At 69.4% G+C, this 57186-nt stretch carries 50 protein-coding genes and 8 pseudogenes (2 of these 58 only partly in view); 22 read left to right on the forward strand and 36 right to left on the reverse strand.

Features of this window, described 5'->3' with window-relative positions; genetic code table 11:
* Window positions 1-1082: the 5' portion of a thioredoxin domain-containing protein gene (locus QQK29_RS02215; RefSeq protein WP_284297429.1), read on the reverse strand. 763 nt of this gene lie to the left of the window's left edge; the window shows 1082 of its 1845 coding nt (coding positions 1-1082); the start codon lies at window positions 1080-1082; the stop codon falls past the left edge of the window.
* A gap of 160 nt (window positions 1083-1242) precedes the next feature.
* On the opposite strand from QQK29_RS02215, the gene QQK29_RS02220 reads away from it, so the two are divergent.
* From QQK29_RS02220 to QQK29_RS02225, 3 genes and pseudogenes are all read left to right on the forward strand, one after another.
* Entirely contained in the window at window positions 1243-1578 is a 336-nt protein-coding gene (locus QQK29_RS02220; protein WP_284297431.1) for a hypothetical protein, read from the forward strand.
* A gap of 4 nt (window positions 1579-1582) precedes the next feature.
* Window positions 1583-2140: pseudogene (locus tag QQK29_RS18375) on the forward strand (ATP-binding cassette domain-containing protein); the annotation flags it as partial.
* A 253-nt stretch (window positions 2141-2393) separates the two neighbouring features.
* Window positions 2394-2687, forward strand: coding sequence for a hypothetical protein (locus tag QQK29_RS02225; protein ID WP_284297433.1), 294 nt, complete (start codon window positions 2394-2396; stop codon window positions 2685-2687).
* A gap of 34 nt (window positions 2688-2721) precedes the next feature.
* Here QQK29_RS02225 and QQK29_RS02230 read toward each other — a convergent pair whose 3' ends face one another.
* Window positions 2722-3168, reverse strand: coding sequence for a hypothetical protein (locus tag QQK29_RS02230; protein ID WP_284297435.1), 447 nt, complete (start codon window positions 3166-3168; stop codon window positions 2722-2724).
* 200 nt (window positions 3169-3368) lie between these two features.
* Between QQK29_RS02230 and QQK29_RS02235 the strand changes: the two genes are divergently transcribed.
* From QQK29_RS02235 to QQK29_RS02250, 3 genes are all read left to right on the forward strand, one after another.
* Window positions 3369-4175: a hypothetical protein gene (locus QQK29_RS02235; protein WP_284297437.1), complete on the forward strand. Its 807-nt coding sequence runs from the start codon at window positions 3369-3371 to the stop codon at window positions 4173-4175.
* Between the two features lie 82 nt (window positions 4176-4257).
* Window positions 4258-4701 (forward strand): hypothetical protein, encoded by a 444-nt coding sequence (locus QQK29_RS02240; RefSeq protein ID WP_284297439.1) that lies wholly within the window; start codon window positions 4258-4260, stop codon window positions 4699-4701.
* A 331-nt stretch (window positions 4702-5032) separates the two neighbouring features.
* The gene (locus tag QQK29_RS02250; protein WP_284301883.1) at window positions 5033-5446 is read left to right on the forward strand and encodes an MBL fold metallo-hydrolase; all 414 of its coding nucleotides are present in this window, start codon (window positions 5033-5035) and stop codon (window positions 5444-5446) included.
* A gap of 71 nt (window positions 5447-5517) precedes the next feature.
* On the opposite strand, the gene QQK29_RS02255 is transcribed toward QQK29_RS02250, so the two are convergent.
* Entirely contained in the window at window positions 5518-6348 is an 831-nt protein-coding gene (locus QQK29_RS02255) for an aldo/keto reductase (protein WP_284297440.1), read from the reverse strand.
* Between the two features lie 123 nt (window positions 6349-6471).
* On the opposite strand from QQK29_RS02255, the pseudogene QQK29_RS02260 reads away from it, so the two are divergent.
* Window positions 6472-8013, forward strand: a pseudogene (locus QQK29_RS02260) (Re/Si-specific NAD(P)(+) transhydrogenase subunit alpha); the annotation flags it as partial.
* A 52-nt stretch (window positions 8014-8065) separates the two neighbouring features.
* Window positions 8066-9490 carry a Re/Si-specific NAD(P)(+) transhydrogenase subunit beta gene (gene pntB / locus QQK29_RS02265; protein WP_284301884.1) on the forward strand — a complete coding sequence of 475 codons (1425 nt, stop codon included), beginning with the start codon at window positions 8066-8068 and terminating at the stop codon, window positions 9488-9490.
* Between the two features lie 94 nt (window positions 9491-9584).
* On the opposite strand, the gene QQK29_RS02270 is transcribed toward pntB, so the two are convergent.
* From QQK29_RS02270 to QQK29_RS02285, 4 genes are read right to left on the reverse strand one after another with little or no spacing between them, the layout of a single operon-like run.
* Window positions 9585-10340 carry an ABC transporter permease gene (locus QQK29_RS02270; RefSeq protein WP_284297442.1) on the reverse strand — a complete coding sequence of 252 codons (756 nt, stop codon included), beginning with the start codon at window positions 10338-10340 and terminating at the stop codon, window positions 9585-9587.
* A complete protein-coding gene (locus QQK29_RS02275) occupies window positions 10337-11233 on the reverse strand; it encodes an ABC transporter ATP-binding protein (protein ID WP_284297445.1) in 897 nt (298 codons plus the stop codon). Before QQK29_RS02275 ends, QQK29_RS02270 begins: the two co-directional genes overlap by 4 nt.
* Complete coding sequence (locus QQK29_RS02280; RefSeq protein ID WP_284297447.1) at window positions 11230-11526, reverse strand: winged helix-turn-helix domain-containing protein; 297 nt, start codon at window positions 11524-11526, stop codon at window positions 11230-11232. The genes QQK29_RS02275 and QQK29_RS02280 overlap by 4 nt, the downstream gene beginning before the upstream one ends.
* Window positions 11526-12185: a hypothetical protein gene (locus tag QQK29_RS02285; RefSeq protein ID WP_284297449.1), complete on the reverse strand. Its 660-nt coding sequence runs from the start codon at window positions 12183-12185 to the stop codon at window positions 11526-11528. The genes QQK29_RS02280 and QQK29_RS02285 overlap by 1 nt, the downstream gene beginning before the upstream one ends.
* Before the next feature lie 246 nt (window positions 12186-12431).
* Between QQK29_RS02285 and hrpA the strand changes: the two are divergent.
* Window positions 12432-16141: pseudogene (gene hrpA, locus QQK29_RS02290) on the forward strand (ATP-dependent RNA helicase HrpA).
* Window positions 16142-16345: 204 nt separating this feature from the next.
* Here the strand turns inward: hrpA and QQK29_RS02295 are convergent.
* The 3 genes from QQK29_RS02295 to QQK29_RS02305 all read right to left on the reverse strand — a co-directional run bounded on the left by QQK29_RS02295 (window position 16346) and on the right by QQK29_RS02305 (window position 20896).
* Window positions 16346-16999 (reverse strand): pyridoxine/pyridoxamine 5'-phosphate oxidase, encoded by a 654-nt coding sequence (locus QQK29_RS02295; protein WP_284297451.1) that lies wholly within the window; start codon window positions 16997-16999, stop codon window positions 16346-16348.
* Window positions 17000-17018: 19 nt separating this feature from the next.
* Window positions 17019-20261 carry a DUF7507 domain-containing protein gene (locus QQK29_RS02300; RefSeq protein ID WP_284297453.1) on the reverse strand — a complete coding sequence of 1081 codons (3243 nt, stop codon included), beginning with the start codon at window positions 20259-20261 and terminating at the stop codon, window positions 17019-17021.
* A 221-nt stretch (window positions 20262-20482) separates the two neighbouring features.
* The gene (locus QQK29_RS02305; RefSeq protein WP_284297455.1) at window positions 20483-20896 is read right to left on the reverse strand and encodes a VOC family protein; all 414 of its coding nucleotides are present in this window, start codon (window positions 20894-20896) and stop codon (window positions 20483-20485) included.
* A 101-nt stretch (window positions 20897-20997) separates the two neighbouring features.
* Between QQK29_RS02305 and QQK29_RS02310 the strand changes: the two genes are divergently transcribed.
* Window positions 20998-21399 carry a pyridoxamine 5'-phosphate oxidase family protein gene (locus QQK29_RS02310; RefSeq protein WP_284297457.1) on the forward strand — a complete coding sequence of 134 codons (402 nt, stop codon included), beginning with the start codon at window positions 20998-21000 and terminating at the stop codon, window positions 21397-21399.
* A 91-nt stretch (window positions 21400-21490) separates the two neighbouring features.
* Here the strand turns inward: QQK29_RS02310 and QQK29_RS02315 are convergent, their stop codons facing one another.
* From QQK29_RS02315 to QQK29_RS02335, 5 genes are all read right to left on the reverse strand, one after another.
* Window positions 21491-22495 (reverse strand): ribonucleotide-diphosphate reductase subunit beta, encoded by a 1005-nt coding sequence (locus QQK29_RS02315; protein ID WP_284297459.1) that lies wholly within the window; start codon window positions 22493-22495, stop codon window positions 21491-21493.
* Between the two features lie 96 nt (window positions 22496-22591).
* On the reverse strand, window positions 22592-25063 hold the full coding sequence (locus tag QQK29_RS02320) for a ribonucleoside-diphosphate reductase subunit alpha (RefSeq protein ID WP_284297461.1): 2472 nt from the start codon (window positions 25061-25063) through the stop codon (window positions 22592-22594).
* 296 nt (window positions 25064-25359) lie between these two features.
* A complete protein-coding gene (locus QQK29_RS02325; protein ID WP_284297463.1) occupies window positions 25360-25752 on the reverse strand; it encodes a PH domain-containing protein in 393 nt (130 codons plus the stop codon).
* Window positions 25753-25812: 60 nt separating this feature from the next.
* On the reverse strand, window positions 25813-27465 hold the full coding sequence (locus tag QQK29_RS02330) for a hypothetical protein (RefSeq protein WP_284297465.1): 1653 nt from the start codon (window positions 27463-27465) through the stop codon (window positions 25813-25815).
* Window positions 27466-27479: 14 nt separating this feature from the next.
* Complete coding sequence (locus tag QQK29_RS02335) at window positions 27480-27875, reverse strand: hypothetical protein (protein WP_284297467.1); 396 nt, start codon at window positions 27873-27875, stop codon at window positions 27480-27482.
* A gap of 230 nt (window positions 27876-28105) precedes the next feature.
* On the opposite strand from QQK29_RS02335, the gene QQK29_RS02340 reads away from it, so the two are divergent.
* Window positions 28106-28255: a hypothetical protein gene (locus QQK29_RS02340; protein WP_284297469.1), complete on the forward strand. Its 150-nt coding sequence runs from the start codon at window positions 28106-28108 to the stop codon at window positions 28253-28255.
* Between the two features lie 182 nt (window positions 28256-28437).
* On the opposite strand, the gene QQK29_RS02345 is transcribed toward QQK29_RS02340, so the two are convergent.
* From QQK29_RS02345 to QQK29_RS02365, 5 genes are all read right to left on the reverse strand, one after another.
* Window positions 28438-29514: a GIY-YIG nuclease family protein gene (locus QQK29_RS02345; RefSeq protein WP_284297471.1), complete on the reverse strand. Its 1077-nt coding sequence runs from the start codon at window positions 29512-29514 to the stop codon at window positions 28438-28440.
* Between the two features lie 417 nt (window positions 29515-29931).
* A complete protein-coding gene (locus QQK29_RS02350) occupies window positions 29932-30939 on the reverse strand; it encodes an RHS repeat-associated core domain-containing protein (protein WP_284297473.1) in 1008 nt (335 codons plus the stop codon).
* A gap of 470 nt (window positions 30940-31409) precedes the next feature.
* Window positions 31410-37241, reverse strand: a complete 5832-nt coding sequence (locus QQK29_RS02355) for a PA14 domain-containing protein (RefSeq protein ID WP_284297475.1) — start codon at window positions 37239-37241, stop codon at window positions 31410-31412.
* Complete coding sequence (locus tag QQK29_RS02360; RefSeq protein ID WP_284297477.1) at window positions 37171-37794, reverse strand: hypothetical protein; 624 nt, start codon at window positions 37792-37794, stop codon at window positions 37171-37173. Before QQK29_RS02360 ends, QQK29_RS02355 begins: the two co-directional genes overlap by 71 nt.
* Window positions 37734-38240, reverse strand: coding sequence for a hypothetical protein (locus QQK29_RS02365; protein ID WP_284297480.1), 507 nt, complete (start codon window positions 38238-38240; stop codon window positions 37734-37736). Before QQK29_RS02365 ends, QQK29_RS02360 begins: the two co-directional genes overlap by 61 nt.
* A 325-nt stretch (window positions 38241-38565) precedes the next feature.
* Between QQK29_RS02365 and QQK29_RS17665 the strand changes: the two are divergent.
* Window positions 38566-39063: pseudogene (locus QQK29_RS17665) on the forward strand (MFS transporter); the annotation flags it as partial.
* Between the two features lie 62 nt (window positions 39064-39125).
* A complete protein-coding gene (locus QQK29_RS17670; protein WP_348533778.1) occupies window positions 39126-39689 on the forward strand; it encodes an MFS transporter in 564 nt (187 codons plus the stop codon).
* A gap of 92 nt (window positions 39690-39781) precedes the next feature.
* Here QQK29_RS17670 and QQK29_RS02375 read toward each other — a convergent pair whose 3' ends face one another.
* From QQK29_RS02375 to QQK29_RS02390, 4 genes are all read right to left on the reverse strand, one after another.
* Complete coding sequence (locus QQK29_RS02375; protein ID WP_284297482.1) at window positions 39782-40768, reverse strand: aldo/keto reductase; 987 nt, start codon at window positions 40766-40768, stop codon at window positions 39782-39784.
* A gap of 256 nt (window positions 40769-41024) precedes the next feature.
* Window positions 41025-41402: an alpha/beta fold hydrolase gene (locus QQK29_RS02380; protein ID WP_284297483.1), complete on the reverse strand. Its 378-nt coding sequence runs from the start codon at window positions 41400-41402 to the stop codon at window positions 41025-41027.
* Window positions 41403-41451: 49 nt separating this feature from the next.
* Window positions 41452-41811, reverse strand: a complete 360-nt coding sequence (locus tag QQK29_RS02385; protein WP_284297485.1) for an alpha/beta fold hydrolase — start codon at window positions 41809-41811, stop codon at window positions 41452-41454.
* A gap of 41 nt (window positions 41812-41852) precedes the next feature.
* The gene (locus tag QQK29_RS02390; RefSeq protein ID WP_284297487.1) at window positions 41853-42050 is read right to left on the reverse strand and encodes a hypothetical protein; all 198 of its coding nucleotides are present in this window, start codon (window positions 42048-42050) and stop codon (window positions 41853-41855) included.
* 181 nt (window positions 42051-42231) lie between these two features.
* Between QQK29_RS02390 and QQK29_RS02395 the strand changes: the two genes are divergently transcribed.
* Together QQK29_RS02395 and QQK29_RS02400 are read left to right on the forward strand one after the other, a co-directional pair.
* A complete protein-coding gene (locus tag QQK29_RS02395; RefSeq protein ID WP_284297489.1) occupies window positions 42232-43152 on the forward strand; it encodes a DUF4349 domain-containing protein in 921 nt (306 codons plus the stop codon).
* Window positions 43153-43206: 54 nt separating this feature from the next.
* Window positions 43207-44576, forward strand: a pseudogene (locus tag QQK29_RS02400) (MFS transporter).
* Window positions 44577-44585: 9 nt separating this feature from the next.
* Here QQK29_RS02400 and QQK29_RS02405 read toward each other — a convergent pair.
* Window positions 44586-45002 carry a pilus assembly protein CpaE gene (locus QQK29_RS02405; protein ID WP_284297490.1) on the reverse strand — a complete coding sequence of 139 codons (417 nt, stop codon included), beginning with the start codon at window positions 45000-45002 and terminating at the stop codon, window positions 44586-44588.
* Window positions 45003-45126: 124 nt separating this feature from the next.
* Between QQK29_RS02405 and QQK29_RS02410 the strand changes: the two genes are divergently transcribed.
* The 3 genes from QQK29_RS02410 (at window position 45127) to QQK29_RS17675 (ending at window position 48021) form a co-directional block, all read left to right on the forward strand.
* Window positions 45127-45849, forward strand: coding sequence for an aquaporin (locus tag QQK29_RS02410; RefSeq protein WP_284297491.1), 723 nt, complete (start codon window positions 45127-45129; stop codon window positions 45847-45849).
* Window positions 45850-45922: 73 nt separating this feature from the next.
* Window positions 45923-46579, forward strand: a complete 657-nt coding sequence (locus QQK29_RS02415) for a hypothetical protein (protein WP_284297492.1) — start codon at window positions 45923-45925, stop codon at window positions 46577-46579.
* A 32-nt stretch (window positions 46580-46611) separates the two neighbouring features.
* Entirely contained in the window at window positions 46612-48021 is a 1410-nt protein-coding gene (locus tag QQK29_RS17675) for an ATP-binding response regulator (protein WP_348533779.1), read from the forward strand.
* Between the two features lie 6 nt (window positions 48022-48027).
* On the opposite strand, the gene QQK29_RS02430 is transcribed toward QQK29_RS17675, so the two are convergent.
* Both QQK29_RS02430 and QQK29_RS02435 read right to left on the reverse strand, forming a co-directional pair.
* Window positions 48028-48612 carry a hypothetical protein gene (locus tag QQK29_RS02430; protein ID WP_284297493.1) on the reverse strand — a complete coding sequence of 195 codons (585 nt, stop codon included), beginning with the start codon at window positions 48610-48612 and terminating at the stop codon, window positions 48028-48030.
* A gap of 110 nt (window positions 48613-48722) precedes the next feature.
* On the reverse strand, window positions 48723-49718 hold the full coding sequence (locus tag QQK29_RS02435; protein ID WP_284297494.1) for a stage II sporulation protein M: 996 nt from the start codon (window positions 49716-49718) through the stop codon (window positions 48723-48725).
* 17 nt (window positions 49719-49735) lie between these two features.
* On the opposite strand from QQK29_RS02435, the gene QQK29_RS17680 reads away from it, so the two are divergent.
* From QQK29_RS17680 to QQK29_RS17690, 3 genes and pseudogenes are all read left to right on the forward strand, one after another.
* Entirely contained in the window at window positions 49736-49966 is a 231-nt protein-coding gene (locus QQK29_RS17680; RefSeq protein WP_348533780.1) for a hypothetical protein, read from the forward strand.
* A pseudogene (locus QQK29_RS17685) lies at window positions 49903-50076 on the forward strand (RDD family protein); the annotation flags it as partial. The gene QQK29_RS17680 and the pseudogene QQK29_RS17685, both read left to right, overlap by 64 nt.
* 170 nt (window positions 50077-50246) lie before the next feature.
* On the forward strand, window positions 50247-50564 hold the full coding sequence (locus QQK29_RS17690; protein ID WP_348533781.1) for a hypothetical protein: 318 nt from the start codon (window positions 50247-50249) through the stop codon (window positions 50562-50564).
* A gap of 139 nt (window positions 50565-50703) precedes the next feature.
* Here QQK29_RS17690 and QQK29_RS02445 read toward each other — a convergent pair whose 3' ends face one another.
* From QQK29_RS02445 to QQK29_RS02465, 6 genes and pseudogenes are all read right to left on the reverse strand, one after another.
* Window positions 50704-51936 carry a TrpB-like pyridoxal phosphate-dependent enzyme gene (locus tag QQK29_RS02445; RefSeq protein WP_284297495.1) on the reverse strand — a complete coding sequence of 411 codons (1233 nt, stop codon included), beginning with the start codon at window positions 51934-51936 and terminating at the stop codon, window positions 50704-50706.
* Entirely contained in the window at window positions 51894-52058 is a 165-nt protein-coding gene (locus tag QQK29_RS18380) for a hypothetical protein (protein ID WP_284297497.1), read from the reverse strand. The genes QQK29_RS02445 and QQK29_RS18380 overlap by 43 nt, the downstream gene beginning before the upstream one ends.
* Before the next feature lie 70 nt (window positions 52059-52128).
* Window positions 52129-53609, reverse strand: a pseudogene (gene ahcY / locus QQK29_RS02455) (adenosylhomocysteinase).
* Window positions 53610-53751: 142 nt separating this feature from the next.
* Window positions 53752-54312 carry a phosphohexomutase domain-containing protein gene (locus QQK29_RS18385; protein WP_431308768.1) on the reverse strand — a complete coding sequence of 187 codons (561 nt, stop codon included), beginning with the start codon at window positions 54310-54312 and terminating at the stop codon, window positions 53752-53754.
* Window positions 54313-54429: 117 nt separating this feature from the next.
* A pseudogene (locus QQK29_RS18390) lies at window positions 54430-55163 on the reverse strand (phosphohexomutase domain-containing protein); the annotation flags it as partial.
* A gap of 3 nt (window positions 55164-55166) precedes the next feature.
* Window positions 55167-55487: a DUF3499 family protein gene (locus QQK29_RS02465; protein WP_348533782.1), complete on the reverse strand. Its 321-nt coding sequence runs from the start codon at window positions 55485-55487 to the stop codon at window positions 55167-55169.
* Between QQK29_RS02465 and QQK29_RS02470 the strand changes: the two genes are divergently transcribed.
* On the forward strand, window positions 55463-55897 hold the full coding sequence (locus QQK29_RS02470; protein ID WP_284297500.1) for a metallopeptidase family protein: 435 nt from the start codon (window positions 55463-55465) through the stop codon (window positions 55895-55897). The genes QQK29_RS02465 and QQK29_RS02470 overlap by 25 nt on opposite strands.
* A gap of 9 nt (window positions 55898-55906) precedes the next feature.
* Here QQK29_RS02470 and QQK29_RS02475 read toward each other — a convergent pair whose 3' ends face one another.
* The 3 genes from QQK29_RS02475 to QQK29_RS02485 form a co-directional block, all read right to left on the reverse strand.
* A complete protein-coding gene (locus QQK29_RS02475; RefSeq protein WP_284297502.1) occupies window positions 55907-56248 on the reverse strand; it encodes a hypothetical protein in 342 nt (113 codons plus the stop codon).
* Complete coding sequence (locus QQK29_RS02480; protein ID WP_284297504.1) at window positions 56245-57027, reverse strand: variant leucine-rich repeat-containing protein; 783 nt, start codon at window positions 57025-57027, stop codon at window positions 56245-56247. Before QQK29_RS02480 ends, QQK29_RS02475 begins: the two co-directional genes overlap by 4 nt.
* Window positions 57028-57111: 84 nt before the next feature.
* Window positions 57112-57186 carry the 3' portion of a DUF5719 family protein gene (locus QQK29_RS02485; RefSeq protein ID WP_284297506.1) on the reverse strand. The gene runs 1653 nt beyond the window's last position, so only the last 75 of its 1728 coding nucleotides appear in the window; its start codon lies off the right edge, out of view; the stop codon is at window positions 57112-57114.

A 57186-nucleotide genomic window follows, 5' to 3' on the forward strand; every position in this document is an offset into this window, starting at 1 on the left:
CGCGCGAACCGCACTCCGGCATCCGCGAGTGCACCGATCGCGAGCCCGTTGAGACCCGCGAGCACCTTCGCATCGAGAGCGGGCGGCGGATGCTGCGCGCGGCGCTCGGCATCGAGCGCGTAGTAGCCGCCCTCGTTGCGCACGCCGTCGATGAGGCTCTCGGAGTCCTGCGCCGAGGCGAAGGCACCGCTCGGCAGACGCAGCACCTCGAGCAGGAAGCCGGCGACGGCCGCCGCGCCGACCTCGTCGGCGCGAGCGGTGGCGAGGTCGAGCAGCTGCGCGTTGTCGGAGAGCATCCGCTCGTAGTGGGGCTCTGTCCAATCGCGGCGCACGGCGTAGCGGAAATAGCCGCCCTCGACGCTGTCGCGGAGCGCGGTCGTCGCCCGGTAGAGGCGCGTGCCGAGAGCCTCCGCGGCCTCGTCGCCGTGCAGCGCGCGCTCGGCGAGGAAGCTCAGCACGGGCGCGTTGGGGAACTTCGCGTCGACGCCGAACCCGCCGAACTGCGGGTCCTCGAAGCCCGCGAGCTCGGCGACCGCGGCGGCGAGCTGCTCACCCGACGGCAGCGCCGCATCCGCGACCTCGGGCCGCGCGGCGAGCGCCTCGAGCACGGCGGCACCCGTCGCCTCCACCTCGGCGCGACGTTCCGTCCACGCCTCGACGATGGCTTCGAGCACCTGCCGGAACGCCGGCACCCCCTGCACGGCACGCGGCGGGAAGTAGGTGCCCGCATAGAAGGCACGGCCCGCCGGCGTCACGAAGACGGTGAGCGGCCAGCCGAGGTGCGGCGTGAACGCGGATGCGGCGGCGAGGTAGGCGGCGTCGACATCCGGATGCTCCTCCCGGTCGACCTTGATCGCCACGAGATGCTCGTTGAGATATGCCGCGAGCTCGGGGTCGGAGAACGATTCGCGCGCCATGACGTGGCACCAGTGGCACGTGGCGTAGCCGATCGAGACGAGTACGGGTACGTCGCGCCGCTCGGCCTCGGCGAAGGCCTCGTCGCCCCACGGCCACCAGTCGACGGGGTTGTCGGCGTGGCTGCGCAGGTACGGGCTGATCGCGGACGCGAGGCGTTCCCCCATCTGCTCACCCTACGCCCGAGCAACTTTCGTCCTCCCCAGGTGCCCGCCGTATGACTTCTCCACAGATTTGAGGATTCGCTCGCATCCCGCTCCGCCCGCTGGTAGACAGTGCGGTGCACGCCTGATGTATCAGGCATCCGTGCCGACCGAAAGGAGCCCTATGTCCATCCTCACCGCCACCCCCGTGCTCGCCACGGGGGTGCGCGCCGACGGCCTGCTGCGGGGAGCAGCGGAGCAGTTCGCCGGTGCGCTCACCACCCGCGCCAATCGCATCGCGCAGCTGCGAGAACGGCACACCGTGACGAACGAGATCGCGCCGCTCATCCTCATCGCCGTGATCGCCGTCGCGGCCGCCCTCGCGCTCACCGTGATCATCGGCGCGGCGGCCGCCTGGGTGTACTACTGCCAGTCGTACTTCGGCCCGCGTTACTGGCCGGCGGTGCATTGGCCGAGCCAGAACGGCGGACTGTTCTACCTCGCCTGCCAGCGGGTCTGACCCGATGACCGTGCTGCTCGAGGCCGAGGGGATCACGCTCACGCGCGGTTCCCGCACGGTGCTGCAGCCGGTCGACCTGCGGGTCCGGGCAGGGCGCCCCCACGCCCTGCTCGGACCCAACGGGGCCGGCAAGACCACGACCCTCAACATCCTCGTCGGACTGCTCACCCCGAGCGCCGGCCGCGTGAGCGTCGACGGGATCGATGTGCGCGAACCCGCGGGGCGGGCCCTCATCGGCTATGCCCCCGACGACCTGCCGCTGCCGGGCGCGCTCACCGGCCGCGAGTACCTGCGGCTGCACGATCACCTGCGTCGCCGCGACGACCGCGAACGCGCCGACGCGCTGTGCGCCCTGCTCGGCATCCGCGACAGTCTCGAGCGCCAGATCGTGGAGTACTCGCACGGGATGCGGCGCAAGCTGCAGTTCATCGCGGCGGTGATGCACGACCCGCTCGTGCTCGTGCTCGACGAGCCGTACCGCGGGCTCGACCCGCGGGCCGCCGCCTTCGTGCGGCGCTACCTCGAGGGCTTCGTCGCAGCCGGGCGCGGGTTGCTCGTCGCCACCCACGACCTCGCGCGGGCCGAACGCGACAGCGGGTGGGTATGGCTCATCGACGACGGCAGCGTGGTCGCCGAGGGCACCCCGGCTCACGTTCGCGCGCTGGGCTGTGCGCACGACCTCGAGGGGCGTTCGCCAGCCTCACCCACGGCGAGTTCGACCCGCAGACCGAGGCGCTGCTGCTCGCGGCGGCATTGCCCGACGGCGCGGATGCGGCCCCCTCATCCCACCTCTCGACCCCGGAAAAGGAGCTTCCATGATCCGCAGCATCATCGGTGCCATGCTCGCCGGCCTCGCCCTCGGCGTGTTCGGCCTCATCATCGCGTGCGTCGCGTGCCTCGCGATCGCCTTCGCCACCCACGCCGAGGCGACCCTGCCGGGCATCTTCCACGCCGAGTTCGCCACGATCGACGGCATGCCCCAGCTCGGGTTCCGCCCCGACGTCGTGGGCATGGCGGCCACGCTCGGCGTGTGGACGCTGCTGGCCGGCGGATTCGGCGCTCTGCTCGCCGGACGCACCCGCGCGAGGAGCGCTCGTGCCACGAACTGAACCACTCGCCGGTGCGGGGGCGATCGCCCGCGCCTCATGGCTCGTCTGGCGCCGCCACACCGCCACCACGCTCGGCACCACGACCCGGGTCGTGGGCGCCGGGCTGGCCGTGGCGCTCCTGCTGTGCCTGGGGCTGGCTGCGCTCGTCTCGACGTTCATCCTGACCACGATCGGCGCCGCGGGAACGTTGCCGCCGGATGCCGACCTCACGGTCTTCACGCGGCTCACGGCCGCGGGCGCCCTCATCGGCGGCGTGCTGCCGCAGCTGCTGCTGGCCGCGACGCGCCCGCGCTCGAGCGCGCTCGACGATCTCGTGGCCGTGCTGCCCGTGTCCGCCGCCGCGCGCACCCTCGGGGAACGCCTGCCGACCGTGGCTCTCGGCGCCGCGTTCGCCGCGGTGCTGAGTGCGCCGCTCGGGAGCTTCCTCGTGCTCCTCCTGCGCGATGAGCCGCTGCGGGCGGCGGGCGCCCTGGCGGCGCACCTGGTGCTCATCGCCGTGGTGGCGATCGCGACCCCGGCGGCGTTCGAGCTGCTCTACGCGCTTGCCTGTCGCATCCGGCTGCCGCACGCCTACGCGGCCGGCGCGACCACCGTGGCGCTCATCACCGGGCTCGTGGCGAGCGCCGCCCCTTTCTCGCCCCCGGCCCGTTCACGGGGGCCGCCGTCGCCGCCCTCTCGCCCGTGGAAGCCACGGCGCAGCTCGCGGCGGCACGCACCGTGGAGGCCGCCATCGTGCCCGCGGGCGTGCTGCTCGGATGGGCGGCGATCGCTGTGGCACTCGCGGTGGTCGTGGCACGCCACCTGCCGCGGATCACGACCGCGGAGTTCACGCGGTTCCTCGTGGGGGCACCGTCTGCACGACTCGGCGCCGGTCTCGCGGTGCACGCGATTCAGCTGGTGCGGCTGCCGCAGTTTCTGCTGCTCGGGATCGGGCCCGTGCTGCTCGCGGCGGTGCTCGCCACACCGCTCGCCCGCGGATTTCCGGAGGTCGCCGACCCGCTCGCGGGCGTGCCGCTCGTCGCGCCCTTCTCGCTGGCGATGTTCACGTTCGGTCTCACGCACGGCACCTCCTGGTGGGTGCGCAGCACGGCGCGCAGTCACCGGCGCATCGCCCTCGACCGCCTGCTCGCGAGTGCGCTCGTGGCCTCCCCGTGCGCGATCCTCGCCGGGGCGATCCTGGTCGTGACGGGCACGACGCCGGCAGACGCCGCGGCCCTGCGGCTGGCGCTCGGCCTCGTGCTGTGCCTCGCGGCCTCGCTCGGCGGCATCCTCGCGCCGTGGTCGCACCTGAGCGCGCTCGCGACGACGATCACGAGCGCCGTGTCGTTCCTGGTGTTCGCTCTCGCCGTCATGCCCCTGCAATACGCAGCCGAGACCTGGATGCCGCCCGCCGCGCCCGCCGTCGTGGCGGTCTCGGGTGTGCTGCTGCTCGGGGTCTGGGCGCTCCTGATCCGCCGACGCCGCGACGACGACCTCGCCATCGCATGAGAGCCGTGCAGCTCGACCTTCCCCCGGTCTCGGGCCTGGCCTGCGGTGCGCGCTGGCGCTGTTCGCGCGCACCCACGGTCTCGTGATCGGTGCGCTCCTGCTGCTCACCGGGGCCGCCGCGCTGCTCGGCTTCGTGGTCGCGGCACACGGCGTCGCGCTGCTCGCCCTCGGCCTGTTCGCGACGGTCGTGCACGAGCTCGGCCACATCACGGCCTATCGGCTGGCGACCTCGAGCGGCGAGGCGATCGTGGAGTGCGACGGACTGCGGGCCGCCCTGCACCGGATGCCGCTCACCCGGCGCGCCGACCGTGCGGTCACGGCGGCGGGGCCCCTCGCGCCGCTGCTTCTCGCCGCGGCGTTCGCGCCGCTCGCGGCCGTGCTGCCCGCGGAGGCCGTCGCGGCGGTGCTCGTCGCGATCGCCCATGCGGCGAGTCTCGGGCTTCCATCCGCCGACCGTCGCGCCTGGCGACAGGCGGTGCAGTTCCCCGTCGCGAGGGGCGGCAACTCTCCTACACTCCTGGGATGACCACCACACACGTCACCTACATCGGTGGGCCGACGGCGCTCATCGAGTATGGAGAGCTGCGGATCCTGCTCGATCCGACGTTCGACGACCCGCGGGGGTACGCCAACAACCTGCGCAAGACGGCGGCACCCGGCCTGCCGACATCCGCGGTCGAACCCATCGATCTCGTGCTGCTCTCGCACCACGCCCACGCCGACAACCTCGACCACGCGGGCCGTGAGTTCACCCTGCGGGCGCCGCTCGTGCTGTCCGGGCCGGATGCCGCCGCCGCGCTGGGCGGACCGGTCACCGGGCTCGCCCCTGGCAGTCTCACCAGCTCGGCGACGTCACGATCACGGCGCTGCCCGGCCGGCACGGGCCCCGGCTGCTCCGGCCGCTCGTGGGGCCGGTCACCTCGTTCCTCGTCACCTCGCCGGCAGAGCCCTCGCTCTACGTCTCGGGCGACAACTCCTCGCTCGCGCGCGTGCGCGAACACGCCACCCGCATCGGGCCGGTCGACATCGCGTTCCTCTTCGCGGGAGCCGCGCGCGTCGCGCCTCTGCCCGTGCCGCTGACCCTCACTTCCGCCAAGGCCGCGGAAGCCGCGCACCTGCTCGGCGCCCGGGCTGTCGTCGGCGTGCACGTCGAAGACTGGGCCCACTTCTCCGAGAGTCGCGCCGACCTCGAGAAGGCGTTCACCGATGCCGGCCTGCACGAGCTGCTCGTCGACACCCCTCGCGGGGAACGCGTCGCGATCGAGCTCTAGCCTCTCCGCGAAAGTACGCACTTCGGGGCTGTTGGGCCTCGCAACGAGCCGAAAGTACGTACTCTCGCGGACTAGAAGGTCGCCGTGTCGGGGTCGGAGCCGACCCGCAGCCCACGATCGAGGGCGTCGATCGCCGCGAGTTCGGCATCCGAGAGCTCGAAGCCGAAGACGGCGAAGTTCGTGGCCATCCGGTCGCGCGAGGTGGTCTTCGGGAACACGATGATGCCGCGCTGCAGGTGCCAGCGGATCACGACCTGCGCGGGCGTCACGCCGTGCGCATCCGCCGCATCCTGCACCGCCTGCTCGCTGAAGAGGTCGTACTTGCCCTGGCCGAGCGGCCCCCAAGCCTCGGTACGGATGCCCAGCGGCTCGGCGAAGGCACGCAGCTCGCGCTGCTGGAAAGCGGGGTGCAGCTCCACCTGGTCGACGGCCGGCACCGTGCCCGACTCGGCGATGATGCGCTCGAGGTGGGGGCGGTGGAAGTTCGAGACGCCGATCGAGCGGCTCTTGCCGTCGTCGCGGATCTGCTCCATCGCGAGCCAGGTCTCGACGTAGCGGTCGAGGTCGGGGCGGGGCCAGTGGATGAGGTAGAGGTCCACGTAGTCCAGGCCCAGCTTCTCGAGGCTCAGGTCGATCGCGTCGAAGGCCGACTGGGTGCCCTGGTCGGAGTTCCACAGCTTCGTGGTGATGAAGAGCTCCTCGCGCGGGATGCCCGACTTCTCGATCGCCCGACCGACCCCGACCTCGTTGCCGTACACGGCGGCGGTGTCGATGTGGCGGTAGCCGACCTCGAGGGCGTCGGAGACGACGCGCTCGGCCTCGTCGGGGTCGACCTTGAACACCCCGAACCCGAGCTGGGGGATGGTGCGGCCGTCGTTGAGTTCGATGAGGGGAACCGTCATGCGTTCCATCCTGTCACCGGCGCGCACCCCGCACCGGCACGGCCGCGGCCGCCCGGCGCTCTAGAGTCGGATCAACCCGTCATCGCGCGATCGCACTCGACCGCATCCGACCAGGAGACCGCCATGACCCAGCTCGGCATCGTCGCCGAACCGCCCGCAGAGAACCGGGTGTCGCTCTCGCCGCCGACCGCGGCGCGCGTCGCCGCCCTCGGCTACACCGTCGTCGTGGAGCGCGGGGCGGGCGCGGCATCCGCGTTCCCCGACACGGCCTACGAAGCCGCGGGGGTCACCGTCGTCGACGGCGATACGGCCTGGGCCTCGGATGTCGTGCTCGCGATCACCCCGCCGTCGCCCGCCGATATCGCGCGGTTGCGGCCCGGCGCGACCTTCGTCGGCCTGCTGAGCCCCGCCCTGCGCCCGGAGCTGCTCGAGCAGCTCGCGGCACGCGGCGTGACGGCGCTCGCCCTCGACGCCGTGCCGCGCATCTCGCGCGCCCAGTCGATGGACGTGCTCAGCTCGATGGCCAACATCGCCGGCTATCGCGCGGTGGTCGAGGCCGCGCACGAGTTCGGCCGCTTCTTCACGGGCCAGGTCACGGCGGCCGGCAAGGTGCCGCCCGCTACGGTGCTCGTGGCGGGCGCGGGCGTCGCGGGCCTCGCCGCGATCGGGGCGGCATCGAGCCTCGGCGCGATCGTGCGGGCCACCGACCCGCGGCCCGAGGTGGCCGACCAGGTGCGCTCGATCGGCGGCGAGTATCTCGAGGTCGTGGTGCCCGAGGAGCAGAAGGAGGTCTCCTCCGACGGCTACGCGAAGGCCACGAGCGAGGCCTACGACCGCCGCGCGCGCGAGCTCTATTCCGAGCAGGCCGCCGAGGTCGACATCATCATCACGACGGCGCTCATCCCGGGCCGCCCCGCGCCGCGCCTCATCACGGCCGCCGATGTCGCTCTCATGAAGCCAGGCAGCGTCATCGTCGACATGGCTGCGGCACAGGGCGGCAACGTCGAGGGTTCGGTCGCTGGCGAGCGCGTCGTCACCGACAACGGGGTCGTGATCCTGGGCTACACCGACCTCGCGGGGCGGCTGCCGCAGCAGGCGTCGCAGCTCTACGGCACCAACCTGCTGAACCTGCTCGCCCTCGTGACGCCCGAGAACGACGGCGTGCTCACCCTCGATTTCGAGGATGTCGTGCAGCGCGCCGTCACGGTCGTGCGGTCGGGCGAGATCACCTGGCCGCCCCCGCCCGTGCAGGTCTCGGCAGCCCCGGTCGCCATGCCCGCGCCCGCGGAAGCCGGAGCACCCGCGGCCCCGGCCCGCCGCATCCTGAGCACAGGCGCGAAGACGGGTCTCTCGATCGCGGGCATCGCCGTGCTCTTCCTGGTGTGCGCGTTCGCTCCCCCACCGCTTCCGCAGCACTTCCTCGTGCTGACCCTCGCCGTGGTCGTGGGCTTCTACGTGATCGGCAAGGTCGCCCACGCCCTGCACACGCCGCTCATGAGCGTCACCAACGCGATCAGCGGCATCATCGTGGTCGGCGCCATGGTGCAGCTCACCTCCGACGCCGTTCTCGTGCAGGTGCTCGCCGCGCTCGCCGTGCTGGTTGCGAGTATCAACATCTTCGGCGGGTTCGCCGTCACGAGACGGATGCTCGCGATGTTCCGCAAGGAGACGCCCGGTGAGCGCACTCCTCGCCGGTGCCGCGTTCACCGGTGCCGCCATCACGGCGGCCACCACGGATGCCGCACTTGCCACTTCGGTCGCCGACGCCGCGTACGTGGTCGCAGCTCTCCTGTTCATCCTCAGCCTCGCGGGCCTGAGCAAGCACGACAGCTCACGCCGCGGCGTCGCCTTCGGCATCGCCGGCATGACGATCGCGCTCGCGGCCACCGTGTGGCTCGTGGCCGCGACCGGCTCGTTGCTGGCCCACGGCGGCCTCGGGCTCATGCTGCTCATCGGGGCCGTGCTCATCGGCGGCGCGATCGGGCTGTGGCGTGCGCGTGTCGTGCAGATGACGGGCATGCCCGAGCTCATCGCGCTCCTGCACTCCTTCGTGGGCGTCGCGGCGGTGCTCGTCGGCTGGAACGGGCACCTCGACGAGCCGGGGCTGAGCGGCGCGCTGCGCGACATCCACCATGCCGAGGTGTTCATCGGCGTGTTCATCGGCGGCGTCACCTTCACGGGCTCGATCGTGGCGTTCCTCAAGCTCTCGGCGCGCATCAACTCGCGACCGCTCATGCTGCCCGGCAAGAACGCGCTCAACCTGGGCGCGCTCGTCGTGTTCGTCGGCCTCACCGTCTGGTACGTGCTGACGCCGAGCCTGTGGCTGCTCGTGGCGGTGACCGTGCTCGCGCTCGCGCTCGGCTGGCATCTCGTCGCGTCGATCGGCGGCGGCGACATGCCGGTGGTCGTGTCGATGCTCAACAGCTACTCGGGGTGGGCGGCTGCTGCGGCGGGCTTCCTGCTGAACAACGACCTGCTGATCGTCACGGGCGCGCTCGTGGGCTCCTCGGGTGCCTACCTCTCCTACATCATGTGCAAGGCCATGAACCGTTCTTTCCTCTCGGTGATCGCGGGCGGCTTCGGCATCGAGGCGCCGCGTGCGGGCGACGAGCAGCAGGGCGAGCACCACGAGACCGACGCGGCATCTGTGGCGCAACTGCTCACGGCATCCCGATCGGTCATCATCACGCCGGGCTACGGCATGGCCGTGGCTCAGGCGCAGCACCCGGTGGCCGAGCTCACCGAGCGGTTGCGGGCACGCGGCATCACGGTGCGGTTCGGCGTGCACCCCGTGGCGGGGCGGCTGCCCGGGCACATGAACGTGCTGCTGGCCGAGGCGAAGGTGCCCTACGACATCGTGCTCGAGCTCGACGAGATCAATGACGACTTCGCGTCGACGGATGTGGTGCTCGTGATCGGGGCGAATGACACGGTGAACCCCGCCGCCGCGGAGGACCCCGGCTCGCCGATCGCGGGCATGCCCGTGCTGCGGGTGTGGGAGGCCGCGAACGTCGTCGTGTTCAAGCGCTCGATGGCGTCGGGGTACGCGGGCGTACAGAACCCGCTGTTCTTCCGCGACAACACCCGGATGCTGTTCGGCGACGCGAAGGAACGCGTGGAGGACATCCTGCGGGCGCTGTGACGCGCCCCGCGGCGCCCCTCGGGCGAGTTCCGCCGCGGTTTCGGTGCTCCGCGCGGCTCGAAACCGCGGCGGAGCGCCGAAACCGCCGCGGGACTCAGCGGTAGCGGCGCCCCTCGTCCCGGCGGTACAGCACGAGCGTCAGCACGAGCAGCGCGAGAGTCCAGGCGGCCAGTCCGCCCCACGCCCACCACGGCACCTCGCCGCCCTGCACCGCCTGGATCGCGGCCTCGCGCGCCTGCCGCGAGGGCAGGAACCGGGATGCGGCATCCAGCCAGTCGGGGAAGAGCGCCGGCGGCAGGAACAGCCCGCCGGCGAACGCGAGACCGAACATCACGATCTGCACGACCGCGATCGCGACCTTCATGGGCATGGCGTAGCCGATGGCGAAACCCGCGAACAGGAACGGCAGCGCGGAGGCCGCGAGCGCGAGCAGTCCGAGAAGCAGGCCCCCGGCATCCGTGTGCGCCTCGGTGAGCGTGGCACCGAGCACGACGACCGGCACGAGCGCGACGAGCCCGATCGTGCCCGTCGAGAGCACCTGCGACAGCACGCGCGCCGCCGCGGGTGCGGGCAGCGTGCGCAGGTAGGGCTCCCACGGGGTCTCGCGCGCTTGCGAGATGGAGATGCCGAAGCCGAACAGGGCGTTGGCCATGAGCGCGAACACCATCATCTGCACGACGGCCTGCGTCGCCAGCACGGGGTCGCCCGCGACCATGCGCTGCGGCACCACGAAGAACAGGAAGGCGAGAGCCGGGAAGGCGATCGCGCCGATCACCGCGATCGGCACCCGCATCGTCTCGAGCAGGGTGTACCGGGCGTGCAGGCCCGTGAGGCGCAGGGTCGAGATCATGCCGCGCTCCTTTCGGTGAGGGCGAGGAAGGCCTCCTCGAGGGTCGCGCCGCGCACCTGCAGCTGCGAGAAGGGCAGACCGGATGCCACGAGCGCACGCACGAACGCATCCGAATCGTGCACCGAGAAGGCGACTCCGTCACCGTCGGGCACCGAGGCGGCGACGCCGGGTAGCGTCGCGATCCGGTCGGGGTCGGGGGTGGAGAGTCGCACCCACCGCGAGCCGACCCGCGCGAGCACCGCGGCGAGGGTGTCGTCGGCGACCACGCGACCCTCCGAGATCACCACGACGCGCTTCGCGAGCGCCTCGATCTCCTCGAGGTAGTGACTCGTCACGACGATCGTGGCTCCGGCATCGTGCTGGCGGCGGATCGCCTCCCAGAGCGCACGGCGGCCGTCGACGTCGAGTCCCGTGGTGGGCTCGTCGAGCAGCACGAGCTGCGGGCGGCCGACGAAGGCGAGGGCGACGCTCAGGCGGCGACGCTGTCCGCCCGACAGGGCACCCGTCTGGCGGCGCAGCAGCTCGGTCAACCCGAACTCCTCCGCGAGCTCGGCCGTCGGCACGCGGCCCGCGGGAGCGTCGACGAAGTGCCCGCCGACGAAGTCGATGACCTCCCCCACCCGCAGGGTGGGCGGCAGCGCGGTCTCCTGCGGGGTGCTGCCGAGGCGCAGGCGGGATGCGGCATCCCGCGGATCTCCGCCGAACAGTCGGACAGTCCCTGCCGTCGGGTGCCGCAGCCCCTGCAGCAGTGCGAGCAGCGTCGACTTGCCTGCCCCGTTCGGGCCGAGCATGCCGACGAGCTCGGCCTCGCCGATCTCGAGGTCGACGTCGTGCAGGGCGACGACGTCGCCGTAGCGGTGGGTGACGCCGGTGGCGGTGGCGAGTGAAGTCATGGTTCTCCTCCCAGCAGCGAGCGCAGCTGTGCGGTGTAGTCCTCGAACGCGCGGCGCCCCGCGGCGCTGAGGCTCAGGTAGGTGGCGGGCGAGCGGCCCTGGAACGTCTTGTCGACCTCGACATAGCCCGCGTCTTCGAGTTTGCGCAGGTGGGTGGACAGGTTGCCAGCCGTCATGCCGAGCAGTTCCTGCAAGCGGGGAAACGACATCCGGTCGCCCGCCGTGAGGGCGGCGAGCACCGCGGTGATGCGCAGTCGGGCCGAGGCGTGGATGACGGGGTCGAGTTCGTCCATCACATCCTCCGCAGCCGCACCAGGGCGATGACACCGCCGATGAGCAGTGCCGGGCCGGCGATAAGCGCCATCGCGAGCATGTTGGCCGGCGCGCCGAAGAAGCCGGTGACCGCGGCCGCGACCGCCATCACGAGGGCGATCACCAGCTGATCGGCCGAGTGCCAGACGAGCGTGCCCGCGAGGTACATCGCGGCGACGAGCAGCGCGTAGGCCGAGGTGTAGTAGATCGCGGCGGCGTCGTCGGAGATGCCGGCGCGGACGAGCGCGTAGCCGATCGCCGCCACCGTGCCGCCGAGGATCGGCCACGACAGCCCGTAGACGGTGCCCACGAAGTCGCTGACACCCTTGATGCCGCGATTGCTGCGGATGCCGACCGCCGCCGAGGTGATCGCGGCCCCGAGCATGAGCACCGCGAAGGCCGGGATCGCGAGCCAGCCGGGAACCGCCACGGGCGAGGTGCTGCCGGGCCAGGCCGACCACAGCAGCAGGTAGCCGAGGAGCCAGGCCCCACCCCACACGAAGTAGTAGACGGGCACCTGCACCGCGAGGGCCCGCTTCATGCCGCGGGTCTCGTCGTCGATGAGGGCGAGCAGCCGCTCGGGCTGCAGGTCGTCGCCGTCGGCGCTCGGTTCGCCCTCGGGCGCGGGATTCTCGAACATGCCTACTTTGTATCGCAAACCTCTCTGCGTCGCAACCGAGTTTGTCGCCAAACGCTACAGCGTTGGGCGACGGGCGCCCGTGATGTCTGGCGCGCACGGGGCAACCCTGCAGCGCTTGCGCCCACCCGCGGGGCGCACGGGCGGTAGCCTGGAGGGCTCATGTCTGAGGCCGCCACCCCCGCCTACCGCATCGTCTACCCGCCCGAGCTGCCGGTCAGCCAGGCGCACGACGAGCTCGCGCGCGCCATCAGCGAGCACCAGGTGATCGTGGTCGCGGGAGCCACGGGCTCGGGCAAGACCACCCAGCTGCCCAAGATCTGCCTCGAGCTCGGGCGCGAGCGCATCGGCCACACCCAGCCCCGCCGGATCGCGGCCCGCTCGATCGCCGAGCGCATCGCATCCGAACTCGACGTCGACCTCGGCACCCTCGTCGGCTACCAGGTGCGGTTCGACGACCGCACGCGCACCGACACCGCGATCAAGCTCATGACCGACGGCGTGCTGCTCGCCGAGCTCTCGCGCGACCGCGACCTCAGGGCCTACGACACGATCATCATCGACGAGGCGCACGAGCGCAGCCTCACGATCGACTTCCTGCTCGGCTACCTCACGCGCCTGCTGCCGCGCCGTCCCGACCTCAAGGTGATCGTCACCTCCGCGACGATCGATCCCGAGAGCTTCGCCCGCCACTTCGCCGCCGCCATCGGCGCGGAGGTGCCCGTGATCGAGGTGTCGGGGCGCACCTACCCCGTCGACATCCGCTACCGCCCGCTCGTGGCCGACGCGGGCGGCGACGACGCCGACGGCGACTCCGACAACGAGGGCGCTGCGGCATCCGATCGCGACGTGGCCCAGGGCATCGTCGACGCGCTCGCCGAACTCGAGCGCGAGGAACCGGGCGACGTGCTCGTGTTCCTCTCGGGCGAATCGGAGATCCGCGACGCCGCCGACGTCGTGCGGGGCCGGTTCCCCGCGGATGAGGTGGTGCCGTTGTACGGCCGGCTCTCCTCCGCCGAGCAGCACCGGGTGTTCGACACGCGACGTGCGCCCGGCATCCGGCGCCGCATCGTGATCGCGACGAACGTGGCCGAGACGAGCATCACGGTGCCCGGCATCCGCTATGTCGTCGACGCCGGCACCGCCCGCATCAGTCGCTATTCGCCGCGCGCCAAGGTGCAGCGGCTGCCGATCGAGGCGATCAGTCAGGCCTCCGCGAACCAGCGCTCGGGCAGGGCCGGCCGCACGAGCCCGGGCATCGCCATCCGGCTGTACTCCGAAGACGACTTCGACCGCCGCCCCGCGTTCACCGACCCCGAGATCCTGCGCACCGGCCTCGCGGCCGTGATCCTGCAGATGCTCGAGCTGCGCCTCGGCGACATCCGCGAGTTCCCGTTCCTCACCCCACCCGACTCGCGCGGCATCGCCGACGGCCTCGAGCTGCTGCGCGAGCTCGGCGCGATCGACGCCGAGCAGCGCATCACGCGCGTCGGTCGCGATCTCGCGCGGCTGCCCGTGGACCCCCGCTTCGGCCGGATGCTGATCGAGGCCGGCCGCGAAGGCGTCGTGCGCGAGGTGGCGGCGATCGTCGCCGGCCTCTCCATCCAGGACCCGCGCGAGCGTCCGCTCGAGAAGCGCCCCCAAGCGGATGCCGCCCACGCGCGGTTCCGCGACCCGGGCTCCGATTTCGTATCGCTGCTGAACCTCTGGAACTACCTCGAAGATCAGCAGAAGGAACGCTCCGGTAACGCGTTCCGACGCATGTGCAAGGCGGAATATCTCAACTACCTGCGGGTGCGCGAGTGGCAGGACCTGTACCGGCAGCTCGTACGCGCCGCGAAGTCGGTGAAGCTGCAGGTGGGCGAGCGCTCGACCGACGCCGACGCCACCCACCGCTCCGTGCTCGCGGGCCTGCTCTCGCGCCTCGGTCTGCGCGACCCCGACAAGAAGGACTACCTGGGCTCGCGCGGGCAGCGCTTCGTGATCTTCCCGGGCTCGGGGCTCGCCAAGAAGCAGCCGAACGCCGTCATGGCCGCCGAGCTCGTCGAGACCTCCCGGCTGTTCGCGCGCACGGTCGCCGCGATCGACCCGGCCTGGGCGGAGGCTCTCGCCGGCGACCTTGCCAAGCGCTCCTACTCCGAGCCGCACTGGTCGAGCAAGCAGGGCGCGGCGCTCGTGTGGGAGAAGGTGACGCTCTACGGCGTGCCGATCGTGCCGCGTCGTCGGGCGCAGCTCGCCCGCATCGACGCGTCGCTCGCGCGCGAGCTGTTCATCCGTCACGCGCTCGTCGAAGGCGACTGGCCGCATGAGCTGCAGCGCTCGGCGCTGCTCGGCTTCGACCGTGACAACGAGGCCCTGCGCCGCGAACTGGCCGAGGTCGAGGAACGCACCCGGCGTCGCGACATCCTCACCGGCGATGAGGCCGTGTTCGAGTTCTACGAGGCGCGGATTCCGACCGACGTCACCGACTCGCGACGCTTCGCGAGCTGGTGGAAGAAGACCCGGGCCGAGCAGCCCGAGCTGCTGACGATGCGCTGCGAGCACCTGCTCGAAGACGAGGCGGGGGATGCATCCGGGTTCCCGGATGAGTGGGTGCAGGGCGACGCGACCTTCCGTCTGCGCTACCGCTTCGAGCCGGGTGCCGACGACGACGGGGTGACCGTGGTGATCCCGGTGGCGGTGCTGCCGCGCGTCGAGAACCGCGGCTTCGACTGGCTCGTGCCGGGCCTGCGCGACGAGCTGCTCACGGCGCTCATCAAGGCACTCCCGAAGGCGATCCGCAAGAACGTCGTACCGGCCGCCGACTGGGCCCGGCGCCTCGGCTCGCAGCTGCCCGTGTATGCGGATGCGCCCATCGGCGAGGCACTCGCCGACGCGATCCGCTCGGCGACGCACACGCCCGTGACCGCATCCGACATCGAGTGGGAGCGTGTGCCCGATCACCTGAAGATGCGCTTCGCCGTGGTCGACCAGCGCGGCCGCACGCTCGCCGCCGGCCGCGACCTCGCGGCGCTGCAGCAGCGGCTCGCCGAGCGCGCCCGCACCGACGTCGCCGTCGCGACCGCCGCGGCGACACCCGGCCGTGACCTCGAGCGCACGGGCATCACCGAGTGGGACCTCGGCACGCTGCCCGAGCAGGTGAGCGCGAAGCAGGGCGGGTCGACCGTCGTCGGCTATCCCGCACTCGTCGACACGGGCGCCGGGGTCGACCTCAAGGTCTTCGCGAGCCGCGCCCAGGCGGATGCGTCACACCGGCGCGGCGTGCACCGTCTCGTCGCGCTGACCCTTCCGAGTCCGCTCGGCTACGTGCAGCAGCAGCTCACCGGCGCGGAGAAACTCCTGCTCGCGACGGCGCCCTACGCCTCGACGAAGGCGCTGCTCGACGACATCTGCATCGCGGTCGTCGAGGAGCTCGCGGGGATGCGGCGCCGCGTACATCTGCCGACTTCCAGGCACTTCGGGAGCGCGTCAATGCGGGGCTCCTGGATGCGTTGTTCGGTGCCGCTGGGCTCGTCGCGCGCATCCTCGGGGCGGCGAAGGAGGCCGACAAGGCCATCTCCGCCGCGTCGAGTCTCGCCTTCATGGCACCGCTCGGCGACGCGCGAGCGCAGCTCAGCGCGCTCGTGCACCCGGGCTTCGTGCGGCGCGCCGGGCTCGCCCAGCTGGGTCGCTACCCGACGTATCTCGCGGGTATCACCTTCCGGGTGCAGAAGCTCGCCGAAAACCCCGGACGCGACCGTGCCTGGCAGACGCAGGTGGAGGAGGCGACGGCCCTCTACACGAAGGCCGGCGGCGCGCTGCCGCACACCGGCACCACCCCGCCGCAGCTCGTGGCGGTGCGCTGGATGCTCGAGGAGTTGCGCCTGTCGCTCTTCGCCCAGCACCTGGGCGCCGCGGGCCCCGTGTCGGTGCAGCGCATCCGCAAGGCGCTGGCTGCCGCCGCCCCCACCGCTGGTTGAGTAGCCCGTCGCCGCCAGGCGCGGGCGTATCGAAACCCTGTTGACGCCACCGCGCGACGCGGGCGCAGGGGTGACTCACCGACCCCGGCCGCACGCAGTATCGCGTGCCGGGGTCTCGATACGCCGCGCGCCCAGCGCGCGCGGCTACTCGACCAGCGGGAAGGGTGCGGCGCGCCCAGCGCGCGGCCACGGGGGCGGCACCCCCTACGGCCACAGCCGCTCGCGCACCCACCCCGCGCCGTCGGCGCGGTAGCGCAGCCGCACGTGCGCGCGGTCGTGGGCCGCCTGCCAGAACTCGACGGTGCCCGGCACGATGCTCCACAGCGCCCAACTCTCGGGCACGGTCCCCTCAGTCTCACTCACACGGGCGAGCGCCTCGGCACGGGCGGCGGCATACTCGGCGTCGCCCTCGAGCACGGGCCGCGGCCGCCCCACGAGCGCCGTCGCGCGCGCCTCGGCGGGCCGGGCCAGGAAGTCCGCCGCCGCCTCGGCATCCGACGCCCGTCGCACCTCACCCTCGACCCGCACCTGCCGTGCGAGCGCCGGCCAGAAGAACGTCAGTGCGGCCCGCCCGGATGCCGCCATCGCGTGACCTGGGCGGCTGTCGGCGGGCGTGGCGATCTGCCATCCGCTCTCCCCCACGTCTTTCAGGATGAGCACCCGTGCACTCGGTCCGGATGCGTCGGAGGTCGCGAGCGTGGCGGCATGCGGTGCGAGCACGCCCGCGCGCACGGCCTCGTCGAGCCACTCCAGGAAGAGCGTCTGCGGCTCGCCCGGCACGGCATCCGGGTCGAAGCGCGGTAGCTCGGCTGGGAAGGAGAGCAGCGCCCGGAGTCGTGCCCGCAGCTCGTCGCTCATGCCTCCCAGTCTGCCCCGCTCAGGCGCGACGCCGACGCGAGGCCCGAGCCGCCCCCAAGGCGACGAGGCCGAGCAGCATCAGCAGGGTGCCGAGCGCCGCCGGCATCCCCGGGTCGGCTCCCGTCGAGGCGAGCCCCGGAACCCGGGTGAGGAGCGACGCGCTGTCTTCGTCCGATTCCACGACCGTCGTGCCGTCGGGCAGGGTGCCGAGAGCGGATGCCGTGTTCACGATCGGATCGCCCGTCACCTCGGCCGCGCGCACCGTGTACGACGACGCGATCATCTCGGCGGTGACACCCGGCGGCAGCAGGTCGAGCGGTGCGGGCACGAGGGTGCCGAGCCGGTCGTCGTCGATCGTGACGTCGAACAGGGTCACGTTGCCGGTGTTGGTGACGAAGAAGGAGTACACGATCTGCTCCCCCGCGTCGGCGTAGCCGTTGCCGTTCGTGTCGACGAGCGACGCGCGCTTGTCGAGCTCGATGCCGGCGGCGGGCGGCGGGCCGTCGATGAAGTGGTCGTCAGGCGGCGAGAACACCTCGGGTCCGCCGGGCACGTTGCCCCGCGCGACCGCGACGTTCGCCACGCCACCCTCGTCGACATCCGCCTGGGTCACCGTGTAGACATCCGCCGTCAGGTTCACGACGTCGCCCGGAAGCAGGGGACCCGCCGGAGTGGTGATGCCGGTGAGACGTGGGTCGATCACGACGACGTTGGTGAGCGTCGTGTTGCCGGTGTTCTCCACGCGGAAGCCGTACTGCACGGTCTCACCCACATCGGCGAAACCGTCGCCATCGACGTCGTCGAGCACCCCGGTCTTGTCGATCACGAGCGCCGGGTCGCGGGGCTCTGTGGGCAGCTCGACCGTGTCGGGGCCCGTCGTGACGGGCGTGCCGAGGAACGTGCCCTGCGCCGTCGCGGTGTTGCGCAGTACTCCCGCGTCGATGTCGCCCTGCACGACGAGGTAGTCGGCCGTGAAGATCGCGGAGGAGTTCGCCCCGATGTCGGCACTCGCGGGCGTTGTCGGGCCGGTCAACCGCGGATCCGAGATCACAACGTCATCCACATCGACGGTTCCCGTGTTGGACACCTCGAAGGTGTATCGCACCGTGTCACCGACGCTGATCTGACCATCGCTGTCGGCATCCGCGATCAGCACACCCGACTTGTCGAGTTCGAGGAAGGGATCCGGCGGCAGCGTCGGCACCCGGGTGTCGTCGGGTGGCGAGGTCACATCCCCCGTCGGGCTCGTGCCCTCGGCGTAGGCGATGTTCGCCACGACGCCACTGTTCATGTCGGCTTGCACGACGTCGTACGGATCGGCGGTGAACACCTGCTCCTCGCCGGGCGCGAGCGTCACGGATGCGGGGGTGATGCCCGACACGTGCGGGTCGATCACGGTCACATCGGTGAGCGTCGTGTTGCCCGTGTTACGCACGACGAAGCGATAGTCGATCGTCTCGCCGAGCTGCGCCAGGTCGTCGTCTGCCACCTCGTCGTTGAGTGTCGCCTGCTTGTCGATGGTGAGTCGCGGGTCGCGTTCGGGCGTCGGTACGAACTCGCTGTCGGGCGCCGACTCCACGGGGTCGCCTGCCGGATCGAGACCCCGTGCGATCGCCGTGTTGGGGATGCCACCGGCGTCCACGTCGCCCTGCGTGACGGGGTACGACGCCGCGGTGAAGAGCTGCTCGCCGCCCACGGGCAGGTCGACGCTCGCGGGCGAGACGCCGCTGACCCGTGGGTCGTCGACGGTCACGTCGGTCAGGGGCGCGTTCCCCGTGTTACGCACGAGGAAGGAGTAGGTGATCGTCTCGCCGACGCTCGCCCGCCCGTCGGAATCGGTGTCGACGAGCTCGGCCCGCTTGTCGATCGAGAGACTCGGGTTGCACGGAGGCTCGATCGCGACCTGGCTGCCCGCGTTGGCCTGGTAGTACGTCCAGTTCTCGATGCTGCGCCGATCGCCCCAGTCGAAACGCCAGCCGTGTGCACCGTTGCCCGGTGTGGCGAGGCTGTCGACTCCCGCTCGTCCGTCGCGCGACGGCCACGGCTCCGGCGGCGTCAGGGTGCTTTCGGGGAAGACCGTGTCATCCCAGTAGAGCAGCGGCGGCGGCGCGGCGATGCCCGCCGTCGCACCGGTGAGACGGATGCCGCCCGCGGTCTGTGCGCCGTTCCCCAGTTGCTCGACGTCTTCGAGCACGAAGTGCATCTCGCCGGCGCGATCGACGACGACCCGCGCGTTAAACGCCTGACAGACACCGATCGGATTGCCCAGACCGTCGAGCCCGTCGAAGGGCACCGTGACGGCTCCCGGAGGACTCCCCCACGGGATCGTGCGGTCGACCGGGTCGGTGTAGTCGCCATCCGCATTCGCATCGATCTGGATGCTGTAGCCGCCGTTGACTCCCGCCAGGTCGAAGGTGATCTCTCCGGCCCGGGTGAGGGGGTTCGCGGGCGTGAAGCTGAGGTCGGTCGCGGCGGGAAGCACGAGTGCGGGCTTCACCCACATGGTTCCGGATGCCGACGGGGCGCTGACGGGGAGGGACGCATCCGGCTCCTCGAAGAAGAGCCAGAAGTCGTCGCCGCAGGATTCACTGAACTCGACGCCCGCCTCAAGCGGCACGCCGTTGGCCGCGATCGACGTGCCGGTCGCCGACCGGTACAGCGGAGTACACGTGCCCTCCTCGACGAGCCCGAACCCGTTGGCGCGGAACGCGGAGCCGACGCCGTTGAGGTTGATGAACTCCATTCCGTAGACGTAGCCCTCACGGCTGACGACCCACAGCGACTGCGTGGAGGCGCTCGACTGATACTGGTTGAAGAGGTCGGTCCAGATACGGCCGGGGATGGGCGTCGAGCCCGCATCGCGCACCTCGATGTCGTAGAGGTAGCGCTGGTTGTCGCTCGTGGTGTCGAGCTGGATCGTCCACACTCCCGCGGTCGCGGAGGTGAGGCCGGCGGCTGAGCACTTGACGCCGTTGGGCGCCGCTGCCGGAACCACACAGGGGATGCCGGGGCCGGTCGGGTCGGAGATCGTGATCGTCACCGGGGCGCTGCCCGCTGTGGTCTGAGTGAAGGCCACATCGAGCGATTCACCCGCGCCGACGTACGCATAGAAGGTCTGATCGATGTAAAGCCTGCTGCCCGAATAGGTCGAGACAGCGGATGCGGATGACGCACCCACGATCGCGAAACCGCATGCGACGAGCGTGGTCGCGAGCACGCTCGCGAGCAGCCTGATGAGTCCTGGTCGTGTGCTGATGCGCATGACAGCGGTGTCCCCTCGTGCCCTCGACGCACCAGTTGCGCGCCCCCCGGGCGCTTTCGACACTATCGAGCGAGCCTCGGATGGACAAACCGAGGCGTGCGAGGCGCGGGCGTGCCGCGGGTCTCGATACGCCGCGCGCCCAGCGGGCGCGGCTACTCCACCAGCGGTGAGTGGCGCTCAGTCGCCGTCGGCTGCGCGCTCGAGTGCGGCGATGTCGATCTTCACCTGCGTGAGCATCTCGGCGACGGCTCGACCGCGACGCCCTGGGTCGGGGTCGGCCTGCAGCTCGAGCAGACGCTTGGGGTCACCTGCCAGCAGACGCCGAAGCGGTCGCTGAGCCAGCCGCACTGCGAGGGGCGTCCCCCGCCCGCGAGCAGCGCATCCCAGTAGCGGTCGACCTCCGCCTGGTCGTCGCACAGCACGACGAACGAGACGGCTTCCGAGAACGGCGGGCCGCCCTCGGCGTTCATCGCGGCGAACTCGATGCCGCCCGCGCGGAAGGTGGCGATGTAGAGCTCGCCGTCTTGCACGGTGCGCTCGATCACCTCACCGTCGGGGAAGACGGAGGTGTAGAACTCGACGGCCTCGGCGAGCCGGCCCGGTAGCCAGAGAAACGGGGTGACCTTCTGCGGCATGACGGCCTCCTGAACATGTGAACAGTGTCAACATTGTCAGGGTGGGGGTGCAGCGTCAAGCCGCTCTTCCGCCGTCGGCAGTCGCGCCGTAGGGTGCGGATATGCAGAGCAATGCCGAGGTCCTGGACGAGAACACCTGTTGGGACCTGCTCGCGGAGGCCCCGATCGGGCGCGTGGTGTTCGCCGAGGGCGACGACATCGAAGTGTTCCCGGTGAACTTCTCGCTCGGCGGCCGCAGCGTGCTGTTCCGCAGCGCGCCCGGCTCGAAGCTCGAGCTCGTCGCGGAGCGCCCGCGGGTGGCCTTCGAGGTCGACTCCTACACCGACGACGTGGCCTGGAGCGTGATCCTGTGGGGCACGGCCGAACGGCTCGCGTTCGATGACGAGATCGAGCACTCCGGCATCCTGGGGCTCGTGTCGTGGAACCCCGACGAGAAGTTCAACTACGTGCGCATCACGCCCGATCGCGTGAGCGGGCGCCGCTTCCGCCGCGCCGACGTGTAGGCGCGGCGGAAGCGGGTTTCGATACGCCGCTTCGCGGCTACTCAACCAGCGGGGTGCGCCGCTTCGCGGCTACTCAACCCGCGGGGTGCGCTCAGCCGGCGGCCGGGCGCTCGGCCGTGGTCGCCTTCGCGTTCGACTCGTACGAGGTGTTGGTGGCCTCGAAGAAGTTGACGAGCTCGAGCGTGTCGTTCGCGGTCGCCATCCACTTGGCCGGGTTCACCACGTTGTAGTGCGTACCGAAGCCGAGCTCCTCGAGGCGACGATCGGCGAGGTATTTCACGTACTGGTTGATGTAGGAGGCGTTGAGCCCGAGGATGCCGTTCGGCAGGAGGTCGTTGTTGTACTCCTCCTCCATCTCCACGGCGTCGAGGATCATCTGCTTGATCTCGGCGGCGAACTCCGGCGTCTGCAGGTCGGGGTTCTCCTCCAGCACGGTGAGGATCAGGTTGATGCCGAACTTGAGGTGCAGCGACTCGTCGCGCACGATCCAGTCCATGAGCGAGCCGAAGTTCCGCAGCAGGTTCCGCTGGCGGAACGAGAGCGCCACCATGAACCCCGAGTAGAACCAGATGCCCTCGAGGATGATGTTGTAGGCGACGAGGTTGCGAACGAAGTCCTGCTTGCCCTCGGTGGTCTTGATGTCGAGGGTCTCCTCCGTCATGCGGCGGATGTACTCGACCTGGAACTCCTCCTTGCGCGCCATCGACGGGATGTCGACGTGCGAGTTGTAGGCCTCGTTGCGGTCGATCGGGAACGTCTCGAGCACGTACTCGAACGACATGCAGTGGTTGGCCTCCTCCCACATCTGCTTCGCGAGGTAGAGGTGCGCCTCGGGTGCGTTGACGTAGGGGTAGACGCCGAAGGCGAGGGCCTTGTTGACGAGCAGCTCGTTGGGGTTGAAGTACGACACGAGGAAGGTCACCGCGTGACGTTCCTCATCCGTCATCCGCTTGAAGTCGGACAGGTCTTCTCCGAGCTGGATCTCGTTGGGGAACCACGTGTTGGCGACGGCCTGATCGTAGAGTTCCATCGCCCACGGGTAGGTGACGGGCTTGAGCAGGAGGCCCTCCTGCACGCCGGTTCCGAGGATGGCCATGTGTATCAGTCCTTCTTCATTGCTATTGGCAGCTCTCGCACTGCAGTTCATCCATAGGGTCGACGGGCACGTAGTACTCGTCGGTGGTGGCTCCGTTCACGAGGTGAGCCCTCCGAATCCACGACGGGGCGCCGCGCTGGGCGCGGTGGCGGGAGCTTCGGCGGCGGGGGTCGCCGGGGTGGCGGGGGCTCCGAACCCTCGGCGCGCGCCCTGCGTGATCTCCTCGGCCTTGTTGACCTTGACGGTCGACTGCTCGGCCTGGTGACGCGGCTTGACGTGCAGGTAGTAGGTCGTCTTGACGCCCTTCTCCCACGCCTTGTAGTAGATGTCCATCATCTCGCCGACGTCGCGCGTCTCGAGGTACATGTTGCGGCTGATGGCCTGGTCGATCCACTTCTGGGCGCGGGCAGCCACCTCGATGAAGGCGTAGGCCGAGAGCTGGAAGCTCGTCTTGTAGACCTTCTTGATCTCGTCGGGGATCTCGGCGATCACCTGGATGTCGCCCTGGCTGCGCAGCACCTGCTCGCGCACCTGCTCCCAGAGGCCGAGCTTCTGCAGGTCGGTCACGAGGTTGCGGTTCACCTCGAGGAACTTGCCGTTGCTCGTGGAGCGGCTGAAGATCTGGGCGAACTGCGGGTCGAGGCCGGGCGTGGTGCCGGCGACGAGGCCGATGGACGCGGTGGGCGCGATCGCCATGAGGGTCGCGTTGCGCATGCCGCCCTTGACCTTCTCACGCAGGCGGTCCCAGTCGAGGCGCATGGTGCGGTCGACGGGGATCGGCACGCCGCGGTCCTTCTCGGTCAGCTCGAGCGAGTCGAACGGCACGAGGCCCTGCGACCAGCGGCTTCCCACGAAGTTGTCGTAGGAGCCGCGCTCGCGGGCGAGGTCGGCCGACTCGTCGATGGCCGCGTAGGAGACGTGCTCCATGATCTCGTCCATGAGGGCGTACGCCTCTTCGGACTCGTACGAGTAGCCGAGCTTCTCCACGACATCCGTGAAGCCCATGACCCCGAGGCCGATGGCCCGGTTGGTCTTGTTGGCGTGGTCTGCTTCGGCCACCGACGACTCGGTGATGTCGATGAGGTTGTCGAGCTGACGCACGGCGCTGCGGGCGGAGTCTTCGACAAGGTCCCAGTCGAATCCGAGGCCGCCGTTGGCGTCGACCTTGAGGTGGGTCGAGAGGTTGATCGACGCCAGGTTGCAGACGGCGATGTTCTCAAGGTCTTGCGGGAGGCAGATCTCGGTGCAGAGGTTGGAGAGGTGGATGGTGCCCGTGTTGTTGTTGAGGGCGCGGTTGTTGATGGTGTCTTTCCAGGTGAGCCACGGGTGGGCCGTGGTCTGGAGTGACATCAGGATGTCTTTGAACTGCGAGCGTGCCGAGATCTTCTTGAACATGCGCAGGCGGCCGGCGTCGGCCTCCGCCGCGTAGTGCGCGAAGCGCTCGGAGAACTCCTGGCCGTAGAGCTCGTTGAGGTCGGCGACCTCGAGCGGGTCGAAGAGGTACCAGTCGTCGTCGTTCTGCACGCGCTTCATGAACTCGTCGGAGATCCAGACGGCCGTGTTGGCGGTGCGGGTGCGGCGGTACGGGTCGCCGGAGTTCTGACGCAGGTCGAGGAACTCGGGGAAGTCGAGGTGCCAGTTCTCCATGTAGAAGGCCAGCGCCCCGAACTTCTTGCCGCCGCGGCTGACCGCGCGCAGCACCGAGTCGATCGTGTGCATGAACGGGATGGGGCCCGTCGACGTGGTGTTGTTGGAGCGGATGGGCGAGCCCTGGGCGCGCAGCTTCGTGACCGACAGGCCGATGCCGCCGGTGCCCTTGGTGAGCCACATGACGTCGCGTACCGACTTCGCGATGTGCTCGATGTCGTCGTGCATCTCCATGACGAAGCAGTTGGAGAGCTGCGGGTAGGCGGTGCCGGCGTTCACGAGAGTCGAGCCGGCGGCCAGGTATTCGAGCTTCGACATCTTGTTGTAGAACTCGATGGCGTGTGTGGTGGGGTCGGCCTCGTTGAGCGAGAGGCCCATGGCGATGCGCATCCAGAAGTACTGCGGCACCTCGAGCGGCTCGTGGTTGCGGGCCTTGATGCTGTAGCGGTTGTTGAGGGTGACGACGCCGATGTACTTGAGCAGGCCGTCGCGGCTGGGCTCGAGGGCGGCCGCGAGGCGCTCGAGGTCGAACAGCGCCGGGAAGCGCGAGTCGAGCAGCAGCTCGTCGACGCCGCGCTGGATGGTGGCGGGGAAGTGCTCGCGGTGCAACTCCTTGAGCTGCTCCTCGCTCGTGTAGTCGCCGAGCACGCGCTTGTAGATGGTCTTGAGCAGCAGACGCGCGGCGACGGTGTCGAACTGCGGGTCGTCCTTGACGTTCTGCAGCGCCACCTGGATGACGGCCTCGTCGAGCTGCTGGGTGGTGATGCCGTCGAAGAGCGTGAGTTCGAGCTCGGAGGCGATCTGCGTGACCCAGGTGATGTTTTCGTCGAGCCCGCGGCTCGCATCCTCGATCGCCAGGTTGATCTTGTTGGCGTCGTACGGCTCGCGCTCTCCGTTGCGCTTCACGACGGTGATTGCCACGTGATCCCTTTCCTCCCCGCGCGTGTTCGCGCGCCCCGCTTGCGATGAAAATCCCTGATGGGAACGACCTCGACTCAGCCGAGACCGAGCCCCTTTGCTCTCCCCCGGCCGGGAGGTGTGACCACTATATATCGGGCCCCTGACAGGGAGCCAACCCTAGATGTTGTGGGCGTGTCATCCACAGATGTGCATAACTTCGCCCCGGTTATGCACACTTTCCACAGCGTAGGCGGGGCGTCTGACGCTATGCGGAGCAGGCGTCTGCCCCTGCGACCTGCCCCGGCTGACGCGACCTACTAACTTGTGCGCGCTCGGATGACGTCGTTGAGCGTGCTCGCTTGTTTCGACGCCGCGCCCGGGGCGGTGACGCTTGCCCGGATGGGAAGTTGACTGCCATCGGTGAGGGTGATCTGAATCATCGAGAGCAAGCGCGTATCGATCCCCTTGCTCAGCACCCCCGAGTATGGGACCGCGTCGCTTCTTCGGATCTCCGACCATGCCAACTCGCGAGTCCGCAACCAGGACACCACGCGGACTCCTGTCACTGTCGAGTACACCCCGACCACCAACGAACGCAAGAGCGCGAGAAGTCCGAGCGTTTGGAAGCCAACGGCGATGAGAGTCACCACGAGTGAGTCCCCGAACGAGCCAGCGACGACGAAGCTAACGAAGGAGAAGGTCACGATCACGAAACAGAGGATCGCGAGGCCGCGCGCCCACCGGCCAACCTGAGGAAGCCGCGTGCTCAACTAATACATCCCACGATTGATGTGCCGTTTCGGAAGGGGCTTGGGCTCTAGGTTCACGTAGATGGTGAGTCCGAGGGAATACATGAACTCGGCCGAAGCCCCGAGGGCATTGATCCCCTTCGTCCTGGATTTTATTGCAGCCCGAGTCAATCCGTTCCCAGCGGTCGCGACGACAGGTCGGGCGATCTTGGCGACGGTTTTTGTCAGTACGCCGACTGCCCCAGCTCCGACCATGCTAAGTGCCGAAACAGCAGCCTCCGCATAGCGTCCTTGAAGCGCGTGCGCCGCCGTGGATACCGCTCCACAGGCCATACCGACAGCCCCGGGAATAAGGCCGCAAACGGTAAGTATGCCGCTGGCGATGGGGTTGTCCGTAAGGAACTTGGCTGCAGTCTGCACTCCTGACCATGCCGTCTCTACGCCAGACCAGATGTCGCTCCACACGTCGGTGCCAGCGAAGTCGAACCTATTCACCGGATCGCTCGGGTAGTCATATGCGTTGGTGACGCCGCCTTCGACGGGGTCGATGGACATGAATCGGCCGAGTGCTGCGACGAAGACGCGGGCGCCCATCTCGATCGAGGCGATCGAGCCTTGGTGTTCGTAGAGGTTGCGTGCTCCGCCGACCCAGGCGTAGTCGGCATCCGAGTCCGTGATCGTGTCGGGCACGGCGTCGTCGGCGGTGGTGGTGCCGATCTGGCCGGTGATGGGGTCTATAGGCTGCCCGAACGGATCATAGGTCGCCCGGGTGCCGATGCGGGTGCCGGTGGCATCGGTTTGGATGATGACGTCGCCGTGCAGGTTCGGGTAGGCCCAGTCCTGCGCAGCCCCGGCGACGTTGATGCGCACGGTCGCACCGCCGGGCAGGCCGATGGTCGCCTCCACCAGGGCGCCCGTGACGTTGAGGATGCCGAAGGCACCATCCCCGGCCCCGGCGTAGCTGTAGCGGGTGACCTGGTCGGGGTCGCCGGGCTTGGTGACCTTGCGTTCCACGATCCGGTTCGTCGCATCCCGCAGATAGGTGACCACCGTGCCATCGGAGAGGGTGGCCGAGATGTGCCGGTTGGTGATGTCGTAGCCGAGCTGCTGATCCGCCAGCACCGTCGTGTTGCCGCGGGTGTCGTAGGCCAGCGTCGCGCCCGGGCCGGTCGTGGTGAGGTTGCCGCCCGCCACCGGGGACGCGCCGGCCGGGGCCGCCGTGACCGTGGTGCCGGTGAGCCGGTCGGCGGCGTCGTAGCAGTACGCGACCGTGGTCGGGGTGCCGCCGTCGAAGGTGTCCGAGAAGGTGGTGCGGTTGCCGTTGGCACCTGCGGCCATCACACCGCAGCTGGCGGCGCCGAACCCGTACTCCAGCACATGACGCGGGATCTCCGCCCGCACCAGACGGCCCGCCGCATCGAACCGGTACGTCGAGGTTTCCTGGCCTGCCGAGGCCGTGTCGGTGAGGGTGTTCTGGATGATGCGACCCGACTGCGACCGCACCACCGCATCCCACACCGACGACGCATCCGCGAACGCCCACTGCATCCCGATGGTGGCGCCCGTGTACGGGTCGCGGGTGATCGAGGCAAGGCTCGTGCCGTTCGCATACGCCACCGACTGCAGCAGCTGATCGGACGCATACGCCGGGTCGGCGAACAGCGTGCCGTTCACCTTGACCGAAAGTCCTACTCGGTGGCGGGGGCACCTGGGTCCAGCACCCATCCGGGTCGGCCGCTGCTCAGGCTACGCGCTTGGTCGGCGTTGAGCGCCGTGCTCGCTTCGAGTGTGACCATCGGCACCTGAAGTCGCTCCAGGTCGCGCCAGTCCGGCATCTCACGAACGCGGCTCAGGTCGAGCCGGGCGAGCGCGGGAATCGCATTTAGGTGGTCGATGCCGAGCACCGTGTCGACACGTGACAGATCGAGCCATTCGAGGTTGACCGCGCCGTCGAGAGTCGAAGCATCGAAGACTTTCTGACCACGAACTTTGAGCGTGCGGAGGCGATCCGCGCGCTCAAGACGCGGTGCTCCTGTGAGGCCACGCGCACGGTGGATGACGAGGTCGCTGACCTGCGGCCCCACGACGAGGTCGCTCGGCCAGGGGTGCGCTCGAGATCGAGGTGAGCGCTCAACAGGTGCGGCCCCGCGGCTCCGTGCGCGCCCTTGCTGCCTCTCGCGATGAGCCGCTCGATGCGCTGCATCGCGACCAGTGGCTCACCAGGAACATCGATGATCAGCGTGCGAGGGGCTCCGTGGGCGAGGCTCGCCCAGCCGTTGACGTGTGCGGAGTTCGGGATGGTCACCGTCGCCGCGTGCGCCAACTGGCCGGCGATCCGCGCGAGGTCGAACCCCGGCTGCAACTCAAGTCGCAAGTTGAGCCCTTTGGCGACCGCAGCGCTCAGCTCATCGGCCGTTCGAGGCGGGGCATCGCCGCCGATGCGGAAGGTGACGCGGGCACTTGATGCCGGTGTCAACATCGATCGCGCACCCACCCAGTCGCGCGTCCAGTCCTCGATCTCGCAGAACGGAATCCATTCATCGGGAACTCCGAACTTCGCCAACCACACCTGTTCGTTCGGCGGGCGGCCCCACGACACGTTTGGCACCGGAGCATCCGCGCGGGCAGCGCCGACTTCAGAGTTCCTCATCGAAGACCGCGTGCCTTTCGTGTACCAGTGATCATTGCGAGAGTAGGGTTCAGCGAACGCCACAATCGATTCAGCATCGCCTTTTCACCGCGCTTGAAAGGCGAAAAGTCTTTCTTGATCGCCAGCTCACCGGCTGCCCACTCAGGCGTCAATGTTGTACCCAACTTTGCTACACGCGAGTTCGAGTTCATGCGATTGTAATTCTTGACATGGGCCTGCTCGAAGAAATTGATCACGGCCTGCTCGACTTCAGTGCGCTGCGTGAATGTGCTCCCGGGCATGCTTCGGTAGGTGATCGCTGTCGGGGTCAGACCGCCAAGATACGGACCGGCAGAGTGCTGGCTCAGGCGGCGCGCAATATCGGTGCTCTCGCCGACATAGTAGGCACCGTTACTAAACTCGATGATGTATACGCCCGAAGTGGCAGGCGGCACCCACCATCCGTCCGGCCAATATTCTCCAGTCAGGTCATACCCGTTGATGGGGTCGCTGGGGTAGTCGTAGGCGTTGGTGACGCCGCCTTCGACGGGGTCGATGGACATGAATCGGCCGAGTGCTGCGACGAAGACGCGGGCGCCCATCTCGATGGAGGCGATGGAGCCTTGGTGTTCGTAGAGTTTGCGGGCCCCGCCCACCCAGGCGTAATCGGCATCCGAGTCGGTGACCGTGTCCGGCACGGCGTCGTCGGCGGTGGTGGTGCCGATCTGCCCGGTGGCCAGATCGATGGGCTGCCCGAACGGGTCATAGGCGGCCCGGGTGCCGGTGCGGGTGCCGGCGGCATCGGCCTGGACGATGATGTCGCCGTGCAGGTTCGGGTAGGCCCAGCCCTGCGCGACACCGGCCGCGTCGATGCGCACGGTCGCACCGCCGGGCAGGCCGATGGTCGCCTCCACCAGGGCGCCCGCGGCGGTCAGGATGCCGAAGGCACCGTCTCCGCCTCCGGCGTAGGTGTACCGGGTGACCTGGTCGGGGTCGCCGGGTTTTGGTGACCTTTCGTCATGCGATACGCGATCGGGCCACAGCCGGCTGCTTACGCCGTGTTCGCGCCCCAGACCACAATCGCGAGCTCCCACCGCTGGCTATGCGATCCCGATTGCTCGGCCGCTGCGGCACGCTCTCAACCATCCGCCCACTCAGTGAGGTCTACTCGCGTGAACCAGTTCGTTGCTACCGAAACGACACCGTCGTGTCGACGATACCGCCCACTACAAAGCGCGCCGACGAGGCCAGCCACACGTCTTGCTGATCTAGTAAATAGTTCTGCCGACGCTTCATACGAGACACCTAGGAACGCCGAAAGAAATACCTCCGCGCCACGCCACCACACTCTTACGGCTGTATTGGAGTTCTCGCTTCGGAGCTCGACGAACCACATGAATGGATTTCCATATCCAGATTCTTGGCCGACCGACAACTGCCAGTCCGCTCCCAACCGCTCCTTCACCGCTCCCAGTTCCTCTCGAGAGCCTGACCAAAGTCGTTGTCGGTGGTCATCGATACATCCCAATATTGATGTGCGTTGTGCGCGCTGGACCAACGCCGATGCGGAATACGTTAGTCCCGGTTGCTTGCTTTCCCATCCACCCCCACCCGATGCGAAGGGGCCCCCTATTCAGCAATCCGGATCCTTTCGCGAACAGCAGGGAGCTTCTGGATGTGAGGCTCGTGCGGGCAAGCAAAGTCCCCACTGTGGTGACGGCTGGCCTTGAGATCCCTTTTATTACGACCTGCTCGGCGGCATGCGTAGCAGCGTATCTTGCGGCACTCCGGATAGCTCCGCCGACTACAACTCCGCCTGCACTTGCGCCAGGAATGAGACCGGTCGCTCCGCCTAGCGCAGCGTTAGCAGCAAGACCGGACCACGAGAATTCATCCGTGCCGGCCGTCTCTGCGGCGTACCCTGCCGCGCCGGCGGCGACACCGATGCCGACACCGATCGCCACCAAGGCTGCAGCACCGCAAACCACCGATGCAATGCAGGCGGCAGTGGCCGCCACTGCGCCCACTGTCGCGACGACCCCGACAGCGATTGAAAGCGCCGTGCGCCACCATTCGTCAGCCATCCCGGTGAGATCCATCTTGTTGATGGGGTCGCTGGGGTAGTCGTAGGCGTTGGTGACCCCACCTTCGACGGGGTCGATGGACATGAATCGGCCGAGTGCTGCGACGAAGACGCGGGCGCCCATCTCGATGGATGCGATGGAGCCGTGGTGTTCGTAGAGTTTGCGTGCTCCGCCGACCCAGGCGTAGTCGGCATCCGAGTCCGTGACCGTGTCGGGCACGGCGTCGTCGGCAGTGGTGGTGCCGATCTGCCCGGTGGCCGGGTCGATCGGCTGCCCGAACGGGTCATACGACGCTCGCGTGCCGATGCGGGTGCCGGTGGCATCAGTTTGGACGATGACGTCGCCGTGCACGGTCGGGTAGGCCCAGTCCCGCGCGACCCGGGCCGCGTTGATGCGCACGGTCGCACCGCCGGGCAGTCCGATGGTCGCCTCCACGAGAGCACCGGTGGCGTTGAGGATGCCGAAGGCACCATCCCCACCGCCGACATAGCAGCCTCGATTCTGCGCAACTAGGCGCTTCCGTGACCCACAGCCTTCTGAATCACATGCCGGATCTCGGAATATGCTTGCTGGTAAGCAATCTCGACAGAAGGAAGACGAATCGCGTACGGACCTTCGTCATTGCGAAGTTCCACTTGCACACGTGGCGATCCATCATCCGACAGGAATTGCCGCGTACGGACGCTGATCGGAAGTCGTCGATAGGCCCTCGGCCCCACCAGGCCCCATGTTCGAAAACGTGCGCGAGATCCAATCGCGTACACCGCCCAGTCCCCCTCGGCTTGCTGTGGGCGTGCGCGAGCCTCGTGCACGAGGCAGCTAGCCAACCTCTCGGCAATCTGCTCCGTGGTGCCGGACGTTTCCATCGTCCATTCACACGCTATTTCAGGTAGCAAAGCTCCTCCTCAGAACATGTACCGAGCTATCGTCCATACGTCTGCCGTGGTTGATGCCACGCCGACGAGATCCATCGCTCGACCGAGCGTAGGCATCCGGAGTTCGTCCATGAGTACCGCGCCGCCGCCCAAGAAACACCCAACAACGAAGCCGATTCCCGCCCCAGGCGCCGCTCCGACGCCCGCGGCTAGCGCTCCCGCACCAGCACCGGTCGCCGCGCCGAGTCCCCCTCCAACCAAACAACCTCCGCCCACTTTGGCCCAGCTCACTTCGGCCAGTCGGTCCCCGAGGATATCCCAGCCGCTCGCGGGGCTCGGGGACCCGGCAGGGGCTCCGAGGGTTGCGGGCACCGGTGACGGACCCGGCGACGGTGACGGTACACCGGACGGCGCGCGCTGTGAAGCTGGCCTTGAGTTGCCGGGCTGTTGGGGAGGAACAGTCCCGTGCCCTAGCACTCCATCGCACGTCTTGTCGTACGCGGCGCGAGTCGGCGTACACAGTTTCTGCCCGCTGAGGTCGAACTTATTGATGGGGTCACTCGGATAGTCGTACGCGTTGGTGACGCCGCCTTCGACGGGGTCGATGGACATGAACCGGCCGAGGGCGGCGACGAAGACGCGGGCGCCCATCTCGATCGAGGCGATCGACCCGTGGTGTTCGTAGAGTTTGCGTGCTCCGCCGACCCAGGCGTAGTCGGCATCCGAATCCGTGACCGTGTCGGGGACGGCATCATCCGCGCTGGTGGTGCCGATCTGCCCGGTGGCCGGGTCGACGGGCTGCCCGAACGGGTCATAGACGGCCCGGGTGCCGATGCGGATGCCGGTGGCATCGGCTTGGATGATGACGTCGCCGTGCAGGTTCGGGTAGGCCCAGTCCTGCGCAGCCCCGGCCGCGTTGACACGCACGGTCGCACCACCGGGCAGTCCGATCGTCGCCTCCACCAGCGCGCCCGTGGCGTTCAGGATGCCGAAGGCACCATCCCCACCACCCGCATAGGTGAACCGGGTCACCCGGTCCGGGTCGCCGGGTTTGGTGACCTTGCGCTCCACGATCCGGTTCGTCGCATCCCGCAGATAGGTGATCACGGTGCCGTCGGAGAGCGTGGTCGACACGTGCCGGTTGGTGACGTCATAGCCGAGCTGCTGATCCGCCAGCACGGTCGTGTTGCCACGGGTGTCGTAGGCGAGGGTCGCGCCCGGGCCGGTGGTGGTGAGATTGCCGGCCGTCACCGGGGACGCGTCGACCGGTGCACCCGTGACCGTGGTCCCGGTGAGACGATCTGCGTCGCCATAGCAGTACGCGACCGTGGTCGGGGTGCCGCCGTCGAAGGTGTCAGAGAAGGTGGTGCGGTTGCCGTTGGCACCCGCGGCCGACCCGATCATTCCGCACACGCCCGCACCGAATCCGTACTCGAGCACATGCCGGGGGATCTCCGCCCGCACCAGACGCCCCGCCGCATCGAAGCGGTAGGTGGAGGTGTCCGGGCCTGCCGAGGCGGTGTCGGTGAGGGTGTTCTGGATGATGCGGCCCGACTGCGACCGCACCACCGCATCCGACACCGTCGACGCATCCGCGAACGCCCACTGCATCCCGATGGTGGCGCCCGTGTACGGGTCGCGGGTGATCGAGGCAAGGCTGGTGCCGTTGGAGTAGGCCACCGACTGCAGCAGCTGGTCGGACGCATACACCGGGTCGGCGAATAGCGTGCCGTTCACCTTCACCGACAGCACCTTCCCGTCGGCGTCGTAGGTGTACGCCTGCACGATCGCCGCACCACCGGGCGGTGTAGTGCTCGTGGAGAGCACGCGCCCCGTCTTCGCCTCGTAGCTGGGAGTGGTGACGGTGCCCCAGACATCCTCGTACGCGACGACACGACCCAGCAGATCGACCGTGGTCGTGATGGTGCCAGCCGGGTCGGTGACCGAGGTGACCAGCGGGTTACCGCCGACCATGTAGTCCGGGGTCACGATGCGCTCATCGGCGGATCCCTTCGCGATGGCCGTCTCGGCCACCCGACCGCGGATGTCATAGGTGACGCAAGACCACGCGGGATCCCCCGTGGTCTTCGTGCCGATCGTGCGGCCGAGGATGTCGTACGCGTACTGCGTAGACACCGCCGACCCACTCGCCGGCGTCGGGCCCGTGATGCTCTTCAGCCATCCGTACTGGGGCGTGGTCGCAGGCAGATCGCAAATCAAGGCACCACCATCGGTCCCGAGTTGTTCGGTGTCGGCGTAGTAGTCGGAGGTGGTGACCGCGCCGCCGCTCGACGGCATGGTACGCGTCAGGCGCCGCAGCCAATTGTTCGCCGCGGTCGAGGGTGCCTCGTACCCGATGGTGGTGGTCAGACCCAACCCGCCGGGGTCGACGGTGGCGGTGGTGACCATGCCCAGCCACGGGTTGGCGCCGTACCCGGTGGAGGTCGACAGCGGTGTGACGAGGTTCGATGCCAGCCCCGACACGGCTGGCACAGAGTCGTCGACGGTGGCGGAAGTGGCGAGGTTGTAACCCGGGGTGAGCGCAGTGTCGGGGATGTTGGTGAAGGTGCCGCCGTTGATGGCCCATTGCAGGGTGAGGGATGCGGTGCCGGTGAGCGAGAAGAACTCTGCCCGGATGCTGCGGCGCTCACCCGCTTCGATGCCGGTGATGATCGAGCTGTTCAAGGTGGAGGTGGTGGTGTTGGCGACCATGTCTGACACCAGCAGCTCGTCGTTCAGGTAGAGGCGCCCGCCGTCGTCGAAGATCGTGCGGAACTGGTAGTCGCCGGCGGTCGGGAAGGTGAGCACCCCCGACATCCGCAGCGAGAAGTTCTCTGCCGGGATGCCGGTGTACGGGGCGGCGGTGCCCCAGTTGCGGGAGGCGAGGGTGCCGGTGCCGCCGGTGAGGCCGAGGCTGAAGTCCTTCGGTACCCCGGAGAGGTTGTTCGTGGCGTAGTAGGCCACATCCAACCCTTGGAGACCCTCGTCGTATCGGGTCTGGGTGTGGCCGACCTCGATCGGGCACGAGCTCGCCGGGGTGCGGTCCGTATCGAAGCAGGATGCCGGTGCAGGCCCGTAGTTGTCGGTCGGTAGGTCGGTGAAGGAGTCGTAGATCGTGGTCGACATCCGCCCCCATGCGTCCGTGGAGGACAACAGCAGGTCGTCATCCGACCACACCTGCTGCGAGGTCAACCCCAGCGGCGAAGTGGTCGAGGTGGCCCGCCAGGCTGTGTCGTAGGTGACGGTGGAGGCGTGCGCCCCCGCCGGCGCGTCGGTCAGGTCGAGGCCGTCGATGTCGACCGTGGTGGTGCCGGCCCCGTACGTGTAGGTCTTCTTCGGCCGCAGCGACTCGCTCGTGCCGTCGGGGGCGGGCGCGGTGACCGAGGTGACCTTCCCGTCGGTGTACCCGATGACGGTCGCGTCGGTGTCGGTGTGGCTTCGGTTGTCGGTGTCGGCTTTGATCCAGTCGTTGACCAGCGGGTCCCAGACACGATCGAGGATCCCGTCGGTGTAGTGGAACACCACCTGCTCGCCGCCGGGATCGATGATCGATACGAGCTGCCCGTTCTCGTCGTAGAACAGGCGGGTGGTGTCGTCCTCGGTGGTGTGGCCGGGGTAGATGATTTGGCACAGGAACCCGGTCGGTGCCGCCGTGTACTCGGATGCGGTGGGGCAGCCGGCGGTGTCGCCGCCATAGACGAACTGCACCACCCGAGAGGTCGTGTCCCCGGCGACGGGGTCGGAGATCCGATCCGGCGCCCCATTGACCCGGTAGGTGATCACCGGGGTGGCGGGTTTCTTCGCATCCTGCGGCGACGTCACAGAGGTGACCTTGCCTGAGGTGTCGAAGACGTAGATCGTGCCGCCGTCGTTGAGGGTGACCTGCCCGGCGCCGTCCAGGGCGAGCACACCGTATTCGCCGGTCGGGGCGGTGTAACCGCCGTCGGACTTCTTCGTGTAGGTGTGCACCGACCCGGTGACATCCGTCAACGCCACCGTCGTGCTCGTCTTCTTCGCCAGAGTGTAGAACCCACCAGCCCCGTTGATCGGACCCGAAGTTGACCAGCCACCTGGCAGGTACTGCACCTTCTTCGTCAGCCACGACGCCGGAACCGGGATGCCGTCCGGGTCGGTGATGCCGGGGCCTTTAACCCGCAGCTCGAGGCGCGCATCCCCGGTGGTGTCGAAATACGAGACGGTGATCGGCTTCGCATCCGTGCCGAAGGTCACCGCGCTACCCCAGTCGGTTGTAGTGATGGAACCGGTCGTGGCGCTCCACTTGTTCAGCACCGTGGTGCCGTCTATCTCGACCTTCGCCCCGTCATTGCGCACCACCCCGAAGGTGTATGCGCCGGCTGTGGGGACGGTGACGAACCCGTCCCACTTCGCCAGCCAGTAATCCGCTGGCACCGCATCGAACACCTTCTCGGGCACGTTCAACGACACCACGGGGTCGGTGCGCACCAGCACCGGCTCCCGCCCCGTGAAGCTGAAGCTCGTGGTGGATGTCTGCCCCTGATCCAGCGCGTTGAAATACGACCCGACCAGGCCATTGTTCGCGGTCGGGTCGGCCTGGGAGTTGTAGGAGAACGACATGCCCATCGGGCCGCCGAGGGTCTGCACGGTCGGGGAGGCGAAGTTCAGCGCCAGGTTCCCATTCGCAAGATTGACGCTCGCGGCGCCTGCGGAGTCGAATGGCGACGGGCCGGAACTGCCCAGCCTGAGGTTCACGGTGAAGTGCCCGGTCCAGGCCTGTTCGGCCTCGTCGGTGCCGTCGTCGGCCCACACCCGCCAGGTGTAGTTCACGCCGTCCTGCAACAGGGCCGGATCCGGGGTCCACTCCACCGGCGCCCCCGGTGTCGTGTCCGTCGGCGTCAACCAGCCAGACGTCGCCACCGTGCCGTCCCGCCCGTCCTTACCGGTGGCGACCACGAACTTGTATCGCACCGGATCCGCGTCATCCGGATCCGCCGCATACCCCACCGAGAACGTCGGCGTGACCGTGGTCACGACCTCCTCATCCGACGGCGAAGCCGTGCCCTGATCCACCACCGGGGTGCTGTTCGTCGTGAAATACCAGGCCGCGTTCGTCGCGGACCGCTGGGTGTTGTTGCCGAGGTGCCCGTCGCGGTTGTCTTTGACCCACACCCGGTACCGGTAGGCGGTGTTCGGTTCGAGCATGTTCGAGGGCACCTGGAACTCGCCCGCGTTCACCCATTCGGTCGTCTCGTAGGCGATGTTGGTGAACGGGCCGGACCCGTTGGTGCTCGTGTCGCCGGGCAGCCCGATCTTCTCGAACTGGTACCGGTACGTCAGCGTGGTGCCGGAGTCGCCGGTGCCGGTGGCCTGCACCTTCACCGCGCGCGGGGCCGTCTGCCCGTTCGTCGGCGACGCGCCCGTCACTCCCGTCACCGACGGGTAGGACGCATAGACGACCACGAGGTAGTTCGTCATGCCCTTGTAGCTGTAGCCGGTGTTGGCTTCGTGGGCGCTACGGAACCCGAGCCAATTGTTGTACTGCCCCGCCCGCACCCACGCTGCGATCGTGGAATCCAGACTGTCGTAGGTGCTGCTCGACGCCGACGCACCCCCGTTGCACATCGTGAACGGTGAACGATCCGACCCGTACGAGCCGACCCCGGTCGGGTTACTCGACCCCGAGCCGACATACCCGAGCAGACACGTCGCGGTGCCGGTCGTGTAGCTCATCCCGATCGCCGTGTCATACACGTACTTGCCGGCGACGCTGCTCAGCGGGTACCGGGCGAACCCGCGCCAGTAGATCGCATGGTTAGCCTGCCACGGGTTGCCGAACCAGATCAGGTTGTTCTGCACCACCCCGTCCGACTTGAATGACTTCATCGCGTTCGGACCCAGATTGGTGTTCGGGTCGATCGTCACCGGATACACCCGACCCGCATCCGTCAGCCACGCAAAGTCCGGCCGCAACGTCAGCAGCCAATCCTCGCCGCGGCGCGTGACGCTCGACGCGACCGAGGTGAACTCGGGCTCCCGCACCCTCGACTCCGGCGGCGTCCCACATCACCGGCGGTGAGATCGTGAACCGCACCGACCCCTCCGCGTCCAGCACCAGGTATCCGCCGGCCTCGTCTGACTCGACCGTCAATCCCGGCGCCGACAGCAGCCACCGGTACTCCGGTGCGGTCTCCGGCGGCGCGGCCAGCACCATCGACTCCTTCACACCCGACCGCTCGACCGCATAGTTGAGATCCACACCGGGCAGCACGTTCCGGAACCACAGCGGATGCTGCGTGCCATCCCGATACGTCGCCACCGACCCGCGCACATCCGCCGCACCCAGCAGACGCCAACTCAGCGACACCTCCCCATCGGTCACCGTCGCCAACTCGCCACCCGAACGCTGCGCGAACTCCGGCGACAGCGGATGATCCACCGCCTCCCAGCCGCCAACTTTCCGTTCCAGCTTCGTGTCAACCGGAACCCACTCGCCCCCGAGCGCACATTCGCCGGGGCGTCCGAAATCACCGCCACCTTCAGCCCGTCATCGAGCTGGTAGCTCGTGGAGAACTCATCCCGCCCCACCACCGGCAGTGCATCGAAATCCAGCGATGCCAGATCCAATGGCCGATCCACCCGCGCCGACGCCCCCACCGGACTCGCCACATTCCGCGAAGCCTCGACCGCGAAGTCGCCTTCGGGCAACTGCGGCTTCAGAGCCTTCGCGGGGGTCGAGGTCGGCGCCCCCAGCACCACGCTCAGATCCGGATCCGCCTGCACCACCACCGGCTGGGCGGCCGATGGCGTCACCATCGTTACCACCAGCACGGACGAAGCAAGAGCAGCAACAGACGACCGCACAGCGGTGGTGACGAGAGACATGTGGTGGTGATCCCATCGACAAAGGGAATGCCGCAGCATCGCGACACCGCGAACGTAGAACCCGGTAGACCGCCCTGTCTAGAGGTTTCGTCACCCAAAGACCGAGTGGAATACCCCCAGTGCGAGGGGCATGTGCGGTGGCGGCGGTTTCGAGACGCGTCGCGCTTCGCGCGGCGCTCCTCAACCACCTGGGGGCGGCGCGCCTCCTCAGTGTCGCCCCGAGCAACTAGGCTCGGAAGGCTGTGAACGCGTATCTCGACCTGCTGCGAACCCGGGGGTGGCCCGGATCATCGCCGCGCAGTTGGTGGCGCGATTCCCAGGCGGCATGATCTCGCTCGGGTTCCTCATCCACATCGAGAAGATCTTCGACTCCTACGGCGCCGCGGGCCTCGTGCTCGCCGCCACCTCGGTCGGCCAGGCGATCTCGGGACCCGTCACGAGCCGCTGGATGGGGCGCTGGGGCATGCGGCCGGTGCTCGTCCTCACCACGGTGGTGTGCGCCGCCGCGCTCTCGGTGATCGCGCTCGCGCAGCTCGAGCTGTGGGCGTTCATGCTCGTCGGCCTCATCGCGGGCCTCAGCTACCCGCCCGTGCAGCCCGCGGTGCGCACCATCTACCCCAAGATGGTGAACTCGCGTCAGCTCACTCCGCTGTTCTCGCTCGACGCCTCGGCGCAGGAGATCATCTGGATCGCCGGGCCCGTCGCCGTGACCTTCGTCGCCACGCAGGTCTCCTCGGTCATCGGCATCTTCATGTCGGTGCTGTTCCTCGTGGTCGGCGGCGCGTGGTTCATCTCCTCCCCGAGCTCGGCCGGGTGCGCATCCCGCGCAGCAAGCGCCGCCTCGGCGTCGTGCTCGCCCGCCCGCCCGTACTGCTCGCGACCGTCGTGGGCTTCCTGCTCGTCGGCGCGTGCGCCGCGATCGAGGCATCCGTCGTCGCGACGTTCGGCGAAGAGGGGGCCGAGTCGGGCATCGTCCTCGCGATCTGGGCAGTCGCCTCGCTTGCCGGCGGTCTCGGCTTCGGCAACATCCCCATCGGCCCCTGGGCGCTCGCCCGGCGCATGACGTTCGTCTTCGTCGGCGCCGCCCTCGCGATGTTCGCCTTCGACTTCTGGACGATCTCGGGCGCGCTCGTGATCTCAGGCCTCGGCATCGCGCCCGCCCTCGCCGTGATGTTCTCGATCGTGTCGGCGAGCGTCAAGTTCTCCGACACCGCCGAGGCCTACGGATGGGTCGGCACCGGTCAGCTCGTGGGCGCGGCGCTCGGATCTGCCGCGGCGGGCTTCCTCATCGACGGCTACGGATCGGTCGGCGGTTTCATCGCCGCCGCCGGGATCGCGCTGCTCGGGGTGCTCGTGCCCGTCGTCTTCCGCAGGGCGCACCCCGACCTGCGGGGGCGCGACGCGAGCCCGCTCGCCGACACGGAGCCGGTGGCTCTACCCCCGAGTTGAGCCCGCGCCCAGAACGTGGCGCAGCGGGAGAAACGACCGCGTGGCGGGAGGCGTTTCCCCCGCCGCTGGGTCACGGCTCCAGCTGCGCCAGGTCACCAGCGGGAGTGGATCGCCGCGCGGAAGCGGCGGTCGTAGAGCTCGCGCACGGATGCGGTGAACGGCTCGCCGAGGTCGGGCACCGAACCCGCGGCCGCGTTCGACTCGGCTTGCGCGACGTTGCGCGCACCCGGGATCACGGTCGACACGCCGGGCAGCTGCGCGACCCAGGCGAGCGCCGCGACGGCGGGAGTGAGCCCGGCATCCGCGGCGAGCGCGGAGAACTCCCGCGCGGCCTCGACGCCCTCGTCGTAGTCGACGCCCGAGAACGTCTCGCCCTGATCGAACGCCTCGCCGTGCCGGTTGAAGCTGCGGTGGTCGTCGGATGCGAAGGCCGTGTCGTGCGTGTAGCGCCCTGAGAGCAGACCGCTCGCGAGCGGCACCCGCGCGATGATGCCGACCCCGGCTTCCTGAGCCGCGGGAAGCACGGCGTCGAGAGGCTTCAGCCGGAAGGCGTTGAGGATGATCTGCACCGTCGCGACGTTCGGGCGCGCGATCGCGGTGAGGGCCTGGTCGACGGTCTCGACGCTCACGCCGTAGTTGGCGATGGCGCCGTCGGCCACGAGGGCGTCGAGCGCATCGAACGTTTCGTCGCTCGCGTACACGGTGGTCGGCGGGCAGTGCAGCTGCACGAGGTCGAGCGTGTCGACCCCGAGATTGCGACGGCTGCGGTCGGTCCACGCCCGGAAGTTGGACATGACGTAGTTCTCGGGCAGCTGGTCCATGCGCCGGCCCATCTTGGTGGCCACGGTGACGCCGGCATCCGGGTTGTCGCGCAGCCAGCCGCCGATGAGACTCTCGCTGCGCCCGTCGCCGTACACGTCGGCGGTGTCGAAGAAGGTGACCCCCGCATCCCGGCTGGCATCCAGCACGGCCCGCGCGTCGGCTTCGCTCACCTGGCCCCAGTCGGCGCCGAGCTGCCAGGTTCCGAGTCCGATCACTGAGACGTCGCGGCCGGTGCGGCCCAGGGTGCGATGCTGCATGAGTCGAGCCTAGAAGACTTGAGGCGGTTGAGGAGCGCCGCAGGCGCGTCTCGAAACCGACGTCACCGCGGTGCTGGTTTCGAGACGCCGCTGCGCGGCTCCTCAACCAGCGGTGGGGCCGCTGCGCGGCTCCTCAACCAGCGGTGGGGGTCGCTGCGCGGCTCCTCAACCAGCGGTGGGGGTCGCTGCGCGGCTCCTCAACCAGCGACATTGTCAGCTGGTTGAGGAGCGCCGCAGGCGCGTCTCGAAACCAGCGTCACGACTCCACGTCGTCGACGGCGCGGGCGACGGCGCGCGCGAGCCGCTTGCCGATCAGGTGCGTGGCGCCGCGCACCCGCGTGACGGTCACCCCGCGCAGTCGCGACGCGATCCGCATGCCTCCGGGCGAGCTGAACTCGTCGAGGTCGCCGTAGACGATCTCCACCGGAACCCGCACGGCAGCCAGGTCGCTGATCGTGGTCTGCGACTCGATCGTGTGCTCGAGCGACTTCACGAACGGCTCCCAGGTGCGCTCGTTGATGTCCATCGCACGCGGGATCGCGAGCATGTCGCCGATGATGCCGCCGTTTCGGATGGTGAACTCGCGGTTCTCGCGCAGCCATCGATACGCGCGCAGGTAGAACTGCTGCACCACGCGATCCCGCTCCTCCGACAGCGCGCTCGGGGCGGTGTAGATCGGGGGCTCACGAGCACGAGCCCCCGCACCCGCCGGGGTGCCGTGCCGCGTAGCGGGGCGCGATGAGCCCGCCCATCGAGTGCCCCACGAGCACGAACGGCTCCCGCAATCGGAGTGAGCGGATGGTGCGGGCGAGAGCCGCGACGTGCTCCGGCAGCGTGTACTGCGCATCGAGGGGCGCGGGCGAGCCGCCGAACCCGAGCAGGTCGATCGTGATGCAGCGGTGGCCGGGAGCCAGCAGCGGGATCACGTTCGTCCAGGTGATCGAACTCGACGCGATCCCGTGGATGAACACCACGACGGGGCCCGACCCGACGTCGTTCGCGACGTGCAGCAGAGGCGCGCGTCGGAACGGATTCCACCCCATGCCCCGAGGCTAGCGGGCATGGGGTGGCCAGCGGCGCGGGTTCAGTCCTCGCGCAGCTTCTCCTTGTAGTCGTTCTTGGCGTGCACGCGGTCGCGGTCAGCTTCCGCCTTCTTGACCTCGGCGTCGGCCTGCACCTCGTCGACCTTGTCGCTCACGCGCTCCTTCGTGTCGTCCGCCCACTCGCCGACCTTCTTGCCGGTGGCTTCGGCGGCGTCCTTCGCGTCATCCAGGAATCCCATGTCGTCCTCCTTCAGGCCGTTGCGTTCATCCCACCCCGGATGCGGGTCGCGCGACACGGGGTTGACATGCGTCGAGGCGCGCCATAGTGCGCACGCCGTGACGGAATCGTGACCGCGGGACGATCGAATCGTGATGAAAGTTGGGTGGTGCTCGCGTCAGCCCGCCCCTAGCGTGACGAGCATGAGGCACATCTCCCGAACCACAGCAGCCCTCGCCGCGGTGCTCGCGGCGGGGATCGTCCTCAGCGGATGCTCGGCGGGGGCCGACTACAGCGGTGCGTCCGACGGCGGGTCGACCGCCGAGCGGGCTCCGCTCGCGGTCGACGCCGCCGACACCGCGAGCGACGGCGAGCAGAACGCGGCCGCCGCCGACCAGGCGCTCGTCATCACCGGCACCGTCACGATCACCGCCGACGACCCGATCGCGGCGTCCGAGAAGGCCACCGCGATCGCCCGTGCGGCCGGTGGGCGCGTCGACGCGCGCACCGAGTACGCACCGCGCGACGGCGACGCAGGCAGCGCGACCCTCACCCTCCGCGTGCCGGCAGACGCCGTCGAAGACGTGCGCGACCAGCTCAAGGAGCTCGGCACCGTCGAAGAGACCGACTTCTCCTCGGTCGACGTCGGCACCCAGCAGCGTGACCTCGACACCCGCATCACGACCCTGCGCGCGTCGATCGCGCGCTACACCTCGTGGCTCGCGGATGCCGACACCACGGCGGATCTGATCCAGCTCGAGCAGGCGATCGCCGAGCGGCAGAACGAGCTCGAGTCGCTCGAGGCGCAGCAGCGCGCCCTCGACGACAAGGTGGCGATGTCGACCATCACCCTCCAGCTGCGCTCGGTCGCCCTCGCCCCGCCGCCGGATGGCCCCGACAACTTCTGGGAGGGGCTCGTCGTGGGCTGGAACGGCTTCGTCGCCTTCTGGGGCGGTGTCGCGGTCGCCCTCGGGGTGGGCCTGCCGTGGCTCGTGGTGCTGGGGGCGGTGCTCACCGTGGTCGTGCTGCTGGTGCGCCGGGCCGGACGGTCGTCCGTGACGCCGCTCACCGCATCCGCGCCTGCCGCCGCGACCGCGCCCGCCGCACCGAGCGGTTCGGAGTGACGGATTCCGCATCGGCTCTGGCAGATGTGGACACTGTTCACATATCCTGAGCCGATGCGGACCTTCACCCAGGTGCTCGTCAACACCGGCGTCGCCAACGTCACCACGAGCTACCTCTGGTTCGCCCTGACCTTCTGGGTCTACCTCGAGACCCGCTCGGTGCTCGCGACCGGCGTCATCGGCGGCGCCTACATGCTGCTCGTCGCGCTCTTCTCGATGACCTTCGGCACAATCGTCGACCGGCACCGCAAGCAGCGTGTGATGGTGTTCGCGGGCGTCGTGACCCTCGTGGCCTTCGGCATCGCGGGCGGGCTCTACCTGCTCTACCCGGAGCGCCAGCTCGTCGACATCCGGGGGCCCGCGTTCTGGTTCTTCACGGCGATCATCCTCATCGGCGCCGTGGTCGAGAACATGCGCAACATCGCACTCTCGACGACCGTCACTCTGCTCGTGCCCGAGGAGCGTCACGCCAACGCGAACGGGCTCGTCGGCACCGTGCAGGGCTTGGCCTTCACGGTCACGAGCGTCTTCAGCGGCCTCTCGGTGGGGCTGCTCGGCATGGGCTGGACACTCGCGATCTCGCTCGTGCTCACCGCGGGCGCGCTCGTGCACCTGCTGTTCCTGCGCATCCCCGAGAACGAGCCCGCGCGCGACCCGAACCGCACCGGCCTGCTCGACCTGCGCGGCAGCATCGCGGCCGTGCGCGCCGCGACCGGTCTCTTCGCCCTCATCATCTTCTCGACGTTCAACAACCTCGTCGGCGGTCTCTACATGGCTCTCATGGACCCCTACGGTCTCGAGCTGTTCGCGGTCGAGTGGTGGGGGTCGTGCTCGGCGTGACCTCGACCGGCTTCATCATCGGCGGTATGGTCGTGGCCCGCTTCGGGCTCGGTCGCAACCCGATCCGCACGATGCTGCTGCTCGTCATGATCATGGGGCTCATCGGCGCGTTCTTCACGATCCGCGAGTGGTGGTGGCTCTACGCGGGCGGGATCTGGCTGTACATGGCCCTCGTTCCCGCGATCGAGGCGTCCGAGCAGACGGTCGTGCAGAAGGTCGTACCGTTCGAGACCCAGGGGCGCGTGTTCGGGTTCGCGGCGGCTTTCGAGTCGGCGGCGGCCCCCGTGACGGCGTTCCTCATCGCCCCCATCGCGGAGTTCGTGATCATCCCCTACATGGACTCGGCCGCGGGGCGCGGCGACTTCGGATGGCTACTCGGCGAGGGTGAAGCGCGCGGGATCGCGCTCGTCTTCCTGGTGGGCGGGCTCGTCATGGTGCTCGCAGCGGCGGGCGCATTCCTCACCCGCTCGTACCGCAGGATCTCGGCGCTCTACCTCACCCAGCGCGAAACCGTCGAAGCGGATGCGGTGGAGCTTCCGGCGAACAGCCGCGCCGCGGTCGCGGGCGAGGCGACCGTCGACTAGGCGGCCCTATCAGGCCGCCGAACGGATGAGCGCGAGCAACGCCTCGCCGTAGGCCTCGGTGGGGTCGTCGGCCTCGAACACGTACACGACCCCGGCCCGCTCGGTCGTGACGCGATAGCTGGCGCCGGCTCCCTGCGGCACGCGCTCGAGGCTGCGGAAGGTGCCGTGCAGCAACTCCCGAAGCTGCTCCTCGCGCGGCATCCAGAGCGCGTCGTCGAGAGCGACCGAGTCGAGCGCCCACTCGGTCGTGCCGTTGAAGCCCAGCACCGATCCGGTCGGGTAGTGATGGGCCTCGATCGTCATGTCGCTCACCGTGAAGACGTCACCCTCGAACTCGCCACCCACGAGCTGGAAGGCGTCGCCCGACACCGGTGTCCAGACGAGGCCGGCCTCGCGCAGGGCACGGGCGAGGCGGGTCGAGATCATGACTCCAGTCTGCACCGGACGACGTGTCTGCGCGGGCCGCGCAGCATCCGGCGTTCCTCGGCCCCCTGACCTCGCCTCGCGACTAGCCTGGAGGGGTCTGACCGCCACCGAAAGGAATGGACGCATGGCCGACACCGAAACCGCCGTCCCCGCCTCACTCACCCGCCGCCTCATCGCTGAGGCGTTCGGCACCTATCTGCTCGTCTTCGGCGTGATCGGCGCCGCGCTGTTCTTCTCCACCCCTGACAACGGCGGGGCGCTCCCCGTCGCCCTCGCCGTCGGCCTCGCGGTGCTCACGGGCGCCTACGCGGTCGGCTCGATCTCGGGCGGCCACTTCAACCCGGCCGTCACGATCGGTGCCGCTGCCGCGGGCCGCTCGCGCTGGGCCGACCTGCTGCCGTACTGGATCGCGCAGATCGTGGGCGGCGTGCTCGCCACCCTGACCTTCGGGCTGGTCGGCGTCATGAGCGGCAAGGACCTCGACTTCGGTGCCGTGTCGAACGGATTCGGCGAGCACTCGCCGCTCGGCTTCGGCATGGGCTCGGTCATCGTGGCCGAGATCGTCGCCACGATGCTGTTCGTGCTCATCATCCTCGCCGTGACCGCGGCGGGCTCGACGACGGCGGGCTTCGCGCCGCTCGCGATCGGCCTCGCACTCACACTCGTGCACCTCGTGATGATCCCGATCAGCAACTCCTCCGTGAACCCGGCGCGTTCGATCGCGACCGCCGTGCTCGGCGGTCCCGACGCCCTCGCTCAGCTGTGGGTGTTCCTCGTGGCACCGCTCGTGGGCGGCCTCATCGCGGGCGTCATCTACCGCCCGCTGTTCGGCGGCCCGAAGGGCTGACCTCCCGGCATTCCCACGGGATGCTCAGGGTCTGTCGAGACGCCACCCCCGATAATCGTGGGGTGGCGTCTCGGTGGAGGAAGCCCTGCGCTCTGCGCGGGTGCGCATCCTCGCGTCGATGCTGCTGGTGGCCGCGATCGGCATGACGGCGGCAGGAGTCAGCGCCTACCTCATCCAGCGCGAGCGCGTGCTGGCCCAGATCGACGACCGCCTCGCGTCGACCGTCGAGGGGCTGCAGTGCATCGCCGACGGCTGCGACGGCAACGACCAGCCGGTCTCGGTGCTCGACTTCCTCGGCCAGGCGATGACGCGGGTGCTGCCGGATCATAACGAGTCGACTCTCGGGATCATCGACCGGAGTCCGCGGCTCCGCCCCTCGAGCGGCATCAGCTTCCGCCTCGACGACGATCCGGCCTTCATCGCCCGAGTGCTCGACGAAGCCGATCCGGATCACGTCATCCGGGGCACCGCGGCCACCGACTTCGGGGCGCTGCGGTACGCCATCATCCCGGTGCAGATCCCGGGCGACCCGGCCGCGGGCCTCTACGTTTCGGCCTACGATCTCGACGCCGCCCTCGCCGAGATCACCGAGGCGTTCCGCACGTACTGGCTCGTCGCCGCGGGCGCCCTCGTGATCGTCGGGCTCGTGGGCTGGTTCGTCTCGGGCCGCATCCTGCGCCCCTCCGGTCGCTGCGCCGCACCGCCGCGGGCATCGGCGAAGACGATCTGACCACGCGGATCGATGCCCGCGGCAGCGACGAGGTGTCGGATCTCTCGCACGCCTTCAACGGCATGCTCGATCGCCTGCAGCGCTCCTTCGACACCCAGCGCCGCCTGCTCGACGACGTGAGCCACGAGCTGCGCACGCCCATCACGATCGTGCGCGGCCACCTGGAGCTGCTCGACGCCGACGATCCGAGCGACGTCGCGAACACACGCGAGCTCGCGATCGACGAGCTCGACCGCATGAACGTACTCGTCGACGACATCGCCCTGCTCGTCAAGACGAGCCGCCCCGACTTCCTGCAGCTAGCCCCCGTCGACGTCGCGGAGTTCACCGAGCAGGTGTTCGCCAAGGCGCGCGCCCTGAGCGCCGAGCACGAGTGGCGGATGGAGTCCGCCCCGCGGGTCGTCGCGCCGCTCGATGCGACGCGCATCACGCAGGCCTGGCTGCAACTCGCCGAGAACGCGGTGAAGTACGCCCCGACCGGCACGCCGATCGAGCTCGGCAGTGGGCTCGCCGACTCGGCGCACGGCGAGGTGCTGGAACTGTGGGTGCGCGATCACGGCCCCGGCATCCCGCCCGAGAAGCTCGACTGGATCTTCGGCAGGTTCTCGCGCGCCGAGGTGGGGCGGGGCGTCGCGGGGTCGGGTCTCGGTCTGTCGATCGTGGCCGCGATCGCCGCAGGGCACGGGGGCCGGGCGTATGCACACAATACGGAGGAGGCGGGAGCGCGCGTCGTGATCGCGCTGCCGTTCGACGGGGAGGGGAAGCGGATGCCACGCATTCTGGTAGCTGAGGACGAGACGCGGATCGCGTCGTTCGTCGAGAAGGGCCTCAAGGCGGCGGGATACGAAGTCGCGACCGCGACCGACGGGGTCGTGGCGCTCGAGCTCGCCCGCGCCGGTGCCTTCGATCTGCTGCTGCTCGACCTCGGCCTTCCGGGGCTCGACGGTCTCGAGGTGTTGCGGCGGCTGCGCGAACGGGCCAACCCGATCCCGGTGATCATCCTCACGGCGCACGATTCGGCATCCGACACGGTCGCGGGCTTCGAGGGCGGTGCCAACGACTACGTCTCCAAGCCCTTCCGTTTCGACGAGTTGCTGGCGCGGGTGCGCGTGCGGCTCGACGATGCTCGAGCGCTCAGCACGCCGAGCGCGTCGCTGGATTGCGGCCGCGTGCGCCTCGACCTGCGCACGCGCCGCATCGCCTCGGATGCCGGCATCTTCGACCTGTCGGCGCGCGAATACGCCCTCGCCGAGGAGTTCATGCGCAACGCGGAGCAGGTGCTGAGCCGCGAGCAGTTGCTGAGCCGGGTGTGGGGGCTCGACTTCGACCCGGGTTCGAACGTGGTGGACGTGTACGTGCGCTATCTGCGCCGCAAGATCGGTGCCGCGCACCTGGAGACGGTGCGCGGCATGGGCTACCGGTTCATCGGCGACCCCGACTGATCGGCGTCAGTGGTGGCCGCCGTGGCCGCCTCCGCCGCCGTGGTGTCCGCCGCCCTGGCGAGCTCCGCCGTCGTGGTGACCACCGCCACCGCCGCGTCGAGGCTCCTCGGCACCGCCACCGCCACCTCCGCCGCGACCGGGGTCGGGGCTCCATCCGCCCTGGTCACCGCGCGGGTCGTGGTGCCGGGCGTCGTCGTGCCCGCGGTCGCCGCGCGGATCGCCGCGCCACGGATGCTCGGGGTGGTCGCCCTTCTTGCCCGGGTCGATCGCGACCGGCGGTGCGGGAGCCACCGGAGCCGCGCCTCCCGCGGCCGGGGAACCGGCATCCGTTCCGGTGCCGTCGCCCGCCGTGCCGTCGGTGGCTGTGTCGTCTGGGGCGGCATCGGGGGTTGTATCGGTGGTCGTGCCGCTCCCCATCGACGTCGACAAGTGCTGCTGGCCCGGCTCGACGGTCGCCACGGGGCCGAGGTCGAGGGGCGCGCCGTTCTGTTCGGCGACCTCCTGCGCGAGGGTGTACCCCACGCCTCCGACGAGTGCGGTCGCGCCGACGGCGCCCGCGACTGCCGCTGCGAAGATTCCTGTGCGCTTCATGCGAAGCCTCCTCTCGTCTTCGCCATCCAGCCTCACCCGCCAGCATGAGAGCGGGCGGTGTGCATCATGAGAGCTCTGTCATGTGCGACCGCACGTGCGGCGTGCCGGTGCTAGACGGAGACGATGCGACGTGCGCCGCTCTCGAACTCCTCGAGATCGCCCGTCTCGCCCGCCCGCACCGCACGTCGGCCGACCACCCACTGGTACACCACGAAGGCTGCGAGCGCGATCGTGCCGATGCCGATCTTGAGGGGCCACGGCCAGTCCTGCCGGGTGACGAATCCCTCGATGATGCCCGACACCAGCAGGGCCACGACCATGCCGATCACGATCGTGAAGAACGCGCGCCCGTCCTGTGCGAGCGCCTGCGCGCGGGTGCGGGCGCCCGGCGCGATCCACGACCAGAAGATCATGAGGCCCGCGGCCGCCGCGAGGAAGATCGCGTACAGCTCGAGCTGACCGTGTGGAGCGATGTAGAGGAAGAACTGGTCGAGTCGGTCGAAGTGGTTCATGACCGCCGCCGAGATGCCGAGCCCCTGGGCGTTCTGGAACACGACATACGGCACCCAGAGCCCCAGGATGCCGAACATCACGCACTGCGCCGCGATCCACGCGTTGTTGGTCCACACCTGCGCGGCGAATCCCGCCTCCGAGTACTCCGAGTAATAGCCCACGAAGTCCTCCTTCGCGTACTGCTCCAGGTCCGACGGCACCCCGAGCGCGGCGAAGGCCCGCGCATCCGTCGACAGCCACACGAAGTAGGCGGCCGCGATCGCGACCGTCACGAGCGCCACGGCCAGGGTCACCCAGCGGATGCGGTAGAGCGCGGCCGGCAGCTGCACCGCGGCGAACATCGTGAGCGCCTGCAGCGGGTTGCGACGAACACCCGTGAACAGCAGACGTGCCCGCCACAGTCCGAGCGAGAGGTGCTCGCCCTGCGCAGAGCCGCCGACGGTCGTGCGGATGGTGGCGAGCTGCGATGCGCCGGTCTGGTAGCGCTCGATGAGCTCGTCCGCCTCGGCCCCCGTCGGGCGGCGGTTGCGCGCCAACTGGGCGAGCCGATCCCACTCCGCACCGTGGGCGGCGGCGTAGGCGTCGAGGTCCATCTGCTTGAATGATACGCATGGCGGCGGATCCCGACGCAGACTGGGTCGACACCCTCGCCGACGACGATGCGCTGCTGACCGGCGAGGCCGTCGCCCTCGACCTGCGGCCCGCGAGTTTCGCCTTGCGCGCGGGGGCGCGGTCATCGACGTCGCGATCTCGGTTCTCGCGTTCGTCGTGCTCATCATGGCGTTCTTCGTCCCCGCCGGGCAGCTGCAGCTCGAGGCGGCCTGGGGCACCGTCTTTCTGATCTCGAGCCTCGTGCTCGCCTTCGTCGTGGTGCCCTGCACGGTCGAGACGCTCACGCGCGGCAAGTCGCTCGGCCGCCTCGCGGTGGGCGCGCGCATCGTGCGCGACGACGGGGGCGCGGCGGGCTTCCGCCACGCCGCCATCCGCGCGCTCGTGGGCGTGCTCGAGTTCCTGCTGACGTTCGGGGCCTCGCGGCGCTCGTCGGCATCCTCTCACCCCGCTCGAAGCGCCTCGGCGACCACCTCGCCGGCACCTACGCGCAGTACGAGCGGGCTCCCCGGGTGGCGACGCCCATCTTCGGCATGCCGCTCGAGCTCATGGGCTGGGCACAGGTCGCCGACGTCGCGCGGATGCCGGACCCGCTCGCGCGGCGCATCGCGTCGTTCCTCGCCTCGGCGCGCGACTTCGACCCGCTGCGGCGCGGCTACCTCGCCCAGCAGCTCGCGCACGAGGCGTCGCGCTACGTGTCGCCGCTGCCCGCCGTGGAACCGGAGCTGTTCCTCGCGGGCGTCACGGTGGCCCGCCGCGACCGCGAGGCGCGGGCGCTGCAGCTCGAGGCGGAGCGCCTCGGCCGCCTCGCGCCCGTGCTGCGCGGCTGATCGGGCCCCGCCGAATGGGAGCGACGGTTTCGAGACGCGAATCGCTGCGCGATGCGCTCCTCAACCAGCTCGACAGTCGAGGTGGTTGAGGAGCGTCGCTCCGCAGGAGCGCCGCGTCTCGAAACCGCCGCCGCTTGCCTTACACCGCGGGAACCCCGGCGAGGGATGCCGCGAGCGCGTCCTCCGAGAGCGCGTCGTCGGTGAGGTGGCCCGCGAGGTAGGACTCGTACGCGCCGAGTTCGAGCAGGCCGTGGCCGGAGAGTCCCACGACGATCACCCGCTCGTCACCGGCCTCCTTCGCCTCCAGCGCCTCGCGCCGCGCCTGGGCGAGCGCGTGGGCCGACTCGGGTGCCGGCACGATGCCCTGCGTGCGGGCGAATTCGACGCCGACCTCGAAGCACTCGAGCTGCTCGAGCGCGACGGCGTCGATGAGCCCCTCGTGCACGGCGTGCGAGACGAGCGGCGCCATGCCGTGGTAGCGCAGGCCGCCCGCGTGGATGGGGCTCGGAACGAAGTCATGGCCGAGCGTGTACATCTTCATGAGCGGGGTCATGCCGGCGGTGTCGCCGAAGTCGTAGCGGTACTCGCCCCGCGTGATCGTGGGACAGGAGGCCGGCTCCACGGCGACGATGCGCGTCCCGGCACCGTTGACCAGGTTCTCTCGCAGGAAGGGAAAGCTCAGCCCCGCGAAGTTCGAGCCTCCGCCCGCGCAACCGATCACCACATCCGGAGCGCCTTCGCCCGCCTTCGCGAGCTGCAACAGGGCCTCCTCGCCGATCACCGTCTGGTGCAGCAGCACGTGGTTGAGCACCGAGCCCAGCGCGTACTTGGTGTCGTCGGCCTGGGCCGCGACCTCGACGGCCTCCGAGATCGCGATGCCGAGCGAACCCGGGTGATCTGCCGGGAACGCCTTACCCGACTCCGTGAGTTGCGACGGTGAGCGGTGCACCGTGCCGCCGAACACCTCGATAAGGGTGCGGCGCTGCGGCTTGGTGTCGAACGAGGCACCCACCTGCCACACCTCGCACTCGACACCGAACAGCGCGCTCGCATAGGCGAGAGCGGTTCCCCACTGCCCCGCCCCCGTCTCGGTGGTGAGGCGCCGGATGCCGTGCAGCGAGTTGTAGTACACCTGCGGCACCGCGGTGTTCACCTTGTGCGAGCCGGCCGGCGAGACGCCCTCGTACTTCACATAGATGTGCGCGGGGGTGCCGAGCTTCTTCTCCCACGCGCGGGCGCGGATGAGCGGCGAGGAGCGGTACTGCCGGTACACCTCGAGCACGGGCTCGGGGATGTCGACGTAGCGCTCGGTGGTGACCTCCTGCATGATCAGCTCGATCGGGAACAGCGGCGCCAGATCCTCGGGCCCCACCGGCTCGTGCGTCGCCGGGTGCAGGGGCGGCGGAGGGGCGTCGGCAGGTCGGCGACGATGTTGTACCAGCGCGTCACCTGCTCGTCGGGATCGAGGGTATAGGTCACCTGTTCGTCGGCCACTGCGGCTCCTTCGTCGTCGGGCTGTCCCGCCGAGCGTAGAGGGCGCGCCGGGCCGCGAGCAAAACGGGGTTCAGTAGCGGTAGTGGTCGACCTTGTACGGCCCCTCGACCGGCACGCCGATGTAGGCGGCCTGCTCGGGCGTCAACTCGGTGAGCTCCACGCCGAGGGCGGCGAGGTGCAGCCGGGCGACCTTCTCGTCGAGCACCTTCGGCAGCACGTACACGCGGGTCTCGTACGCGTCGCGGTTCACCCACAGCTCGAGCTGGGCGAGCACCTGGTTGCTGAACGAGTTGCTCATGACGAAGCTCGGGTGCCCGGTGGCATTGCCGAGATTCATGAGGCGCCCCTCGGAGAGCACGAGCACGCTGCGCCCGTTGGGCAGCCGCCACTCGTGCACCTGCGGCTTGATCTCGACGCGCTCGGCACCGGGCAGCGACTCGAGGCCGGCCATGTCGATCTCGTTGTCGAAGTGACCCACGTTCGCGACCACCGCGAGGTGCTTCATGTTCAGGATGTGGTCGAGCGTCACGACGTCCTTGTTGCCGGTCGTGGTGATCACGAAGTCGACCTCGCCGATGACGCTGTCGAGCTTGGCCACCTGGAAGCCGTCCATCGCGGCCTGCAGCGCGTTGATCGGGTCGACCTCCGACACGATCACGCGCGCCCCTGCCCGCGCAGGGCTTCCGCCGAGCCCTTCCCGACATCCCCGTAGCCGCATACGAAGGCGACCTTGCCGCCCATGAGCATGTCGGTGGCGCGGTTGAGGCCGTCAGGCAGCGAGTGCCGGATGCCGTACTTGTTGTCGAACTTCGACTTCGTGACCGAGTCGTTGACGTTGATGGCCGGGAAGAGCAGCTTGCCGTCACGGTGCAGCTCGTAGAGCCGGTGCACGCCGGTCGTGGTCTCCTCGGTCACACCCTGGATGTCGGCGGCGATCCGCGTCCAGCGCTGCGGATCCTGTGCGAGCGAGGCGCGCAGGGTCTCCAGCACGACGCTCCATTCGTGGCTCGCATCCGCGGGCGTCTCGGGCACCGCACCCGCGAGCTCGTATTCGCGGCCGGTGTGCACGAGAAGCGTCGCGTCACCGCCGTCGTCGAGGATGAGGTTCGGGCCGGTCCAGTCGGCGCCCGCGGCTGCGGCCTCGGCAGACCAGTCGAAGATGCGCGAGGTCGCCCACCAGTACTCTTCGAGCGTCTCGCCCTTCCAGGCGAACACCGGCACGCCCGCGGGGCTCTCGACGCTGCCTGCGGCACCCACGACGACGGCGGCAGCCGCCTCATCCTGGGTGGAGAAGATGTTGCAGCTGGCCCAGCGCACCTGGGCGCCCAGCGCAACGAGGGTCTCGATGAGCACCGCGGTCTGCACCGTCATGTGCAGGGAGCCGGCGATGCGGGCCCCCGCGAGCGGCTGCGTCGGACCGTACTCCTCACGGAGTGCCATGAGGCCCGGCATCTCGTTCTCGGCGAGGCGGATCTGGTGACGCCCCGCTTCGGCGAGCGCGAGGTCGGCGACCTTGAACGGAAGGGTGGTCGCGGGGCTGGAGATGCTCATCCCCCATTGTCGCAGGGTCGTGACCGTTGAGCTGGTTGAGGAGCGACCGCGCAGCGGACGCGTCTCGAAACCAGCGACCCCGCGCGTGCCGACGGCGGTTTCGAGACGCCGCTGCGCGGCTCCTCAACCACCTGAGTGCGCCCTAGCGCCGGATGAGGGCCAGCACCTCGTCGCGGATCGCCGCCATCTGGGGCTCGGTGGCAGCCTCCACGTTGAGCCGCAGCAGGGGCTCGGTGTTGGAGGGGCGCACGTTGAACCACCAGAAGCCCTCGTCGGGCGCGCCGACCACGGTGAGTCCATCGAGTTCGTCGAACTCGCCGCGCGCCGTGAACGCGTCGACGATGCGCGTGTAGGCGGCGGGCACATCCGCGACGGTCGAGTTGATCTCGCCCGAGAGTGCGTACGGGTCGTACGAGGCCGCGAACTCCGAGAGCGGTGCATCCTGCGACCCGAACTCGGCGAGCAGATGCATGGCGGCCAGCATGCCGTTGTCGGCGCCCCAGAAGTCGCGGAAGTAGTAGTGAGCCGAGTGCTCTCCGCCGAACACGGCGCCGGTCTCGCGCATACGGTCCTTGATGAGCGAGTGGCCCACCTGGGTACGCACCGGAATCGCGCCGGATGCCTCGATCGCCTCGGCGACGTAGCGGGAGGTGATGAGGTTGTGGATCACGTACACCTCGCCCGTCTCCCCCGAGGCACGCACGCGCGCCACCTCGCGCTGCGCGACGATCGCGGCGACGGCGCTCGGGCTGACGGGCGCCCCGGTCTCATCGACGACGAAGCAGCGGTCCGCGTCGCCGTCGAAGGCGAGGCCGAGGTCGGCACCGTTCTCCACGACCGCCGCCTGCAGATCGCGCAGGTTCTCGGGCTCGAGGGGTTGGCCTCGTGGTTGGGGAACGTGCCGTCGAGCTCGAAGTAGAGCGGCACGATCTCGAGCGGCAGCGCGGGGAGCGCGGCGGCCGTGCCGAGCACGGCCGGCACCGTGAGCCCGCCCATGCCGTTGCCGGCATCCACGACGACCTTGAGCGGGCGCACCCCCGACAGGTCGACGAGCGAACGCAGGTGCGCGGCGTAGTCCGCCAGCACGTCGCGCCGCGTGACAGTGCCGGGGGTCTCGACGGCGTGCACTCCGCCTGCCGCGAGGTACGCCTGCGCACGATCGCGGATCGCCGCAAGCCCCGTCGCGAGCGAGATGCCCTGCGCGCCCGCGCGGCTGAACTTGATGCCGTTGTAGCGGGCCGGGTTGTGACTTGCCGTGAACATCGCGGCGGGGGCGTCGAGCCATCCGGATGCGAAGTAGGTCTCGTCGGTCGAGCACAGTCCGATGTTCACGACATCGGCACCTCGCGCCGAGGCGCCGCGCTCGAACGCGGCCGCGAACTCGGGGCTCGAGTCGCGCATGTCGTGGCCGACGACCACCGTCTGGCCCGCCGCGCCGAGTTCGTCGACGAAGCCCGCCGCGAGCGCCTCGACGGCCTCGACGGTGAGCTCGGTGCCGACGAGTCCACGCACGTCGTAGGTCTTGACGAAGGCGGAGAGATCAGCAGCGGTCACGGTCTACGACTGTAGTTCACCCGTCGTCGCGCTGTACTCATCCGCCTGGTCTGCGCCCCCGGGCATGACGTGCCGCACGATCTGCCACCCCTGCGGCGCCGAGAGCCGCTCGGCGTGCCGCTCGCACAGGTCGTAGCTGTGCGGTTCGCGGCGGATCGCGAGCGGACCGAGCACAGCCATGGCATCCGCGTAGTCGTACGTGAGGGTGGCCACGGCGTCTCTGCCGCAGGCCACTTTGCTGCACGGTCGCGCGCTCATCGCCCCGAGCCTACGCCGAGCTGCGCGCCTAGACTGGCGACATGCCCCGATCTGCGCCCCGCGCATCCACGCGACTGGGGTACCGCGATCGCCACGGCCGCGGCATCCGGTCGGCCGTGACGGGCCCCCACCTGCCCATGCTGCGCACCCGCATCGACTTCTTCGACGCGTGCGTGGCATCCGCCGTGGAGTATCTGCGCGCGCTCTGGCCCGAGGAGCTCACGGGGGTGCGCATCGACGTGGCGTCGTTCCCGCCGGGCGAGCAGGGCCCGGATGGTGTCGACCGCTGGCGCACGGATGCGCGCACCCGGCGCGTGGTGCTGTACCGCGTACCCATCCAGCGTCTCGCGATCCTGCACCGCGACGACGACTGGCACCGCCGCTCCTACATCGAGAGCTGCGTGTTCCGTGCCGTCGCCGAGCTGCTCGGCAAGGACCCGTGGGACATCGCGCCCGAGCGCTACCGGCACTTCTGAGGCGGTGCCTCAGCCCGACGTCGGCGCGTTGAGTTCGGCCGCCCAGTCGCGGATCGCCTGCCGCTCCGTTGCGTCGCACACGTAGCCGTACCCGAGCGTGACATTGCCCTGCCTGAGCGACCACTCGTCGAGCACCGTCAGCGAATAGCAGTCGGCCATCTTCTCGTTGCTGCCCTGGAACAGGCCGCTCGCGAGCAGCCGGTCTGCCGCGCTGCTCCCGTCGTCGAACCGCGCGGCGTCGGCGGCCTGGTAGACGTGCGCGAGCTCGTGCGTGACGACCATCCGCTTCTGCCAGTCGCCCGGCAGCTCGAGCTCCGACGCGAGATGGATCGTGAGCGGATCCGACCTCATGGTGCACCCGATCGATCCGTCCCCCGCCCGCAGGCCTCGGCCGCGTCCCAGCGCACGTCGATGAAACCGTCGCCCGCCTCATCGACGAGCTGCTCGGTGAGGGTCCCGGATGCGTTCACGCGGCGGTCCCGCGCCGTCGCCACCGCGACCTCCAGCTCGTCGCGGAACTCCCGCATCCGCTCCGCGATCGAGCGCGCGTGGGCCTCCGACATCGGCCTCTCGGCGGCCTCCCGCTCGAGCCCGCGCACGAATCCCTCGTTCAGCACGAGCGGCGCCACGGGGTTGCCGATGAGCTCCACGGCCAGCTCGTCGTAGGCGGCGCGATCGGCGTGGTAGCTCGCCAGATGCTCCTGCGCCCTCCCGTCGTCGCCGGCCTGCGGCACCGCCGGGCGATCGTCGCGCGACGAGGGCGAGGGCTCGCCGAGCCCTGCGAGCACCGAGGCGATCACGACGAGCACCACGATCCCGACGACGAGGAGGCACCCGCATCCGCCGAGCCACCATCCGATGGCGGTGCGGCGGGCGGGCGGCACGGGCGCGGATGCTGCACCGGGTGGGGCGTACGGCGCCGTCCCCGGGTGCGGGGCCGGGGCCGTCGGTGTGGGCTGCGGGGCGGGCGGGGGCTGCGGGGCCGGCGGCGGTGCCGCCTGCGGTACGCCGCCGGGATTCACCGTCGCGATCCACTGCCGCAGTTCCGGGTACGCCTGCGGGTTCACCCAGATCGTCGGATGCAGATCCCAGCGCCGCGCGGCGACCTCCGCGAGCACGCGAGGCGGCACCCGGGGTCGGCTGCGGCACGCGCTTCCGAGTCGGCGGACCCATCCGTCATCGTCGCTTCGGCATCCGCGGTGTCGAGCCCGCCCTCACGGTCGGATCACGAGGGGACTGTCGGCGGCGCGCGGCGACACGATCGGGTAACCGGCCAGCTCTCCGCGTGC

This window comes from Homoserinibacter gongjuensis (genome assembly GCF_030161875.1).
Lineage (GTDB): Bacteria > Actinomycetota > Actinomycetes > Actinomycetales > Microbacteriaceae > Homoserinibacter > Homoserinibacter gongjuensis.

What these genes read in the sequence shown, in the direction of transcription:
- QQK29_RS02220 (WP_284297431.1), top strand. Translation starts at nt 1,243, where the DNA reads ATGTCCATCCTCACCGCCACCCCCGTGCTCGCCACGGGGGTGCGCGCC.
- QQK29_RS02225 (WP_284297433.1), top strand. Translation starts at nt 2,394, where the DNA reads ATGATCCGCAGCATCATCGGTGCCATGCTCGCCGGCCTCGCCCTCGGC.
- QQK29_RS02255 (WP_284297440.1), bottom strand. Translation starts at nt 6,348, where the DNA reads ATGACGGTTCCCCTCATCGAACTCAACGACGGCCGCACCATCCCCCAG.
- QQK29_RS02270 (WP_284297442.1), bottom strand. Translation starts at nt 10,340, where the DNA reads ATGATCTCGACCCTGCGCCTCACGGGCCTGCACGCCCGGTACACCCTG.
- QQK29_RS02275 (WP_284297445.1), bottom strand. Translation starts at nt 11,233, where the DNA reads ATGACTTCACTCGCCACCGCCACCGGCGTCACCCACCGCTACGGCGAC.
- QQK29_RS02280 (WP_284297447.1), bottom strand. Translation starts at nt 11,526, where the DNA reads ATGGACGAACTCGACCCCGTCATCCACGCCTCGGCCCGACTGCGCATC.
- QQK29_RS02285 (WP_284297449.1), bottom strand. Translation starts at nt 12,185, where the DNA reads ATGTTCGAGAATCCCGCGCCCGAGGGCGAACCGAGCGCCGACGGCGAC.
- QQK29_RS02295 (WP_284297451.1), bottom strand. Translation starts at nt 16,999, where the DNA reads ATGAGCGACGAGCTGCGGGCACGACTCCGGGCGCTGCTCTCCTTCCCA.
- QQK29_RS02300 (WP_284297453.1), bottom strand. Translation starts at nt 20,261, where the DNA reads ATGCGCATCAGCACACGACCAGGACTCATCAGGCTGCTCGCGAGCGTG.
- QQK29_RS02305 (WP_284297455.1), bottom strand. Translation starts at nt 20,896, where the DNA reads ATGCCGCAGAAGGTCACCCCGTTTCTCTGGCTACCGGGCCGGCTCGCC.
- QQK29_RS02310 (WP_284297457.1), top strand. Translation starts at nt 20,998, where the DNA reads ATGCAGAGCAATGCCGAGGTCCTGGACGAGAACACCTGTTGGGACCTG.
- QQK29_RS02315 (WP_284297459.1), bottom strand. Translation starts at nt 22,495, where the DNA reads ATGGCCATCCTCGGAACCGGCGTGCAGGAGGGCCTCCTGCTCAAGCCC.
- QQK29_RS02355 (WP_284297475.1), bottom strand. Translation starts at nt 37,241, where the DNA reads ATGAAGTCATTCAAGTCGGACGGGGTGGTGCAGAACAACCTGATCTGG.
- QQK29_RS02365 (WP_284297480.1), bottom strand. Translation starts at nt 38,240, where the DNA reads ATGTCTCTCGTCACCACCGCTGTGCGGTCGTCTGTTGCTGCTCTTGCT.
- QQK29_RS02375 (WP_284297482.1), bottom strand. Translation starts at nt 40,768, where the DNA reads ATGCAGCATCGCACCCTGGGCCGCACCGGCCGCGACGTCTCAGTGATC.
- QQK29_RS02385 (WP_284297485.1), bottom strand. Translation starts at nt 41,811, where the DNA reads ATGGGGTGGAATCCGTTCCGACGCGCGCCTCTGCTGCACGTCGCGAAC.
- QQK29_RS02390 (WP_284297487.1), bottom strand. Translation starts at nt 42,050, where the DNA reads ATGGGATTCCTGGATGACGCGAAGGACGCCGCCGAAGCCACCGGCAAG.
- QQK29_RS02395 (WP_284297489.1), top strand. Translation starts at nt 42,232, where the DNA reads ATGAGGCACATCTCCCGAACCACAGCAGCCCTCGCCGCGGTGCTCGCG.
- QQK29_RS02405 (WP_284297490.1), bottom strand. Translation starts at nt 45,002, where the DNA reads ATGATCTCGACCCGCCTCGCCCGTGCCCTGCGCGAGGCCGGCCTCGTC.
- QQK29_RS02410 (WP_284297491.1), top strand. Translation starts at nt 45,127, where the DNA reads ATGGCCGACACCGAAACCGCCGTCCCCGCCTCACTCACCCGCCGCCTC.
- QQK29_RS02430 (WP_284297493.1), bottom strand. Translation starts at nt 48,612, where the DNA reads ATGAAGCGCACAGGAATCTTCGCAGCGGCAGTCGCGGGCGCCGTCGGC.
- QQK29_RS02435 (WP_284297494.1), bottom strand. Translation starts at nt 49,718, where the DNA reads ATGGACCTCGACGCCTACGCCGCCGCCCACGGTGCGGAGTGGGATCGG.
- QQK29_RS17680 (WP_348533780.1), top strand. Translation starts at nt 49,736, where the DNA reads ATGGCGGCGGATCCCGACGCAGACTGGGTCGACACCCTCGCCGACGAC.
- QQK29_RS02470 (WP_284297500.1), top strand. Translation starts at nt 55,463, where the DNA reads ATGCCCCGATCTGCGCCCCGCGCATCCACGCGACTGGGGTACCGCGAT.
- QQK29_RS02465 (WP_348533782.1), bottom strand. Translation starts at nt 55,487, where the DNA reads ATGCGCGGGGCGCAGATCGGGGCATGTCGCCAGTCTAGGCGCGCAGCT.
- QQK29_RS02475 (WP_284297502.1), bottom strand. Translation starts at nt 56,248, where the DNA reads ATGAGGTCGGATCCGCTCACGATCCATCTCGCGTCGGAGCTCGAGCTG.